The organism is Peptoniphilus koenoeneniae, from assembly GCF_030812875.1.
GTDB lineage: Bacteria > Bacillota > Clostridia > Tissierellales > Peptoniphilaceae > Peptoniphilus_B > Peptoniphilus_B koenoeneniae.
Genome location: NZ_JAUSTN010000007.1, coordinates 115,343 through 157,126, shown reverse-complemented (window position 1 = coordinate 157,126; position 41,784 = coordinate 115,343). Strand labels below are relative to the sequence as shown.

Sequence of the window (41,784 nt, the reverse complement as noted above, 5' to 3'; positions counted from 1 at the left end):
TTGTGTTTGTTTTATTCTCTTCACACTATTTATTTTTCTTGGTTCTTGCTGTCTTTTTTTAGACAGCTTATTTAGTATACGGCAAATACTTTTTTCTGTCAAGGTTTTTTTTGTCTTTTTTTAGTATTTTTTTCGTATCTTTTCAGCCTTTTTTTGTGGCTGTATGTTATATTATCATGTTATTTTTCTTGTGTCAATTGTTTATTTTCTTTTTTCTTTTTATTTTTTTCTCTTTTTTTATCATTTTTTTCCTATTAAAAAAGAGACTGCTTTTGCAATCTCTTTTTTGTTTTTAAATTGTTATTTCTTCTGTTTTTCTTTCAACTTTCGGCTCTTTTGTTTCTTCTTTTGATATTATGTCTTTTACTTTCATAAGCCTTGTTATGTTTGCTCTTTCATTTTCGTCTAATTTCTGTCTTATGAATTTTATTGTGTCTTGTAAATCGGGTATTGTTTTGTATTCCAGAGCATTTACACGCCTTCTGGTCTTTTCTATTTCATCTGCCATTAGTTGTGATGATTTTTCTATCTGGGCAAGTTCTAAAAGTCTGTCCATTACTTTGTTGAGTTTGTCTATGGCATCGTCAAGATCAGATGTGGTTTGGCTATATCCGTAAGGATAGAAAGACCCTGTTTCTGATAGTTTTTCACTTTGAAATTTCATTACCGGTATTTCTACACTCATTACGTTTTTTGTTTTAATGTCAACTTTTGTTGTTCTTGTAGGCATGGCTACTGCTTCTTTTAACATTTCAGGGCTCATTAAGGCTGAGGCAAGAAGAAAATCTGAAAAGGAGCCGGCTAGTTCTTTTTCTACATCTTCACGAAGTTTTTTGTTTTCTTTTATAATGTCTATAAATCTGCGCATTAATTCATCTTGCTTGTCTTTTAAAAGTTTGTGACCTCGTGTTGAAGTTTCCAATCTTCCCTTTAAGGTTGATAAATTCATCCTTGTGGGGTTGACTTTGAGTATTGCCATTAATTTTCAACTCCTCCACCGGAAAGATATTTGTCAAGCAACTTGTCGCTTATTCTCTTGAGTTCGCTTCTTGGTATTATTTTTAATAAATCCCAACCTGTGTTTAAAGTGTCTTCTATAGTTCTGTTTGTGTAATATCCTTGATTTACATATTTTTCTTCAAATTTTGTTGCAAATTTTGCAAAGGCCTTATCTGAATCAGATAGGGCTGATTCTCCTAATATTACTGCTAATTCTTTTGCGTCTTTTCCTGATGTGTAGCCTGCATATATTTGGTTCATTGTGTCTGCATGGTCTTCTCGAGTTTTGCCTTTTCCTATTCCCTTGTCTTTAAGTCTTGATAGGGATGGAATTGCATTTATCGGAGGTTCTATGCCTTGTTTGTAAAGTTCTCTTGATAAGATTATTTGTCCTTCTGTTATATAACCTGTTAAGTCTGGTATTGGGTGGGTTATATCGTCTTCAGGCATGGTCAATATTGGTATTTGTGTTATTGAACCAGGTTTTCCTTTTATTTTTCCGGCTCTTTCATAAATTGTTGAAAGGTCTGTGTATAGATAACCTGGATATCCTCTACGACCTGGTACTTCTTTTCTTGCTGCTGATACTTCACGAAGGGCTTCTGCATAGTTTGTCATGTCTGTTAGGATTACAAGTACGTGCATTCCCAAGTCAAATGCTAAATATTCTGCACAAGTTAAGGCCATTTTTGGAGTCGCAAGTCTTTCTATTGCCGGGTCATCTGCAAGGTTTACAAACAGTACTGCCCTGTCTATTGCTCCCGTTTCTGTAAAGTCATCAATAAAAAATTGTGCTTCTTCAAAGGTTATACCCATGGCTGCAAATACTACGGCAAATTTTTCTCCTGATCCCAATACTTTTGCTTGTCTTGCTATTTGTGCGGCTACGTTATTATGAGGAAGTCCTGATCCTGAAAATATAGGAAGTTTTTGTCCTCTTACAAGAGTGTTTAGTCCATCTATTGTAGAGATTCCTGTTTGTATAAATTCAGATGGGTAGTCACGACTTGCAGGATTTATAGGCATTCCGTTTATATCAAGTTTTTTCTCTGGTATTATTTTAGGTCCGTTGTCTATAGGTTGTCCTAATCCGTCAAAAACTCTTCCTATCATATCGGGACTTACTCCAAGTTCCAAGGGTCTTCCTAAAAATCTTACCTTTGTTTCTTTTAGGTTTATTCCTGCAGAACCTTCAAAGATTTGGACCATGGCTTTGTCGCCATTAACTTCTATTACACGGCCTCTTCTTTTTTCTCCGTTTTGAAGTTCTATGTCCACTAGTTCTTCATAGGTTACTCCTTCTACGCCTTCTACCGTCATCAAAGGGCCGACTACTTCAACTACTGATTTATATTCTTTAAGCATCTTGTCTGCCCCCTTTTATTAATTCTTCCATATCTTCTTCTATCTTATCCATAAGTTGATCTAATTTTTCCAATTGATCTTCTGGAATGTTTTTTGCTCTTGTAATTCTTTCTCTTACTGGCATCTTTTCAATTTCACTTAAATATATACCTTTATCAAGAGCTTTTAAGGCTTCTTGGTAAAATTTCAAAATAGCTTTCATCATCTTGTCTTGTTTTTCAAGAGAACAGAATGTGTCTATGTCGTGGAAGGCATTTTGTTGCAAAAAGTCTTCTCTCAATGATTTTGTTATTTCAAGTTTTAATTGGTCTTTTTCTGAAAGAGAATCTCTTCCTACTAATCTTACAATTTCAAGAAGGGCTGATTCTTCTTGTAAAAGAGACATTGCCTTTATTCTGTTTTGAGAAAATTCTTTACTTATATGCTCATCAAAATATTTATCCATTTTTGCTTGATAAAGTGAATATGAATCTATCCAATTTATTGCCGGAAAATGTCTCTTGTAGGATAAGTCATAGTCTAATTTCCAAAATACTTTTACAATTCTTAAAGTTGATTGACTTACCGGTTCTGAAATATCTCCTCCAGGAGGAGATACTGCCCCAATTGCTGTAAGGGCTCCTTCTCTGCCATCGTTTCCATTACATACAACACGTCCTGCTCTTTCATAGAACTGAGCAATACGGGATGCCAAGTATGCTGGATATCCTTCATCACCAGGCATTTCTTCAAGACGACCGCTCATTTCACGAAGAGCTTCCGCCCAACGAGATGTGGAGTCCGCCATCATAGCTACTGAATAACCCATATCTCTATAGTATTCTGAAATTGTTATTCCTGTGTAAATTGAAGCTTCGCGGGCTGCTACGGGCATGTTTGAAGTGTTTGCTATTAAAACTGTTCTTTTCATTATAGATTGACCTGTTGAAGCATCTATAAGTTCTGGAAATTCCATAAGAACGTCCGTCATTTCATTTCCACGTTCTCCGCAACCTACATATACAACTATTTGAGCATCTGCCCATTTTGCAAGTTGATGTTGTACAACTGTTTTACCTGAACCGAAAGGTCCCGGAATCGCAGCTGTTCCTCCCTTCGTTACTGGGAAAAATGTATCTATTACTCTTTGTCCTGTGATTAGTGGTGTGTTTGGGTCAATTTTTTCTTTATAGGGTCTACCAACTCTTACTGGCCATTTTTGAATCATGGTAAGTTCTTTATCGCCCTTTTCAGTTTCTATAATTGCTATTACATCATCAACATGGTAGTCGCCTTCGGCTTTTATTTCTTTTACTTTTCCCTTTATTCCATTAGGTACCATTATTTTATGAAGTACTACAACAGTTTCTGGAACTGTTCCTAAAACATCTCCAGCCTCCACTGGGTCTCCAACTTTTACTAAAGGTGTAAAAGTCCATTCTTTTTCTCTATCAAGAGCCTTAACTTCAACGCCCTTTCTTAAAAAATCCCCTGCCTTATCTTTTAAAACTTCAAGAGGCCTTTGAATACCATCATACATTTGTTCAATAAGGCCCGGTCCAAGCTCAACGCTAAGGGGAGAACCTGTGCTTAATACTATATCTCCAACACCGATACCTGTAGTTTCTTCATAAACTTGAATTGAGGCTTTGTCACCTCTCATCTCTATAATTTCACCAATAAGTTTATTTTCTGATACTTCAACAACGTCATAAACATTGGCATCTTCCATACCGCTTGCAACTACTAAGGGTCCGGATACTTTAATTACTTTTCCTGTTTTCAATAAAGCTCCTCCTTTATAAAATGTTGGAACCCACTGCTTTTTCTACATTTTTATTAATTCTATCCATTCCGATATTAAGAGTACCTTTGTTGGAAGGAATTAAAATTACAGCGGGAACAACTTCACTATTATATCTTTCTATAGTCTCTTCAATAAGACTTGCTAATTGTTCTGTAATAAAGATTACGCCGTATCCATCTTTTGCAAGACTGTCAACTTGATGACGTGCATCGTCTTTATTGTAGGCGACTCTTACGTCAACTCCCAGGGCCTTAAAAGCTAAAACAGAATCTTTATCTCCGACTACTGCTATTTTATACATAAGTCTCACGCAACCTTTCTCTAATAAAATCTGGTGAAAGATCGTTGAGTTTTGAAATTAAAATAATTCTTAAATTTTTAATCTCTATTTCTTTGGCATATCCATAAGCAAAGACAACTTCCGGACCATAAGTAATTTTTTTACTTTCCTTTACAAGTCCCGTTAAATAATTGTCCATTTCAAGTTCAAATTTTGAAAGAGAATCTGTTTTTTCATACTCTTCAATTCCCCTTGCAATATATTTTGCAGAATCTAAGGAACGGAAAAGGGGAGATGCGGAATCTATATTTTTATTAAGATAGCCTTGATAGTCTTTTTTACTTATGTTTCCACCATCTATAATTACTTTTTTCAAAAAATTGAGATCTTTTCCTTGTTTTTTCAGCCTTAAAATAGTCTTTATATTTGTAAAATCAATTAAAGCAAGTAAATATTTTTTAAATAGATCTATGCCACTTTTTTCTACAAGTTCATTTAAGTTTTCAAAATATTTTTTGTCAATATAAATATCAATATCTTGAGGATCTTTTGTTTCCTCATAGATGTCTATTGCTTTTCTACAAATTAAATAAAGTTCTTCATAACTTGTGGATCTATTGTCTTTTTCTAAGTCCTCTCTTAAAGTTTTAATTCTTATATTGCCAATTTCAATATACATATCCCTATAATCTTCATTTTGAATTTTTTCCTTTAAAAGAACCTTTAAATTGTGATAAAGGTATTTTAAAGTAATTAAATCTATAGGAAGAGAGTCCTTAGATACAGAATAAAGCTCGTCAAAAAATCTTTGATTTTCCATTTTTAGAGCTTCTTCATAATCTTCAATCCTATCAAGTTTGTTAATATAAGTCTGATAGTTTGAATCACTTAAATAACGAAGAGTTTCATCAAGGTTTGATGCCTCAATAAGCCTTTCCATATACTGCTTGCTAAGCAGCTTTTTTTCCAAAACTCTAATGGTAGAAGAAACTTGGATAAATTTTTCTCTATCCATTTTTCCCTCCTATCTTTGGGACAATTGACTTGCAATTTGTCCTTCCAGGTCTTCTCTCATAAATTCTACAAGAGATGAAAAATCACCATTGTAAATAAGGTCATTTTCAACAAATGCAAAGCCACTTTCAACTGTTCTATCTGAAATTTTAAAGGGTAAATCCAAGGCTTTAACTTGATCCAACTTATCTTTTTGAACCATAATTTCAATGTCTTTACCTTGAAAATCCTTAAGATTTCTCTTTAAATATTTAATATAAGAATCTTTGTCAAGATTTTTAAGTTTATCTTTTACTCTTTCAAGGACCTTGTTTATTATTTCCTGACTTGCAGAAAGTTTTAAATCACGTGCCTTTAATTCTGCAGAGGTTAAAGTTTTTTCAACTAAAGCCTCGGCCTCTCTTTTAGTTTTTATTGTATTTAAAGCTGCAGAATCTTTTTCAGTTTCAATAGCTTCATCAATTATCCTTTGAGCCTTTTTTTCAGCTTCCTCTATAATTGAATCTGCTTGGGCTTTGGCATCGGATTTAATTTTTTCTAAAATATTGTCTAAATTTGACACCTTCTCACACCCTTTACGCACGTGTCATCATTAAAAATGAAATTGCAAAAGCTAAAATTGCATACATTTCAACCATTACTGCAAAAATAATTCCCTTTGCTTGTTGTTCTTCATTTTTAGCTAAAATGTTTATACCTGCAACAGAAACCTTTCCTTGAGCAATTGCAGAAAAATATCCTGCAAAGCCAACTGGTAAAGAAGTTGCAAGAAGCATAAATCCTTGACCTAAACTCATGTCAGGTGAAAGTCTGAATAAAATTAAAATTCCAATTACAAAGCCATAAAGACCTTGAGTACCAGGAAGTAATTGAAGTACAAGAGATTTACCGAACTTTTCAGGTTCTTCAATTACAACTCCTGCAGCAGCTTCCCCTGCCATACCTACTCCTTTTGCAGAGCCTGATCCTGAAACCATTACCGCAATAGCTACACCAAACGCTCCTAAAATCATTCCACCGTTTTTTATAAAAAATTCAGAAAACATTCTATTCCTCCTTAATGTTAAAATATTTTGACTCTTCTATCATATTTTTAAAGGGTCTTCCACCGCCTTCATAAAATTTGTTAAACATCTCTACATAAACAAGTCTTGCAGAGTGAACATAGGCGGATAGGTAGGACAAAAAGGCATTGAAAAGTTGAAATACAAGAAAAATTATAACTGCAAATACAACTCCAAGAGGTCCTGCCCCAATTAAAATTCTTACAATCATGTTAACTGCAACTGCAATAAATGAACCTGCCAGACAAAGGGCCATAAGACGAAGATATGAAACAAAATCTCCTATATAAGATGTTATTCCATAAGCTGAATAAATTCCCCAGCCGATTTTTCCTCCTAAAGATTTTTCTGCTCTGCCTCCTGTTGCGGCAATGCCTATTAAACCTATAATTGTTAACCACATTCCTATCTTATTAAGAATTGGACTCAAGGAAAGTGCAACTGAAATTATCCAAAGAATAATTCCAATTAAAGCAAGATACCAAACAAGTACATCGCATATAAAATCTATAAAATTTCTGTCTCTAATGTTCATATAAGCTTTGATTCCAAGAGCAAAGAAAATATGAATTGTTCCGAAAATCAAACTCATTCCTATCATTTTAACTGATTCCGTTGCCGGATCAATTAAAGCAGGCAGTTTTATTGTATCGCCGAAAAAAGATCCAAATACAAGTCCCCAAATAGTTGTTGAAATAGCAAGATACATAAAAAATCTCACCATGGATCTCATGCTTTTCTTTAAGTTAAAAAATTTAAGGCCTATAAGACAAGCTATTAAAACTATAAGTCCGTAACCCGCATCTCCTATCATTATTCCACTGAAAAGCCAATAGAAAGGTGCAAAAAGCGGTGTTGGATCTATTTCGTTATATTTTGGCATAGAATACATTGAAGTCAACATTTGAAAATCGCTTACAAATTTATTATTTTTAAGGATAATGGGCACATCTTTGTCGTCCCTATCCGCTTCTTTAACATCAAAATAATAATTACTTCCTACAACACCTTCAATAGTCTTTATAAAATCATCGACCTTATCTGTAGGAAGGTATCCTTCCATAACATTTACCCTGTCTGTGGAAATAAAATTATTTTCCGCCGACAATCTTAATTTTTCATTTTTGTTAAAATCATAAACAATCTGAAAGTCTTCAAGATCTACACAATGTTTTTCAATGCTCTTGTCCAGTTTTTCAATTTGAGACCTATAAGAAGATATGTTTTCTTCCAATTCTTTTATTTTATCCTTAACATATCCATCAGTCTTAATGTCACTTGGTGCGAAAGAGTTTTTTCTTAAACATTCAATCACTTGATCTTCTATGGATTTATCATAAAAAATGAGACCGTAAGAAAGTTTGTTCAAGCGGTCAACTTCAACTAATTCTGCAAGCTCAAATTTTGAAAGGTCTTCCTTAAGTTCATTTAAGAATTTTTCAGGAATAGTTCCAATAGATACGCCTACACTTTTTAAATTTTTAAGTTCTTTTACCTCTATAGGTATAGATGACCACGGTTTTAATTCGTCAATAAGAGTTTTGTCGTTTTGAATTTTTTGTTCATAACGAGCTCTTGATTCATAAATGTCTTTAAGGTCTTTATAGTTTTTTTCAAAATCATATTTGTTTGCCCTAAGTCTTAAATCTTCAAGTGTAAAACTCTTTTGCTCTTTAGTTAAACCTTCAATAAGTCCTTCTTTCTTTTGATACTTACTCAAAAGATCAATAGCCCATTTGCTTTCTTGGATTCTTTCATCAATAGCAATGATTTCTTCAGGAAGCTCCACTTTTTTAATTCCATCTTCACCTTCAGCGACCTTAAGATCGTTAAAGTTTGTTAGATTAAACTTTTGTAAAGCTTTTAATAATTCCTGCCTTTGTTCGTTAAATGTAAAAAGGTGGAATTTACTCATTTTAACTATTGCCATTCTCTACCAACCTCTTTACAATTTTGTCCACAATAGAATCTAAATCTTCATCTGAAATATTTTTAATTTTTCCAGATTCCTTTTTTGCCATTTTCAAAATTGGTTCCGATTTATTTTGCCCTTCTTCTCTTGCTGCTTTTAAAGTTTGAGAATTTTTTAAATCTTCTTCCTCCTTTATTTTTTTCCTTTCCTCTCGGGCCTTTAAATTTGCCTCATTAATTATTTGCTCCGCTCTTTGCTTTGCATCAGCAATTAATTTCTCAGCACTTTTTTCAGCTTCCTTAACTTTGTCAATAGCTTCAACTGCCACATCATCACCTCCCAAGATAACGATATCTTAAAAAAATAACAATAAGTATTACTAAATCCTTTATTGTTCTTTGTTTTAATTATAACATTTAATAAAGCAAAAAAATATAAAAAGCCAAGGAAATCCATAAATATATTTAGGACCAAATTTCTCATATTTTTTATGAAAAATGAAAATGTTTTCTATTTTCAAAATAAAAATACCCTTCCTAGGCTTAACAAGAAGGGTTAAAAGTAAAAACTTATTTATTTTATAATTTTAAAATTGGGATCTGAAGAATCATAAACAACAACAGGCGTATTAAGTGGGATTTTTTCAAAAAAAAGTTTCATGTTTTCAGGAGGAGTGTTTACACATCCATGAGATCCTGCAACTTTATAAATCTGTCCTCCAAATTTATTTCTCCAAGTGGCATCATGAAGGCCACAACCAGACCAATTAAAGGGCATCCAATAATTTACATGACTTTTATAGTCTTCTCCGCTTAAAAATCTGTCCCTTTCTTTAGACCAAATGCGTCCTGTTCCCGTGGGAGTTCCATTATTTTTAGATGGATTGCCCGTAACTACATCTGATTCAATAATTAATTTTCCATCTTCATAGTACCACATGTGTTGCCTTGCTAAATCAATTTCAAGATATTTTCTTCCTATATCGTTTGGACCGTACTGACTTGCTTCAAGTTTATAATCAAGGGTCATTTCTTTATCCTTTTTTTCATTTAAAGCATTTATCAAACTTTTAGTGGAAGCCTCTATGTCTGTCAGCCAACCATATATGCCCCCTTTAACTATAGTGGGGCCTAAATTTGTTGCATAAAAATTTCTGTCCTTTTTAAAGGTATCATATTTATTTGAAAGCCCTCTTATATATGCCTTAACTTTTTCTCCATTAAGCATTAAACCCTGACCATCAAATTCATATAAATCCGCAAGTTTTTCTCCTTGAAGGATTTCAGATTTTTCTCCAAATTTATAAGTAATTTTTAAATTTAACAGCTCATTTTTTTCATCTAAAACTTTCTTAAGTTCCGGATCATTTCTATATATTTTAGGTTTTAAATAAAATTCGTTTAAATCTAAATTTTCTTTACCATTTTCAATAGCTTCTTTTATTTCTTTAAAAGCATCTGCAACTTTTAAACTTGTCCCCTCAACTTCATCTTCAATTACAAATTTATTGTCCTTAAAAATAATCTCTGCGTCTTTTGGTTCTTCCATGTTTTTGAAGGCTCTTAAATTAAAAATTGCTTTTTCTAATTTTTCTTCATTATAATTGCTTTCATTTTTTAAATTATATTCATTGGGAACTAAGATGGAAATAAACCAGTAAAAGGGATTTTGACTCACTTTGTCCTCTATAAGTTTATCTTCATAGTCAAAATCCTTTGAATCTATTCTTTCTCTGCCCCTTTTTGATTCTATATTCAAAAAATACTCGTCGGCTATTTTATCATAATTTTTCTTTAAATCAGCTATTTTCGTAAGGCCAAGATCATGACCATTTACTGTAGTAGATGGGAAAAAATAGTTGCTGAATACATAAATTCCCCCTACATAAATAAATAGCAAAAGTATAAATATGAATATAAGTGATTTTTTTATTGCCTTCATCTTTTCCTCCATAACTAATCTTAGCAAGCTCACATTTTTTTGTCTATGGATTTAAAAAATTGTAATTAAATTGTTATCTTTGATGCTTTTTTTAAATTTTTTCTTAGATTTTTTATTTTTTCATAAAAAAATGACGCTTATTTGCGTCATTTAATTTTTTTATTTGTTTTCTTGTTTATTTTTGTTTGGATCTGAAATTTTTGCTATTGCCTCTCTCATGTCAGTGTCTGATGATATGTTTTTAATTTTATAATAATCCAAAACTCCCAAGTTTCCATCTTTAAAGGCCTGTGCTATTGCAAGAGGAACTTCTGATTCAGCTTCTACTACTTTTGCTCTCATGGCTTCTACTTCAGCTTTCATTTCTTGTTCTCTTGCCAGTGCCATAGCCCTTCTCTCTGATGCCTTTGCTTCTGCAATTCTCTTATCAGCTTCAGCTTGATCAGTTTGAAGTCTTGCTCCTATGTTTCTTGCAACGTCAACGTCTGCTATATCTATAGAAAGTATTTCAAAGGCTGTTCCTGAATCAAGTCCTTTTTCAAGAACTACTTTTGATATGGAATCAGGGTTTTCCAAAACTGCCTTGTAAGTTGTAGATGAACCTACTGTTGTAACAATACCTTCACCAACTCTTGCAATTATTGTTTCTTCTCCTGCTCCACCTACTAATCTGTCAATGTTTGCACGAACGGTTACTTTTGCTTTTACTATAACTTCTATTCCGTCTTGAGCTACTGCTGATATGTTGGGTGTTTCTATTACTTTAGGGTTTACTGATACTTGTACAGCTTCAAGAACATTTCTTCCTGCAAGGTCAATGGCAGCTCCTCTTTCAAATTGAAGGGGAATATTTGCTCTTTCTGCCGCTATAAGGGCATCTACAAGAGTGTTTACATTTCCTCCTGCAAGATAGTGAGCTTCCATGCTTTCAATATTAAGATCAAGTCCTGCTTTTGTTGCCTTTATTAAGGGATTTACAATTTTTGCAGGTCTTACTCTTCTTAATCTCATTCCTATTAAGGTTGAAATTTTAATCTTTACACCAGAAAAAAATGCTGTTATCCAAAGTCTAATGGGTACAAAGGAAAAAAATATTATTAATAATACAATTACTATTAATATGACTCCTCCGCCCAAAAATCTTCCTATTATGCTTGGCATATATACCTCCTTACAAAAATATTTGTACCTTTGATTTCTGTTACTTCTACTTCTTCATCTTTACTTATATAACCTATTTCGCTTATTGCTTCGTATTTTTTATCTCCTATTATTATATACCCAGTTGGCTTTAGAGGTGTAAGGCTCTTTCCTAAAGATCCTATTTCCACATTAGGTTTATCATGGCTGGAATATCCGAAGTCTGCACTTGTGGAGTTTCTTAATGTAATCTTTTGTATAAAGGGAGATTTTATTCCCTGTTTTATAAATACATAACTTATTACCCCTCCCACAATCATGGAAGAAGCAACTCCCATTAAAGCAATGTCCAAGCTTCGCATTGTAAGCACAAGTCCTATTACTATGGAAATTATTCCAAATATGCCTGGTAGTCCAAAACCAGGTATTATGGATTCAACTATAATTAGGGCAACTCCTATTAAAAATATAAAAATTGCATACTGATAAGAATTTCCAGCTAAAATATTTCCTAAAAAATAAAAGGCAAAGGCTAAAACTGAAATTCCTCCTGCTAAACCAAAGCCTGGAGAAAATATTTCTATTACAAAGGCTGCTACTGCTATTGTTAAAATTAAAGTTGAAATATATGGGTTTGAAATTAAATTCACGGCTTTTGCCAAAATTGGCATTTTTAAATCTTCAGAACTTGTGATGCCTTCTTTTTGAAAAACTTCATTTAAGTCTTTACAAGTTCCGTCACTTACTCCAAAGTCCAAACTTTCTTTGGCAGTTAGATTTACAAGTTTTCCTTCCTTAGTAAGGCCATCTATAACAAGGTCCTTATCTGCCATAGCTTCAACAACTTTTGCATTTTTACCTCTTTTTTCTGCAGTATCCTTTAAAAGAGTCCTCCAAAAAGATATATTTTTTTCAGTTGCCGGTATGGTTTCTGCCGAACCTATAGTTGAATTTTCTGCCATATACAATTTTTCACAGGCTATACTTATTAAAACTCCTGCAGATTCTGCCTTGTTGTTAACAAAAGCTATTGTGGGTATTTTAGCATTTAAAATATAATTTTTTATTTTTTCCGCAGACTTTACGTAACCTCCATAGGTGTCAATCTCAAAAACTATGGAGGTTTTATTCATTTCAGCTTTTTCTATTGACTCTTTTACAAAAGTCTCAGTAGCTCCATTGATCTCACCCTTTATAGGAACAATGAAGGCAAAATTTCCTTTTGCAAATGCATTTGTCATAAGAAGCAAAAGAATTATAATTGTGCTTAGTCTTTTCATTTTGCCCTCCTTAAAAGAAAAAAAACCTAAGGTTAATCCTTAGGTTTAATTTAATAGTTCAAGTGCAATACGATTAACCTGTTTGCCGTCAGCCTTTCCTTTAACTTTAGGCATGATATTCTTCATTAATTGTCCGATTTGTGCCTTTGATTCTATTTTAAGTTCTCCAATAGTTTCTTTTACTATTTCTCTTAGCTCATCATCAGTTAATTGTTTCGGCATGTAATCAAGCAAAATTTCCATTTCAGCTTTTGCTTGATCCACAAGGTCATCTCTATTACCTTTTTTAAACTCTTCTATATCCGATTTTTTTTCTTTAAACTGTTTGGAAATTATGTCTAAAATCTGTTCATCGGTCATTTCGACACGTTCATCAACTTCACGCTGCTTTATAGCTGCACGAATCATTGTTATGGTGTCCTTACGTAGCTTATCACGTTCTCTCATAGAAGTCTTAAGATCTTCCATAAGTTTATCTTTAAGTGACATCTATACCACCTCTATTAATATCTTTGATGTTTCTTTCTACGTGCTTCTTCAGATTTCTTTTTTCTTCTTACACTGGGTTTTTCGTAATGTTCTCTCTTTCTTACTTCTTTAAGAACGCCGTTAGTAGCGCATTGTCTCTTAAATCTTTTAAGGGCGTTATCAAGAGATTCATTTTCTCCAACTCTAATTTCTGACATAGTTTCCCTCCTCTCGTAGAAAAGGTTGCCTTATCGGCAGTACTTGTTAATTATACAATAAATGCCTTAAAAACTCAATAAATTTTTATTTGAGCCTATAGGTAAGCTTGAGCGGCAGTTATAATTGCAAGAGATTCAACTTCTTGAGCGTTGCAGCCTCTTGATAAATCGTTAACTGGTTTGTTTAAACCTTGTAAAATAGGTCCTATGGCAACAAATCCGCCAAATCTTTGAGCTATTTTATAACCTATGTTTCCTGCTTCAAGACTTGGGAAGATAAACACATTTGCATGGCCTGCAACAGGTGAACCCGGCGCTTTTTGTTTTGCAACACTTTCAACAAAAGCTGCATCAAATTGAAGTTCTCCATCTATTAAAATGTCTTTGTCCATTTCTTTTGCAAGTTTTGTTGCATTTGCAACTTTATCTACTTTTTCATCTTTTGCTGAACCCTTTGTTGAAAAAGAAAGCATTGCAACTTTAGGATCCATGCCAAATTGTTTTGCAGTTAAGTTTGAAACTACTGCAACCTCAGCTAAAGCATTTTCATCAAGATCTATATTTATTGCACAATCTGCAAATAGATACATTTCATCATTTCTAAGCATTATAAATGAACCGCTTGTTCTATTAAATCCTTCTTTTGTTTTTATAATTTGAAGGGCTGGTCTTACAGTTTCTCCTGTTGTATGAACAGCACCTGATACCATTCCGTCAGCTTTTCCCATGTAAACAAGCATTGTTCCAAAATAGTTGGGGTCTTGAAGAAGTTTTTCAGCTTCTTCTTTATTAAGTTTGCCCTTTCTTCTTTTAACAAGGGAATTTACCATATCTTCTGAAATATTTTCCTTAGGATCAATTATTTCAAGAGACTTTATATCTAAGTTATTTTCTTTACCTGTGTTTTTTATACTTTCAAGGTCTCCAAGAACAAGAGGCTTTATTATACCTTCTTCTTGTAATTTTATTGCAGCTTCAAGTATTCTCTTATCTTCACCTTCTGGAAAAACAATTTTTGCATTTTTTCCTTTTAATTTTTCTTTAAGTTCACTAATTAAATCTTTCATCATTACCTCCATTAATATAATCGTAAGACTTAAATATGATAAAATCAAGTATAATTGCTTTTACAAATAAAAACAGTTATTATAAATTAAGGTGATAAAATGAAAAAATTGTTAATTTTAATTTCAGCTGCCTCTTTAATTTTTATACATACATACGCCTTCACAGACACAAATAGTCACTGGGCAAAAGAAAGCATAAACTATGTTAAAGAAAAAAATCTTATGGAAGGATTTCCCGACAGAAGTTTTATGCCGGATAAAATTTTGACCAGGGGAGAAACCGCAAGCATTATATATAAAATAAGCAGAGCAAATTCTTTAGATTCTGAGATAAATTTTAAAGATGTAAATAAAGATGACTGGTATTATATACCAATTAAAAATCTTGTTCTTCAAGGTTTTGTAAAAGATGAATCTTATTTTTTCCCGAAAAATCCCATGACCAGAATAGATTTTGTAAATCTTATCAACAATATTTATGAGCCCTTTTCCCAAGATAGATTTTACACTGATACTGAAAATTTAACTAAAAAAGAAAAAACAGCTTTAAATAATTTTTCAGGTTTATTTGCAGGCTACCCTAAAGAAAAATTTATGCCCTATAAGGCTCTCACACGAGCTGAGGCAGCTTCAATTTTTAAAAGGATAGATGATTTAGGCATAAGAAAAATCGGTTCTCAAAATCCTGATGGCGAAGATTTAAGACTTGCAAAATATAAATTACAACAACTTATTTATAAAGCAGGACCCATGGAAAAAATTCCTGATCAAGTTTTAAAAAAGGCTCAAGGTTTAATGGACCAAAAAAACTTAGAGCAAATTCAAAATATGTGTATTGAATTGGAAAACCTTATAAAAGAAGGAAATGAAGAAAACAAGGCCCAAAAAGAAAATAAACCTTCTTATAAACTCACGGTTAATGTAAAAGATGAAACTGGCAATCCCATAAAGGCCAGTCTAACAATAAATGATTTGCCTTTTGTAAATAATTCCCCTCTTTTGAAGGGTCTTTATTCCTTAAGTGTCATTGAAAAAAATTATAAAAGTGAAACCACCATTATAGAAATAAAAGATCAAGATAAGGTTGTAAATATTACTTTAAAAAGAAAAAAAGAAGATCTTTATAGAATTAACATTGTGGGAACAGGTCTTATATTGGACAAAAAAGGTCCCTATAAAGCTGGTACGAGAATTGAAGTTTTACTTAAAGCACCGGATAATTTTGAACTTGAATCCTTTAAATTAAATGGCGATGAAAAATATATCGGTGACGAAAATAAATTCACCTTTATAATTACTCAAGACACAAATTTAGTTGTAATTTGGAAAAGAATAAATAATTTTTAATTTTTAGCAAAAAAATACGCTGGGACTTTTTAGTCTCGGCGTTTTTTATTGTCTGATTTTTTTATTAAAAGGCTTAATTAAAATTTCACTTGGAATCTGAGCAAGAATGGTTGCTATAAATACAATTAAACAACCTAACATTTCTCTTGCTGTCATACTTTCTTTTAATAGTATAGCCGCAGCAAGAGCTGCTATTATACTTTCAAGAGAGAGTATAAGGGACCCTATTGTAGCATCTATATCTCTTAAAGCAATTATCGAAAGAGTATAGGCAAGGCCGCTGGAAAGAATCCCCGTATAAAAAATTGAGGTTTTTGCAGCCAAAATTTCAGACATATTTATGTCTTCTATAAAAAATGCAATTATTCCCGATATTATTCCAAAAACAAAAAATTGTGAGCAACTTAATATTATTCCGTCACATTTTGATGAATAAGTGTCTATAAAAATAATATGAAGAGCAAAACCCACTGCACTTAAAAGTATTAAGAAATCTCCTCTTTCTATGGTAAAATCTTTTTTTATTGAAATGAAATATAGACCGATTATTGCAAGAATTACACATATTACAACTTTTTTATCCGGCTTTTTGCCCATTAAAAAATAAAAAATAGGTAAGAATGCAATATAAAGGGTTGTTAAAAATCCTGATTTCCCAGCATCTGTAAAAACCATACCTGCCTGTTGTAAATTTTGAGCAAAACTAAGGAGAATACCTAAAATCACTCCTGCTTTTACTGAAAATTTTTTGTCTATATAATGGGATCTGTCTATTAATTTTTTAGGTCTTATTAAAATAATTATTATAAGTGAAAAACCTGCCAATAAACCTCTTGCCATATTATAAGTAAAAGGACCTACATGATCCATGGCTGTAGATTGAAATACAAAAGCGGTTCCCCAAATAAGTGCAACTAATAATAACATTAATGCTGCTCTAATCTCTTTTTTCATAAATTCTCCACTATAAAATGTTTTTAAAAAATTTTTCTTTCGCACTATAAAGTATGATACCAAATAAATAGATTTGCAACAATATTTTTATAGTATTTATTTTTTTATGTTTTATTAAAATTAAAAAAATTTTTAAGTTTATAAAATATAAAAAAGAGTACTTTTTAAAGTACTCTTTAATCTAAACTTATAATTGAATTATAGGAACATTCCTCCAAATTGCACAAATAGTGGTGCAAATACAAGAGAAACAACTGTTATAAGTTTAATAAGAATATTAAGTGAAGGTCCTGATGTGTCCTTAAAAGGATCTCCTACAGTATCGCCTGTTACGGCAGCCTTGTGAGCATCTGAACCTTTTCCACCATGTTTTCCTGATTCAATATATTTCTTAGCATTATCCCAAGCTCCGCCGGCATTAGCCATAAATATAGCCATTAAAACTCCTGTTACAAGAGCTCCTGCTTGAAGTCCACCCAAGGCTTCTGGTCCAAGTAGTAATCCTACAATAATAGGAACTATTACTGCAATAAGACCTGGAACTATCATTTCACGAAGAGCTGCGGTTGTAGAAATATCTACACACTTAGCATATTCAGGTGTTGCTTTTCCTTCCATGATTCCTGGAATTTCTCTAAATTGTCTTCTTACTTCGTCTATCATAGATGATGCCGCATTACCAACAGCACTCATTGTCAAAGCTGAGAATGCAAAAGGAAGCATTCCACCTACAAAAGTTGCTGCAATAACAGCTGGCTTAGAAATATCTATTCCATCAAGGCCTGTTGCATTAATGTATGATACAAAAAGTGCAAGAGCTGTAAGAGCTGCAGAACCTATGGCAAATCCTTTACCTATAGCTGCTGTTGTGTTTCCTACAGAGTCAAGAGAGTCTGTAATTTCACGAACATCTTCAGGAAGTTCGCACATTTCTGCAATACCTCCTGCATTATCTGCAATTGGTCCATAAGCATCAACGGCAATAGTCATACCTGCAGTTGAAAGCATACCAACTGCTGCAAGAGCTATACCATAAAGTCCCTTAATGGCACTTTCTGCTCCACCTGCTCCAAGATAAGCTGCAATTATACCTAAAGCTACAATTATAATAGGTCCAACTGTTGACATCATACCTACAGAAAGTCCAGCAATAATATTTGTTGCGTGACCTGTGTTTGATTCTTCAGCAATTCTTTGAACAGGTTTATAGTTATCTGCTGTGTAATATTCAGTGAATTTAGAAATTATAAGTCCTACTAAAATACCTACAATAACAGGTATAAAGGGTTGAAAACTTCCAAAAGTATATTTTGATAAAAATGCAGATGCCACAATAGTTACAACAGCTGCAATATAAGTTCCCATGTTAAGAGCTTTTTGAGGATTTTTATCTCCCTTAACAAAGAATGCCGCAAGAATACAAGCAACAATACCTATTGCAGCAATGGCAATACCATATTGTACTCCGGCATCTTCGTAAGCTACAAGACCAAGGGTTATAACTGAAAGAAGAGCACCTACATAAGATTCAAATAAGTCTGCTCCCATTCCAGCAACGTCACCTACGTTATCTCCTACGTTATCTGCAATAACTGCAGGGTTTCTTGGGTCGTCTTCAGGAATACCTGCTTCAACTTTACCTACAAGGTCAGCTCCAACATCGGCAGCCTTAGTGTAAATTCCTCCTCCAACTCTTGCAAAAAGAGCAATTGAAGAAGCACCAAGAGAAAATCCTGTTACAATTGCAGGATCTTTTCCTGAATAAATATAAGCAAGACTTATTCCTATAATACCAAGCCCTACAACACACATACCCATTACAGCACCGCCGGAAAAAGCAATATCAAGAGCCCTTCCCATTCCACTTTTCCATGCTGCATTACTTGTTCTTACATTGGCCTTTGTAGCTACATTCATTCCAATGTAACCTGCAAGAACTGAGAATATAGCTCCAACTAAAAAACAAATTGCTATTTTTATATCATGTAGACCAAAACATAAAACTAATGATAATACCACTACAAATATAATTAGAACTTTGTATTCCCTCTTTAAAAAAGCCATAGCGCCATCGTGAATATGTCCGGAAATTTCACGCATTCTATCATTTCCAACATCTTGTTTTGCAATAAAATTAGCCTTTAAAAAGGCATATGCCAGTGCAATAAGTCCAACGATGGGAGCTATAATTAAAATATTTTCCATAACTCCTCCTTAATATAAAAACTCTATTGAATTGCCAATAGAATTAATAACGATAAAACGAAAATTATAGCGGAAATAGTAACTATTTTATTTAATTTTTCCTTTTTACTTGCTCCAGTGTGTTCTCCCCAAAGAGATTCAACACTTCCGTCAAGTGTTCCAAGTCCCGCTTGTTCTGATTCCATTGATGTTACTGTAACAATAAGCACAATGGATGTAACAGCTATTATAACTGATAATATAGCTTGCATTTTAACCTCCTATTAATGTATTTATCTATAACGTATAAATTTTAACACAAGCTAAGTTTTATTTCAAACTTATAGAGATTATAAATTGAAAAAAATCTGAAAAGTTAGTGAAATTAAAAAGAGCTTAAATTAATAAGCCCTTTTTAATTAATTAAATTTTATTTTTTTTCAAAAGAATATCCGTGTTTTCTTAAATCTTCTTCAATTTGTCTTTGTTGTTCTTCATCCTTAGTAGAAACCACTACATTAACTTTCATCGCATCAATAGCATCTGCATGAGTATCAGGTGATTGTCTTATTTGATTGATGTTTGCTTTATTTTCTTCAAACAATCTTGTAAGTTTACTTAATTCACCTGGTTGATCATTTAATATAACCTTGTATTCAGCAGATCTTTTAGTTTTAAATAAGCCCTTGTTTATTACTTTTGCAATTCTTGTTACATCAATATTTCCACCTGAAAGTAGACAACAAACTTTTTTACCTTCATGTTCAAATTTGTTGTACATTAAAGCTGCAACAGGAGTTGCACCTGCTCCTTCAGTAACTATCTTATCCTTTTCAAGAAGAGTAAGTATAGCAGAAGAAATTTCATTTTCATCAACAAGTACAATTTCATCTACATATTTTTCAACTAAACCAAAAGTAATTTCTCCGGGAACCTTTACAGAAATACCATCGGCAATAGTTGAACCACCTTTAACTCCTGTTATCTTTCCTGCTTTTTTAGATTCATACATAGAAGGAACTGCCTTTGTTTGAACTCCTATTACCTTGCAAGAAGGTCTGAGGGATTTAACTGCAAGAGCAACTCCACTTATAAGTCCTCCGCCACCAATAGGAACAACTACAATATCACAATCCGGAAGATCTTCAAGTATTTCAAGACCTATTGTGCCTTGACCTGCTATAACTTCTTCATCATTAAAAGGCGCAATAAAAGTATAACCCTTTTCTTTAACTAACTCTTGAGCTTTTGCTGCTGCATCATCAAAAGTTTCCGGAACAAGTAAAACTTCAGCTCCGTAATTTTTTGTTGCTTCAACTTTTGAAATAGGTGCGTGTAAAGGCATACATATAATAGATTTTATACCTCTTTCAGTAGCTGACTTTGCAACTCCTTGAGCATGGTTTCCAGCTGAACATGCTATAACTCCCTTAGAAGCTTCTTCAGGTGTCAAAGTTGCAATTTTATTATAAGCTCCTCTTAATTTAAATGAGCCTGTGTCTTGTAAGACTTCAACTTTTAAATAAACATCTTCCCCTAAATTTGCGGCTTTTACAAGGGGTGTTTTTTTAATATGACCCTTTAACCTTTCTTTAGCATCATAAATTTTTTGAACTTCCATTTAATCCTCCTCGGGTCTTTTGTGGTGAATTATACTTACAAATTTTTCATCCTCTAAAATTTTTCTGACCCTTTTTTCAAATTCCATACGACTTAACCAAATCATCCTGTCACAACCTAAGCATTTCAGTTTGATGTCGGCGCCGGTTCTTAAAATCTCCCAACGATTTTCGCCACATGGATGTCCTTTTTTTAAAATAACAATATCGCCAAGTTCATAATAAAGCATAATAAACTCCTTATTCACCTTCCGAGAGATCTCTCATTTTATTATTGTCTGAGCTTCTTGATTGAATAATCTTATAAATATTCAATTTCCCATCTTTAAGTGCGGCAACAGTTACACCGCCTATCTCAATTTTTTCAATTCCTGAACCGAGTCTTGTGTAAAATTCAGATTTTTTACCTATCTCTCCTCCTAAATCGGATTCGCCTATAGTATAAATTGAACCTCCCACATCAGCAAGACCCGTTACATTTGCTGCAATAATAAACTTTGCTCCTTCTTCAAGCCTCATGTTATATTTTGAAAGAATTCCACTGTGCAAAAGATAAATACAAGAATCTTTGTAAAGGACATCACTAATATTGGGTATCTCTTTATGTAGTGTTTTTTCTCCATTTAAAATATAAATGTTTTTATCAGTTACCATTATAACTTTTCCTGACATTACCTTTACATCCAAGGCAACTTCCCCTACATAGTCAATTCTCTTTGAAAATTTTCCCTTACCTGATAATGTTGTCTTATATCCTCTGTCATAAGGATTTATTTCTGCAACAACATAGTTTTTTAAGTCATTAAAATCCATGGCAACTATAAAATTCTGAGTTTTATAGATTTCGCTTAAAGAATCTCCCTTTAAAAGGCTTAAAACTTCTCTGCCATTATCCTTCATGTGAACAATGGTGTTTTGCCCCTGAGTAATTATGTTGTAAACATCATAAGGAGCCACTGAAGTACCTAAAAATTCTCCATTTTCAGAATATCTATAAATTTTTTTAAGATCGGAATCATATAGATAGCATGAATTAGTTCCCCAAAAAACTTTTAAATTTTCAGAACTCTTGTCAATCTTTTTTTCCATTTCACCGTCTTTGCTGGCAACATAAAGATAATTTAAATCCCAAATCATAAGAGATGAGCCTGTAAGATGAAAATCCTTTACGTCGCTTACAAAACCAGGGGTCTTTATTTTAATTAAAGTCTTGTTGCCGTTTAAGTTATTTCTGTTGAAAATTAAAAATAAAAGCAGAAAAAAAGCAATCCCGCCAAGAAGAAAATTTTTTTTGTGTTTTAAGAAATAGTCCATAAATTCCTCCGCATTTATTATATCAAACTATAGAAATTTTTCCAAAATTTTTCACCAAAAAAAGAGTACCCCAAGAGCACTCTTTATTGGTAAAGATTTTTATCTCCAAATTTGATTTTACTGTCCGGCACTGTTCTTTCACCGGGAAGACCTGCCTTGTCAATAAGACTTGTTAAAATTCTTGAAATCTCTGCTCTTAAAACAGAACCCCTGGGTCTGAAAGTATTGTCAGGGTAACCTCCAACAGCCCCCAACTTTACAAGAGCACCTATATAGGCAATTTCTTCAGAAGACAAATTTTCCAAATCTTTAAAATTCAAAGCTTCCTTTGCATCCGGTTTCAACTTATACATATAACCTAAGATTTCTACAACTTCCATCCTGCTGATGGGCTTTGAAGGATTTAGATTTCCTGTAGTAGGAACTAAATAACCTGCCTTAACAGCTTTTCCAACTTCCTTATAAAACCAATCATCAGGTTTAACATCACTGAAAAAAACAGGGTAGACTTTTTTTAAATTTGCCATATTGTTAATAACGGCATAAAATTCAGCCCTTGAAATTTCCGCATCAGGTTTAAATAAATCACCTTCATAGCCGGAAATAAAACCCATGTCCGAAAGCTTATCAATATAATCACTGGCCCAGTGATTTCTCGTATCGGAAAAAGACCTTGCAGAAACACTTACAAATAACATACAAATTGAAATGAACAGTGTCAGGTATTTTTTTAATCTTCTCATATCCTCACCACTTCCAATTTATACTTACATTATATCAGTTATTTTTCCTACTAATTTTAAGATTGTATTACATATTATTTTTTCTTGTAATACTAGTGAAATATTGGGTAATATTAGAGAGGTGATATTATGAAAAGTTTATTATTAAAAGAAATTTACAATAGAATTTACTTAAAACCCTATGATTTCAGATATGCAAAAGTGGGAGATAAGGTCAAAAATTATATAGAAGAAAATTTAAAAAAGGATAATGTTGAACCAAAGGAGATTTATTCCTCTTATCAATGCCATTCCACTAATATAAGTATCGTTGAAAGGGATAAGGCTGAAAATTTTATATATGGAAAAATTTTTCTTAACAGTGATGGAATGATTACAAGTTCAAAAAATGTTGGTCTTTTTATAAAATTTGCAGACTGCACTCCCCTTGTCCTTTACGAAAGAGAAAATCATATCTTGGGTATTGTACACTCCGGTTGGAGGGGCACTTCAAAAAAAATTGGAGAAAGCTTAATTGAAAAAATCTTAGAATTAGGTGGAAAAAGAGAAAATATCCTTGCCTATATAGGTCCTTCAATAGATTCAAAAAATTATGAAGTTGGTAAGGACGTCTATGATGCCTTTGATTCTTTTAATACTTATAAGAATTTTAAAAAGTCAGATATTTTTATTTCAAAGGACAATAAAAATGAAAAGTTTTTACTTAACATGAAAAAGGCAAATAAGATAATTTTAGAAAATAATGGAATAAAAAATATTGAAGTATCCAAAGAAATTACCTTTGACAATATTAATTTACACTCTGCCCGAAGAGATGGGAAAAATTATGGACTTAATGGGATGATGGTGATGATGAGATAAAAAAATCCCAAAAAAATTATAAACTTGTACAAAAAAAATGTAGACTTTATTTTGTAAGTCTACATTTTTTTATTTTACCTTCCGAAAAATTCTTTGAAAAATTCATACAACCTTTGTCTTTCTCTATCATCCATTTGGGAATCACCTTGGTTGTTAGGATTTTTTTCTACATTTTCTTCAGTCTTTGACACTTTATAATCTGTAAAAGTTATTTCAAGGGTCATTTCTTTTTTGTCCCTTAAAATATCAAGTTTAACCTTATCTCCCGGTTTATATTTGTAAAGATCCGCCCTTAAAGTGTTGACGCTGTCCAAATCTTTTCCGTCCATTCTTAATAAGACATCACCTTTTTCAAGTCCTGCCAGCTTTGCAGGAGAATTGTCCAAAACATCTCCAACATAAAGACCCTTATGGGATTTTATATTCGTTCCAAGCATTCTGTTTGCATCTTCAACTGGAACTGATGATGCTCCTAGGGCAACTGCCTTATAATCTCCTGTCTTAATTACACTTTCTATAATAGGTTTTATAGAATTAATAGGAATTGCAAAGCCCATGCCTTCAGCAGAAGAAACTTTTACTGTATTAATTCCTATTACCTGTCCTCTGTCATTTATAAGAGGTCCTCCAGAATTTCCTCCATTAATGGAAGCATCTGTTTGAATTAAGCCTACCATAAATCCGCCACCATCAACTTGACCTATATATCTGTTAAGGCCTGAAATTATTCCCTTACTCATAGATCTTTGAAAGGCCATATCAAGAGGATTTCCTATGGCAATTGCAGTTTGTCCAACTTTTAAAGTATCAGAATCTCCAAAACTTGCCCCTTCCAATTTTTTATCGCTTTTAATTTTTACAAGGGCTATATCTATAAAACTGTCTGACCATACAACTTTTCCTTCGGTGCTGGTACCGTCATTTAAAAATACATTTACTTTTTTGGCAGCCTTTCCTCCCAAAGAAACCACGTGAGAATTTGTCAAAATATATCCATCCTCTGAATAAATTACTCCCGAACCTGTTCCCCTCACTGCTTGTGTTCCAAAAGGAGTCATTTGATAACCCTCAGTTGTAATACCTACAACTGAAGGGACTACTTTTTCAAAAACATAAGTGGCAGAATTTTCCCCTGAGCTTGTTTGTATATTTACATTTTGACTTTGAAAGTCCCTTTCTTTATTCGCCTCTGTGGAAACAGCCATTTGAAATCTTTCTCCTAAAAGTCCATAAGTAATGGCGCTTCCTAAAAGACCTCCTATAAGAGAAAAGATAAGGGCTAAAAATAAAATCCCCTTTCCTCCTCTTTTTTTATTTTTTCTTCTGTCGAAATTTTCATTTTCGTAATAATTTTTTATTTCTTCATTTCTTTCATCCATTTTTCTACCTCCTCTTTAACTATACCCATTTTAGCCTATCTAAATGAATGCAAAATGAATTAGCTTTATTTATAAATTTTACTCGTTTATAATAATAGTGGAGTTGATTTAATGCTTTTTAATTCTGTAAACTACTTAATATTTTTTCCCATAGTAGTAATTATTTATTTTTCCCTGAATGATAAATTCAAAAAAATATTTTTATTGGGAGCAAGCTTTTTTTTCTATTCATCATGGAATTTTAAATATTCTCTTTTAATGCTTTTAAGTATTGTCGTAACTTTTTTTACGGGAATCTATATAGAAAAAGCTAAAAGTCAAAAAGAAAAAAAGTTCTTTATTTTTTTATGCTTTTTTATAAATTTAGGCATACTTTTTTTATTTAAATATTTTTCCTTTAGCTTAGGATTTTTAAATAGACTTCTAGGACTTTTAAATTTACACTTAAACTTTAAGGGTCTTAACTTTCTTTTACCTGTTGGCATATCTTTTTATACCTTCCAAGCTCTGGGCTACACAATTGATGTATATAGAAAAGAAATAGGGGCAGAAAAAAATTTCATTAATTATGCTCTTTTTGTTTCATTTTTTCCTCAACTTGTTGCAGGCCCTATAGAGAGGTCAAAAAATCTCCTGCCTCAAATTAAAACCCTTGGCAATAGAAAATATGAAAATCTTTCAAAAGGCTTTTTATATATTTTGTGGGGAATATTTTTAAAACTGGTAATTGCAGATAGAGCTGCAATTTTTGTAAATCAAGTTTATGCAGACTATAAAAATCTTTCATGGCTCTTTTTATTTATAGGAGCTGTCCTTTTTAGCTTTCAAATTTATTGCGACTTTTACTCTTATTCCATAATAGCAAAGGGATCGGCAAAGATATTGGGTTACGATTTAATGGATAATTTTAAAGAACCCTACCTTTCAAAATCTATAGGAGAATTTTGGAAAAGATGGCATATTTCCCTTTCAACTTGGTTTAAAGATTATCTCTATATACCTCTTGGCGGAAATAGGGTAAATAAATTCAGAACTTATATAAATGTCCTTATAGTTTTTTTAACAAGTGGCCTTTGGCATGGAGCCAACTATACATTTATAATCTGGGGTCTTATTCATGGAATTTTTAACATTCTCGAAAATATTACAAAAAAATATTTTGTAAAATTCAAAAATAATTTACTCTATATAAGTTTAAGAAGGATGATGACCTTTTTAGTTGCAACCTTTGCCTTTATATTTTTTAGAGCCAACCATTTAACCATGGCAACTAGCTATATTTCAAAGATATTTTTTCTTGAAGGAGATCCCCTTAAAGACAAAATAAACTTTTCCTTAGGCAATGTTTATGTATTGACATTTGCAATCTTTGTTTTATTCTTAGTTGATATAATAAAGTACAGAGGAATAAATATAAGCGAGAAAATAGAAAGTAAAAACTTTTTATTTAGAATAGTCATCTATATACTTTTAATTGTCTTTTCTCTTATTTTCGGAGTTTACGGTCCCGGTTACAGTGAAAGTCAATTTATTTATTTTCAATTTTAGATGTGATTTAATTATGAAAAATTTAAAAAGAATATTAAAAATAGGAATCTTTATTTTGATTCTCTCAACAATAATAAGTCAACTGAATACAATTTTTATTAGAAAATCCTTAGAAAAACCTTGGGATATGGGCAATAAAATAGCCGGATATTTTAATGAAAAAGAAAAATATGACCTCATGTTTTTCGGCACAAGTCATGCCTATTGCAGTTTTTATCCGGAAATACTTAAAAAACATGGAATAAATTCTTATGTTTTAGCAAGTCAAAAGCAACCTGTCCAAGCAAGCTACTACTATATAAAAAAAGCCCTGAAAATATCAGAGCCTAAAAAAATTTATTTTGACATTTGTGATTTAATTACAAAAAACCAATTGGATGATGGAACGATTCACTCCTATACGGACTACTTTCCCCTAAGCTTTGATAAACTTGCAATGATAAAAAATTCCCTTCCAAAAGATAAGTGGGCAGAAAATATTTTTCCCCTTTTTAAATATCACTCCCGTTGGGAGGAAATAGCTGAAGAGGATTTGAAGTTTAAATGGAAAGACTTCCACGATGACTTAAAGGGCTATGTAATGCTTCAAGGTCAAAGTAAAAATTTTATGAAAAATCCTAAAGTAAACCTTGATAATATGAAAATTATAGAAGCCGCAAAAGATAAGACCTTTAAAGAAGAAAACTATATTTGGGCAAAAAAAATATACGACCTTTGTAAAAAAAATAAGCTAGCCCTATATTTTATAAAAACACCCTTATTTAATTTTGAGCCTTATAAAGAAAATATAGATGCTGCTTTTTCTTACATTAAGGATTTTGGCGGAAATGTTATAGATCTATCAAAGGATAAAGAAAAAATCGGATTAACAAAGGAAGATTTTTACGATCCCTCCCACTTAAATAGGGCTGGAGCAGAAAAATTTACACAGTACTTTTATGAAAATTATTTAAAATAAAAGATTAGGTAAACTATAATCTTTTATTTTTTTCCGGCAAATATTTCCAATATTTTTTGGGCATATTAGAAATCATAAGTCCTATGTTTTTTCTCTCCTCAATGGCAACAGAATCATAAAAATTAACCCAAGCGGACCTGAAAAACTTTTCATTTTCACTATCTATAGGACTTAAAGACTCAACATCTAAAATTTTAAGCCTGCCCCTTTGACAAAAAGCGGCTTTTTTTCTTTTATCATCACAAATAATAAAATCTTCCTTAGGCATTCTTTTTAAAAAATGCCTTGCCAAAAAAATTAAAATATCATTTTGAGGAGAAAACTCAGCCAATAAAAAATTATCCTGAATCTCCCTAAATCTTAAAAGCCCCTTATAAGAATGAAGTTCCCGGGAAAAATTCTTTAAAATTCCTCTGTAAGCCACTGCGTACTCATGAGCAGAACTTAAAAAATTAATACCATATCTGTAAATATTCTTTATACAAACCCCTATAATATATTCCTTTTTTATATGGTCCGACAAAAAAATCTTAAAAAAATCTCCCAAAATATCCTTAGAAAAATTTTTTATCAAGCTATTTTTAACCCTATTTGCCTTTTCTAAATCCCTCTTTACATATAGGCTATCAAAAAAAACCACTTGATCATTTTCCTTTTCTATCTCTATATCTTCAATAAACTTATAAGAATCAAATATTAAAGTTAAAAGACCATCAAAAGTCCCATCATAAATATATTTCATATCACCACATCTTCAACTGCTCACAGGCATAAGGATCTTTAGCTGACATAATATCCTTTAAAGCCTCCTTTGTAGAAACATTTATTCCCCTGTAAACTCCCCTTACAGTTATAAAATTTTTGCAATTCTTAGTTGAAATTTTTAAGCTTTTTAAATCATCATAATTTAAAGCCGCAAACCTTCTGGCATTTATTATCCTAAGAGCATAGGTCCTTCCAATGCCTGGAACACGCATAAGCTCTTCAAAACTTGCCCTATTAATTTCAAGAGGAAACTTTTCAATATTTTCTATAGCCCAATTCATTTTAGGATCCAACCTTAAATCAAAATAAGGATTTTTTTTATTTAAAATTTCATCAGCCTTAAAACCGTAAAACCTTAAAAGCCAATCCGCCTGATAAATTCTATGCTCCCTTAACATGGAAGTCTCAGAAATTCCCTCTGTAAAACTTGACTTAACAACAGGAATGTAGCGAGAATAATAAACCCTCTTCATATTAAAATTTTTGTAAAGACTCTGAGCTTGATTAATAATAGTCAAATCATCCTCACGACTTGCCCCCACAATCATTTGGGTAGTTTGACCAGCAGGCAGAAACTTAGGAGCCTTTCTAAAAATCTTTCTTTCCTCAACATTTTCAATCAAAGTCTCTTTTATATTTCCCATAGGCTTAAAAATCTGGCCGTAAGACTTTTGAGGAGCCAAAAGACTCAAAGACCTCTCCGTAGGAAGTTCAATATTAATACTCATCCTATCCACCAAATTTCCAAGTTTATGAATAAGATCATGAGAAGCCCCAGGAATAGCCTTCATGTGAATATAGCCATTGAAATTGTACTTGTTCCTTAAAAGCTCAGCAACCTCAATAAGACTTTCCATGGTTTTATCAGGACTCTTAAAAATCCCAGAAGATAAAAAAAGGCCCTCAATATAATTTCTTTTATAAAAATTTATAGTTAAATCAGCCACTTCCCTTGGAGTAAACTCCGCCCTAATAACATCATTGTCCCTTCTATTTATGCAATAATTGCAGTTGTAAATGCACTTATTGGTCAAAAGAATCTTTAAAAGAGAAATGCACCTACCGTCCTCGCTCCAAGAATGGCATATACCAGAAAAACTTGCATCCCCCAAACCATTTTTATTTTTTCTATTAGACCCGCTGGAAGAACAACTCACATCATACTTAGCAGCATCAGTTAAAATTTTAATTTTTTCTTGAATATCCATTTAACCACCTGAAAAAATTATACCACCATACAATATTTTTGTAAACGTATGTTCTTTTAAATCTTGATAAGTTTTAACATATAAAAAACCTACATTCCATTGATGTAGGTTTTTTTCTATTTATTTTTTTTAATTTTTAAAGGAATGGATTGGGGCGGGGATTCTTCCTCCTCTGTTAGCAAATTCACTGCTATCTCCTTTTCCCATGTCCATTATTGGTGCATAGCCTAAGAGGCCTCCGAATTCTGCGTATTGTCCTGCTTTTTTTCCTATTACTGGTATTACTCTTACGGCTGTTGTTTTATTATTTATTACTCCTATGGCTGCTTCGTCTGCTATTATTGCTGATATTGTTGATGGGCTGGTATCTCCTGGGATTGCTATCATATCTAAGCCTACGGAACATACTGCTGTCATGGCTTCTAATTTGTCAATAGATAGGGATCCTGTTTTCACTCCGTTTATCATGCCTTCGTCTTCTGATACTGGTATGAAGGCTCCGCTTAATCCACCTACGTTGGTGCTTGCCATGATGCCTCCTTTTTTTACCGCGTCATTTAAGAGGGCGAGGGCTGCTGTGGTGCCATGGTAGCCTACGTTTTTTATTCCCATTTCTTCTAATATTCTTGCTACTGAGTCCCCTATTTCTGCTGTGGGTGCCAGGGATAGGTCTATTATTCCAAAGGGAAGGTCTAATTCTTTTGAGACTTCTCTTCCGACTAATTCTCCCATTCTGGTGATTTTAAAGGCTGTTTTTTGTATTGTTTCGGCTAAGGTTTCAAAGGGCTTGCCTTTTACTTTTTCAAGGGCTGCTTTTACAACTCCTGGTCCGCTTACTCCTACGCTTATTACGCAGTCTTCCATGCCTATTCCGTGAAAGGCTCCTGCCATGAAGGGGTTGTCTTCTACTGCGTTGGCAAATACTACAAGTTTTGCGCAACCTATGGAGTCTTTATCTTTTGTAAGTTCTGCGGTTTTTACTATGGTTTGTCCCAATGTTTTTACTGCGTCCATGTTTATGCCGGCTTTTGATGAGCCTACGTTTATGGATGAACACACTATGTCTGTTTGGCTCAAGGCTTCTGGTATGGAGTCTATTAAAATTTTATCTCCCTTGTTAAAACCTTTGTGGACTAGGGCTGAAAATCCTCCTATAAAGTCCACTCCCAGGTCTTTTCCCACTTTATCTAAGACTTGAGCAAATTTTAAATAGGATTTTTCTTTGGTTGCTCCTCCTAAAAGTGCAATTGGGGTTACGGAAATTCTATTGTTAATTATTGGTATTGAATAGGTCTTGCTTACAAGATCTGTTGTTTTTATTAAATTTTTTGCTTTTGAATAGATTTTATCGTAAATTTTTTGGCAGGCTCTGTCTATGTCTTCGTCTATGCAGTCAAGAAGAGATATGCCCATTGTTACTGTCCTTATGTCCAAGTTTTCTTGGTCGAACATTCTTATAGTTTCCAGTATTTTTTTTTCGTCCATGGTCCACCTATATTTGATACATTGCATCAAAGATGTCTTCTCTTTGAATTCTTATATCCATCTTCAATTCTTTTGCCATTTGGTTTGTTTTGTCTACAAGTTCTGTAAATTTTTCTCCCAAGTTGCTTATATCCACTATCATAATCATGGTGAAATATTTGTCCACTATGGTTTGGTTTATGTCTACTATGTTTAAATTATAGTCCGCTAAAAGTTTTGAAACTTTTGCTACTATTCCCACTTTGTCGTAGCCTATTATTGTTATTACTGCTCTCATTTTTTCCTCCTCTTAAATGTATCTTGCTAAAAAATAATCTTCTATTTTTAATTTTTCCAACTCTTCAATGAGTTTTTTTCTTATAAGTTTTTTCGTTTTTATAAAGATATATCCATTTTCCATATCTATCTTGTCTGCAAGTTCTAAGTCTATTTTACACGAACCAGGCACTCTTAAATAGTAAATTCCTTGAAAGTTTTCATTTTTATTTTCAAGTGCTTCTGTGTCCAGTGTATAATTTTCTTGTCCAAGGCTTAAAAGATCTTGCAAAACTGCATTTGCTGTTGGAAACATTCCTGCTCCCTTTCCTTTAATACTTAATTCTTCAAAATATTTGCCGTATATTTTTACCAAGTTTTTTGCATCTTCCAAATTATAGAAATCATTTTTTTCGTCTATTAAACATGGCTCTAAAATGGCAACATACGAATTTTCCCTAAATTCGCTATAGGCAATATGGCGAATTTTTAAATTTTTTGCTTTTGCTCTTTCTATATCCTCTTTTTTTATTTTTTCTATGCCAAAAATTTCTATGTCTTCCTCTTTTACCAGAGATTTACTTAAGCTTATTAGTAATGCTAGTTTTCTTCCACCGTCAAATCCCAAAACGTCATCTGATGGATCTTTTTCTGAATAGCCTAAGTCCTGTGCATTTTTTAAACTTTGGGAATAATCTAAGTTTTTTTCCGCCATCCTATCTAAGATATAGTTGCCTGTTCCGTTTAATACGCCTTCAATTTTTGTAATTTCATTTATTTTTCTTAAGCTTTTTAATTCTCTTAATATGGGGATGGCTCCTCCTACTGCTCCTTCAAATAAAAATGATACTTTATTTTTTTCTGCCAGGTTTATATATTCTTCTAAGTGTTTTGCTACTAGAGCTTTATTTGTACTTATTATATTTTTTCCCATACTTAAGGCTTTTTTTATGTAGTTGTGGGCTTCTTCCATTGCTCCCGTTACTTCTACTATTGTGTCTATTTCTTTGTCTTCTAAAATTTCCTGATAGTTATAGGTGAAAACATTTTTTATTTCTTCTTGGGGTTTTTTATTTTCTTTTAAAAGAATTTTTTTTACTATGATTTTTTCTTCTGTGTTTTCAGAGTTTTCAAATTTTTCTTTTATTATTTTGTAAACTCCTTTTCCCACTGTTCCATAGCCTAATATTGCAATTTTTCTCATATTTTTTCCTTTTTATTTTTACATTTTCTATATAATATCATAATTTTGATTTTTATTTTATTCTTTATTTAAGTGAAAAAAAAGACTTATTTTTTATAAGTCTTCTTTTTCATTTTCATTTTTATAAAAATCTACTATGTCTGTGAAAATGTCCCACATTTCATCTACTGCTTCTTTATTTTGAGATGAAAAGGCGATTATATTATCCCTGTTTTTTATTTCAAGTTTTTTTCCTATTATGCTTATTTGTTTATGAAATTGACCTTTTGAAATTTTATCGGATTTTGTTGCTATTACAATTCCCGTATAGCCGCAGGAAAGAATGTAATCGTACATTTCTTTATCTTGTTTTGTAGGTTCGTGGCGAATGTCCACAAGTAAAATTACTTCCAACAAATTTTTTCTGTTATCAAGGTAGGTATTTATTACATGGGCCCATGAATTTTTTTCTGCCTTTGATACTTTTGCGTAACCGTAGCCTGGAAGGTCTACAAGTCTTAAAAGATCATCTGCCCTGTAAAAATTTACCGTTCTTGTCTTTCCCGGTGTGGATGATGTTCTTGCAAGATTTTTTCTTCCTAACATTGCATTTATAAAAGATGATTTTCCTACATTACTTCTTCCAGCAAAGGCAAGCTCCGGCAAATCTTCTGGTGGATATTGGGATACTTTTACTGCTACTTTTTCAAGATCTGATTTTTTTATAATCATATTTCCTCCAAGGCAAGTTCTATAACTTGATCCATTGATGAAAGAGGAACTATTTCTAAAAGATCTTTTACCTTATCGTCTATTTCTTTTAAATCTCTTTCGTTATCTTTTGGTATTAAGACTTTTTTTATTCCCATTCTTTGGGCTGCTAAAAGTTTTTCTTTTAAGCCTCCTATGGGTAAAATTCTTCCCCTTAAAGTTATTTCTCCTGTCATTGCCACATCTCTTTTTACTGGCCTTAATGTTAAAGCTGATATTATTGATGTTGCTATGGTAATTCCTGCGGACGGCCCGTCTTTTGGCACTGCTCCTTCAGGAACGTGAATATGAATATCCATTTCAGATCTGAAATTTTCATTCACATTGAATTTTTTTGTGTTTGCTCCTATATATGAAATTGCAGCTTGTGCTGATTCTTTCATGACATTTCCAAGGGAGCCAGTTAAAATAATTTGTCCCTTTCCTGGCATAACTGCAGTTTCTATTGTTAAAGTTACTCCACCTATACTTGTCCACGCCAGTCCATTTACAGTTCCTATTTGATTTTTTTTGTCCAAGAGGTCAAATAAAAATTTCTTTTCTCCTAAATATTCCGGCAAATTAGTTTTTGTTACTGATATTTTTTCTTCTTCCCCTTCTACTATTTTAAGGGCTGCCCTTCTTGCTATTTTTGATATTTCTTTTTCAAGACTTCTTACGCCAGCTTCTCTTGTGTAATAATTTATTATTTCTTTTATGGCACCGTCAGATAGGGCAAAATTCTTTTTATTTAAACCATTTTCTTTTATTTGTCTTGGCAAAAGATATTTTTTTCCAATGTTAAATTTTTCATCAGGTGTATAGCCTTCAAGGTTTATTATTTCCATTCTGTCAAGAAGAGGTGATGGTATTGTAGATGTGGTATTTGCCGTTGTTATGAAAAATACTTCGCTTAAATCAAAGGGAAGCTCCATAAAGTGGTCGGTAAAAGTTTTATTTTGGGCAGGGTCTAATACTTCAAGAAGTCCCGATGCAGGATCTCCCCTATAATTATTTCCAACCTTGTCTATTTCATCCATTAAGAAGACTGGATTTTTTTCCTTGGCCTGTTTCATTAAACTTATTACTCTTCCAGGAAGAGCACCTACATAAGTCCTTCTATGGCCTCTTATTTCTGCTTCATCAGTTACTCCACCAAGGCTCATTCTTACAAATTTTTTGTTGAGGGCGTGAGCTATAGATGATGCAATAGAAGTCTTTCCTACTCCCGGCGGACCTACTAAACAAAGTATCGGTCCTTTTGTGTCTTTTGAAAGTTTTCTAACTGCAATAAATTCAAGAATTCTTTCTTTTACACTTTTTAAGCCGTAGTGTTCTTTATTTAATATTTGTCTTGCTTTTTTTAAGTCAATATTTTCTTCCTTTGAGTCTTCCCAGGGCAAGTCTAAAATCCAATCAAGATAATTTAAAATCACTCCATATTCAGGAGATTGGGAATTCATTTGAGAAAGTTTTTCTACTTCCTTAAGACCCTTTTCCAAGACTTCTTTAGGCAATTTTTTATTTTTTAATTTTTTTTCGTAACTTAAAGGCTCTTCTTCTTCTCCAAGTTCTTTTTTTATAACTTCCAGTTGTTCTTTTAAATAGTAATCTCTTTGAACTTTATCCATTTGAGATTTTACTTGAGAATCTATTTTTCTTTCAATTCTTAAAAGTTCTATTTCTTTTTTTAATATTTCGTGAAATTTTTTAAGCCTTTGGTAAACATCTATTGTTTCAAGAATTTTTTGATAATCTTCAAGTTTTAAGTTTACATAGCCTGCTGCTGTATCTACTAAAGTTGATGGAGTTGACTCGTCTACTATTGATTGAAAAAGTCCCGGTATCAATTTATTGTCAAGTTCACTGTAATTATTCAGATCTTCCTCTACAAGTCTTATAGCAGCTTCTACTTCTATGCTTTCTTCTTTTTGATCTTCTTCTTCGTATTCTGTAATTTCCGCTTCAAGATAATTGTCATGTTCAATTATTTTTTCAATTTTTCCCCTTTTTAATCCTTCAATCAAAATTCTAATTGTGCCGCCGGGGATTCTTAATATTTGTTTTACTGCGGCAACTGTTCCATATTTATATAAATCTTTTTCTTTAGGCTCAACTATTAATTCATTTTTTTGTGCCGTCAGAAAAATATTTGAATTGTTTAGTTCTGCTTGTTCTATTGAACCTATGGATTTATTTCTTCCACAGTCAAAATGGGTAACCATACCCGGGAATACTACAATTCCCCTTAATGGAATCATAGGTAAAATGTTTTTTTTCATAATATCACCATCTTAAAAAAAGGCTCACTTTAGTGGGCCTATTTTGAAGAATCTTTTAATTCTTTTTTCTCTTTTAATATAATCTCTACAGGTTCTTTTCCTTCTACAGCTTCTTTTGTAACTATTACTTGACTTATGTCTTCTCTACTGGGTATTTCAAACATTATATCAAGCATGGTTTTTTCTATTACACCCCTAAGCCCTCTGGCTCCCGATTTTCTTTTTATTGAAAGGTTTGCAATATATCTTAGGGCTTCTTTTGTGAAACTCAATTTTACATTATCAAGTCTTAATAGTTCTTGATATTGTTTTACAAGAGCATTTTTTGGAGCTTGTAAAATTTCAACAAGGGCATCTTCGTCAAGCTCTTCCAAGGTTACAGTAACAGGAAGTCTTCCTATTAATTCAGGTATAAGTCCAAACTTCATCAAATCTTCCGTTTGTAAGTTTTCTAAAATCTTTGAATCTCTTTCATCTTTTGATTTTATTTGACTTCCAAAACCTATGGAATTTTTTCCGATTCTTTGGGAAATAATTGAATCAATATTGTCAAAAGCTCCTCCAACTATAAAGAGGATGTTACTTGTGTCTATTTGGATAAATTCCTGACTTGGATGTTTTCTTCCCCCTTGGGGAGGAACATTTGCAAGAGTTCCTTCTATAATTTTTAATAGAGCTTGTTGAACTCCTTCTCCTGAAACGTCTCTTGTAATTGATACATTTTCAGATTTTCTTGCAATTTTATCTATTTCGTCAATATATACAATTCCTCTTTCAGCTGCTTCAATATCATAATCTGCCGCTTGAATTAATTTTAAAAGTATATTTTCAACATCTTCTCCTACATAGCCCGCTTCCGTTAAAGAAGTTGCATCTGCAATGGCAAAGGGGACATGAAGAATTTTAGCTAAAGTTTGTGCAAGAAGGGTCTTACCGCTTCCGGTGGGCCCTACTAACAAAATATTGCTCTTTTGAAGCTCAACTTCAGAACTTTTTTTGCTGTGCATAATTCTTTTATAGTGATTGTAAACAGCTACACTTAAAGTTCTTTTTGCAGCATCTTGCCTTATTACATAAGAATCTAATATATCTTTAATTTCTTTTGGTGTGGGAAGAGTAAAATCTTTTGAAACATCTTTTTTTAATTCTTCCTCTTCAAGAATATCTTGGCAAAGGTCTATACATTCATTGCAAATATAGACATTAGGTCCTGCAATAAGTCTTTTTACCTGATTTTGAGTTTTGCCACAAAAGGAACATCTTAGTATTTCATCATTAGACATTTTATATTTATTCTCTTTCCTTAATAACTTTATCTATTAAACCGTATTCTTTAGCTTCTTCAGCTGATAAGAAATGGTCTCTATCCGTATCTCTTTCAATTTTTTCTAAAGGTTGTCCTGTTTCTTGTGCCAAAATTTTATTGATACGTTCTCTAATTTCAATAATTTTTTCAGCGTGTATTAAAATATCTGACGCTTGTCCTTGTGCTCCTCCAAGAGGTTGATGAATCATTATTTCAGAGTTTGGAAGAGCAATTCTCTTTCCTTTTTTCCCTGCTGCCAGTAAAAAAGCTCCCATTGATGCAGCCATTCCAAGGCATATTGTTGAAACATCCGGTTTTATATAATTCATTGTGTCAAAGATTGCAAAACCTGCACTTACTGAACCTCCGGGGGAATTAATATAAATTTGAATGTCCTTTGTGGGATCTTCAGACTCTAAAAATAAAAGTTGAGCAACTACAAGATCCGCTGTAATGTCATTAATTTCTCCTGTTATGAAAATTATTCTGTCTTTTAAAAGTCTTGAATAAATATCATAAGCTCTTTCTCCACGATTTGTCTGTTCAATAACAGTAGGTACTAATGCCATATTCCACCTCTTTCTTCACTTTCATAAGTGATAATATCTTTTTTCTTTTCTCTTTTATTTTTCAGAAGTTTCTTCTTTCTTAGTTTCTTTTTTAGTTTCTGATTTTTTTGTAGTCTTTTTAGCCTTTGGTTTTTCTTCTTTTATTTTTTCAGATTTTTTTTCTTCAGTTTCTTTTTTTTCTACAAATTTACATTCTTCTACTAATTTTTCAACAGCACGTCTTGCTAAAAGATCATTTTTAACAGCTTCTTTGTTGTGTTCAAGCATAATATGCTTCATTTCTTTTTTCTTTTCTTCGTCTTTGCTGAAATATGTTTCAAGAACTTGGTCCACTTCTTTTTCTATTTCTTCGTCACTTACTTCAAAACCTTCTTTTTTAACAATGGCATCAAGAGTAAGTCTTTCAATAACATTCTCTTTTGCTTGAGGTTTTAAATTTTCTTTAAAATCTTTTAAATTTGTTCCAAGCATTCCTAAATATTGATCAAGTTTTAAGCCTTGAGCCCCTAAGTTTTGATTGTAAGAGTTTACCATATTTTCAATTTCATCTTCAATCATTCCCTTTGGAACTTCAACTTGAACTTTTGATGCAAGAGTCTTTAAAGCACGAGCTTTTTTCTCAGCTTCTGTTCTTTCTTTAAATTCTTTTTCTCTTTTTTCTCTTAAATCTTTTTTGTATTCATCAACAGTATCAAAGTCTGAAATATCTTTTATAAATTCATCATCAACTTCAGGAAGTTCTTCAAGAGAAATTGAATTTAACTTTGTTTTGAAAGTTGCTTCTTTCCCTGCAAGTTCCTTTGCATGATAATCTTCTGGAAAACTTGCAACTACATCAAACTCATCCCCTATATTCTTTCCTATAATTTGATCTTCAAAACCTGGAATAAAAGTGTTGCTGCCAAGTTCAAGATCTTGATTTCCAGCTTTTCCGCCTTCAAATTCTACTCCGTCAATGCTTCCTGTAAAGTTGATGTTAACTTTATCTCCCTTTTGAGCTGGTCTGTTATCAACATTTACAATTCTTGCATTCATTCTTCTTTGATTTTCAAGGTCATTGTTTATAAGTTCATCAGTTACTTGATAGTTTACTTCTTCAACTTCCATTCCCTTATAATCAGGAAGTTCTATTTCAGGTTTTACATCAACACTTATGTGAGCAAGAAGGTCTTTTCCTTCTTCAACTTTATCAAAATCAACTTCAGGGCTATCTACTACTTCTAAGTTTAATTCCTTTACAGCTTCTTCATATTTTTTAGGAAGCAAATCATTTACAGCATCTTCAAGGAAAATTCCCTTTCCGTAAAATTGTTCGATTATTCTTAAAGGTGCATGACCCTTTCTAAAACCTGGAATTTGAATTGAAGATTTATTTTTCTTATATACTTCCAATTCTTGTTTTTTAAGTTCCTCTGCACTAATTTCAATATCAAAATATACTTTATTATTTTCTTTTTTGAGTATTTCAGTCATATTATCCTCCTTAACGTCTTAAATATTATAACATAGACAAATATTTTTAAAAATTATTTATTTAAAGCCTGAATTATTTTCCCAAGCTCTTCTTCTGTGAGGGTTACTCCCTTGCCCATAGACTTATGGTCCGGGCTCCATTCTCTTATATCATATTTAGCAGGTCTTCCATTGTAGCTTACAAGGTTTAATTCTTTTGTCCATCCCTTGTTGTTTTCTGATAGGACTACAATTTTTTCTTCAATGTTAAAAGTAAAATCAGCCATTTTGTTTCCTCCAAATTTATATAAACTTTAAATTATTGACCGTCTTTAACCATTTTTTCAAGGCTTACTGCCAAATCTCCTGTAAAGTTGTCAATAATAATATTGTTTATTTTTTCAACAGCTTCTTTTGCAGAAATCTCTAAATTTACTCCATCTCTTCTCTTTGAAAATTCCACTATGGAGTCTTTGGCTTTTTTACCTACTGTGATTCTTAAAGGTATTCCTATTAAATCTCTGTCTTTAAATTTAACTCCGGCTCTTTCATCTCTATCATCAAGAATAACTTCATAGCCTAAGTTTTCAACAGCTCCATAGATTTTTTCTCCAAGTTCCATTTGATCCTTATCCTTAGGATTTATAACAGTTACTATTACTTGATAAGGGGCAACTGAAAGAGGCCAAATAATTCCGTTTTCATCATGATATTGTTCAATTATAGCGGAGATACTTCTCGTAACTCCCACTCCATAAGAACCCATATAAAAGTTTTGGCTTTTTCCATTTTCATCAAGGTAGGTTACATTTAAAGCCTCAGAGTATTTTGTTCCAAGTTGGAAGATATTTCCAACTTCAATTCCTCTGGCAAACTCATATTTTTCATTTGTTCCAGGAATTATATCTCCTTCTTTAACCATTAAAAGGTCATCTGCTATTTGTCCTTGAAAATCTCTTTTGTAATTGGCATTTATATAGTGTTTGTCTTTTTCATTTGCTCCAACTACTAAATTGGCAATTTTTGTAACGCTTTTATCTATAATTACTTGACCTTTAAGATTTATAGGACCTGTAAATCCTGGGTAGGTTCCACATGATTTTATAGTTTCTTCATCCATTACTTCTATTTCATGTTCAGCAACATTTAAAAATTCAGAAAGTTTTTCAAAATTCAGTTCTCTATCCCCTGGGATAAATACGAAAACAGGTTTTCCACTTATTAAAAGGTCAATAGCCTTTAAGCACTTATTTTTTTCAACTTTTAATAGTTTTGAAACCATATCTATACTTGTTGTATCTTTTGTTTCAACCTTTTCCAAATCTTTAGGCTCTGAATCATCTGTGAAAGTATAATTAACAGGAGCTTTTTCATCTGAATAAGCAATTTGAGAAGTTTTTGAATATCCAATTCTACCTTCTCCCGTTTCTGAAAGAGCAATAAATTCATGAGATTTATTTCCTCCCATAGGACCGTTTTGACCTTCTACAACTTTATATTCAAGTTCCAGTCTGTCAAAAATTCTTTCATAGGCACGGTACATTATCATATAAGCTTTTTCCATGGATTCTTTATCCACATCAAAGCTGTAAGCATCTTTCATAATAAATTCACGAGCTCTATTTATGCCAAACCTTGGTCTTTTTTCATCTCTATATTTAGTTTGAATTTGATATAAATTTAAGGGAAGTTGCTTATAAGAATTAACCTCTCCTTTTATAAGTTCAGTAAAATATTCTTCTGCAGTAGGTCCAAGACAAAAATCTCTTCCATTTCTATCTTTAAGTTTAAACATTTCCGGTCCGTATTTTTCCCAGCGTCCTGACTCTTGCCAAATTTCTGCTGGTTGAACTGCAGACATTAAAATTTCTTGAGCCCCGGATTTGTCCATCTCTTCTCTTACAATCTGTTCAATTTTTCTAACAACTCTATATCCTAAAGGAAGATAGGTATAAATTCCGGATGTGGCTTTTCTAATCATACCACTTCTTAAAAGAAGTTTATGAGATTCAACTTCCGCATCTGAAGGTACTTCTCTAAGAGTTGGCATATATAATTTAGTTAACTTCATTTTTCCTCCATCTTAATGACAGTTATTGAACAGATAGGCTATCTGTTCATAATCATTGCTATTATATAATTACAAGTCCTGCCTTGCAAGGAATATTTAATTGAAGAAATATTATTTTGTAAAAAAATAAAAACCCTCAAAGGGTTTTTACTTTTAAAACTTTTTAACAGATTGTCCTTCAAGAATTCTTGCAGGAAGCATAACATTTTCGCTATCGCTTTCTCCTTTGATTTCTTTTAAAATAGACCTTATGGCAACAGCGCCTATATCATAGTATGGAACTTTTACAGCAGTAAGTTTAGGCCTGTGAATTGTTGTAATGTAAGAGCCACCATAAGCTGTTACAGAAACATCTTTCGGCACATTTATGCCCCTGTCACTTAAATAGTTGGAAACATGAATTGCAATTTCATCTTGGCTGCAAATAAGAGCTGATAACTTTTCCTTTTTTATCTTTTCAACAATATTTTCTATTTCATTTTCAATATCATTTTCTTTGATTCCATTAAGCTCAATAATATTTTCCTTTAAAGAATTTTCTCCAAGGGCTTTTTTGTAACCTTCAACCTTATATTTTTCTTCAGTTCTGTCAAAATCTTTTCTAACAATTAAACAAGCAATGTTTTTATGGCCCTTTTCAATTAAATATTTAGTCATATCATAAGTTGCCTTTTTATTATTTATGCCAACGGAATAATGTTCATCAATATTATAAAATCTATTAAGAACAATGTAAGGTTTTTTAGATTCTTCTAACTTATATAAAAGTTTGTTATTTAAAGTATCTGAAATTACAATAATGCCTTCAACTTGTTTTTGAAGAAGAAGTTTTGCAAATTTAACCTCAATTTGTCCGTCACCATAGGAACTTGAAAGAATAATATCGTAATTATACATACGACCTATTTCTTCAACCCCTCTTAAAATTTGTGCAACATAATTTGAGCCTATATCGCTTACAATTACGCCAATTAAGTTTGATTTTTTAGTAACAAGACTTCTGGCAACTTCATTTGG

The 41,784-nt window shown here is 32.3% G+C and carries 40 protein-coding genes (1 of these 40 running past the window's edge); 4 read left to right on the top strand and 36 right to left on the bottom strand.

Annotated features, from left to right (window positions below; genetic code table 11):
* Positions 1-292: 292 nt before the first annotated feature.
* The 15 genes from J2S72_RS07690 to pta all read right to left on the bottom strand — a co-directional run bounded on the left by J2S72_RS07690 (position 293) and on the right by pta (position 14,537).
* Positions 293-979: a V-type ATP synthase subunit D gene (locus J2S72_RS07690; RefSeq protein WP_307495280.1), complete on the bottom strand. Its 687-nt coding sequence runs from the start codon at positions 977-979 to the stop codon at positions 293-295.
* Positions 979-2,364 (bottom strand): V-type ATP synthase subunit B, encoded by a 1,386-nt coding sequence (locus J2S72_RS07685; RefSeq protein WP_023055984.1) that lies wholly within the window; start codon positions 2,362-2,364, stop codon positions 979-981. Before J2S72_RS07685 ends, J2S72_RS07690 begins: the two co-directional genes overlap by 1 nt.
* Positions 2,357-4,129, bottom strand: coding sequence for a V-type ATP synthase subunit A (locus tag J2S72_RS07680; protein WP_023055946.1), 1,773 nt, complete (start codon positions 4,127-4,129; stop codon positions 2,357-2,359). The genes J2S72_RS07685 and J2S72_RS07680 overlap by 8 nt, the downstream gene beginning before the upstream one ends.
* A gap of 13 nt (positions 4,130-4,142) precedes the next feature.
* On the bottom strand, positions 4,143-4,451 hold the full coding sequence (locus tag J2S72_RS07675; RefSeq protein WP_023055895.1) for a V-type ATP synthase subunit F: 309 nt from the start codon (positions 4,449-4,451) through the stop codon (positions 4,143-4,145).
* Complete coding sequence (locus J2S72_RS07670) at positions 4,444-5,445, bottom strand: V-type ATP synthase subunit C (protein ID WP_307495279.1); 1,002 nt, start codon at positions 5,443-5,445, stop codon at positions 4,444-4,446. The genes J2S72_RS07675 and J2S72_RS07670 overlap by 8 nt, the downstream gene beginning before the upstream one ends.
* A gap of 9 nt (positions 5,446-5,454) precedes the next feature.
* Entirely contained in the window at positions 5,455-6,006 is a 552-nt protein-coding gene (locus J2S72_RS07665; protein WP_023055965.1) for a V-type ATP synthase subunit E, read from the bottom strand.
* A 13-nt stretch (positions 6,007-6,019) separates the two neighbouring features.
* Complete coding sequence (locus tag J2S72_RS07660; protein WP_023055898.1) at positions 6,020-6,490, bottom strand: V-type ATP synthase subunit K; 471 nt, start codon at positions 6,488-6,490, stop codon at positions 6,020-6,022.
* Position 6,491: 1 nt separating this feature from the next.
* The gene (locus J2S72_RS07655) at positions 6,492-8,438 is read right to left on the bottom strand and encodes a V-type ATP synthase subunit I (RefSeq protein ID WP_307495278.1); all 1,947 of its coding nucleotides are present in this window, start codon (positions 8,436-8,438) and stop codon (positions 6,492-6,494) included.
* On the bottom strand, positions 8,425-8,748 hold the full coding sequence (locus J2S72_RS07650; RefSeq protein WP_307495277.1) for an ATPase V: 324 nt from the start codon (positions 8,746-8,748) through the stop codon (positions 8,425-8,427). The genes J2S72_RS07655 and J2S72_RS07650 overlap by 14 nt, the downstream gene beginning before the upstream one ends.
* A gap of 245 nt (positions 8,749-8,993) precedes the next feature.
* On the bottom strand, positions 8,994-10,361 hold the full coding sequence (locus tag J2S72_RS07645) for a L,D-transpeptidase family protein (protein WP_307495276.1): 1,368 nt from the start codon (positions 10,359-10,361) through the stop codon (positions 8,994-8,996).
* A 159-nt stretch (positions 10,362-10,520) separates the two neighbouring features.
* Positions 10,521-11,522: a flotillin-like protein FloA gene (gene floA / locus J2S72_RS07640; protein WP_023055992.1), complete on the bottom strand. Its 1,002-nt coding sequence runs from the start codon at positions 11,520-11,522 to the stop codon at positions 10,521-10,523.
* Entirely contained in the window at positions 11,510-12,781 is a 1,272-nt protein-coding gene (locus tag J2S72_RS07635) for an NfeD family protein (RefSeq protein WP_307495275.1), read from the bottom strand. Before J2S72_RS07635 ends, floA begins: the two co-directional genes overlap by 13 nt.
* A 45-nt stretch (positions 12,782-12,826) precedes the next feature.
* Positions 12,827-13,270, bottom strand: coding sequence for a GatB/YqeY domain-containing protein (locus tag J2S72_RS07630; RefSeq protein WP_023055929.1), 444 nt, complete (start codon positions 13,268-13,270; stop codon positions 12,827-12,829).
* 14 nt (positions 13,271-13,284) lie between these two features.
* Positions 13,285-13,467 (bottom strand): 30S ribosomal protein S21, encoded by a 183-nt coding sequence (gene rpsU, locus J2S72_RS07625; RefSeq protein WP_023055937.1) that lies wholly within the window; start codon positions 13,465-13,467, stop codon positions 13,285-13,287.
* 95 nt (positions 13,468-13,562) lie between these two features.
* Positions 13,563-14,537, bottom strand: coding sequence for a phosphate acetyltransferase (pta, locus tag J2S72_RS07620; protein WP_370869448.1), 975 nt, complete (start codon positions 14,535-14,537; stop codon positions 13,563-13,565).
* 96 nt (positions 14,538-14,633) lie between these two features.
* On the opposite strand from pta, the gene J2S72_RS07615 reads away from it, so the two are divergent.
* The gene (locus tag J2S72_RS07615; RefSeq protein ID WP_307495273.1) at positions 14,634-15,881 is read left to right on the top strand and encodes an S-layer homology domain-containing protein; all 1,248 of its coding nucleotides are present in this window, start codon (positions 14,634-14,636) and stop codon (positions 15,879-15,881) included.
* A 45-nt stretch (positions 15,882-15,926) separates the two neighbouring features.
* On the opposite strand, the gene J2S72_RS07610 is transcribed toward J2S72_RS07615, so the two are convergent.
* The 7 genes from J2S72_RS07610 to J2S72_RS07580 all read right to left on the bottom strand — a co-directional run bounded on the left by J2S72_RS07610 (position 15,927) and on the right by J2S72_RS07580 (position 22,695).
* On the bottom strand, positions 15,927-16,835 hold the full coding sequence (locus J2S72_RS07610; RefSeq protein WP_307495272.1) for a DMT family transporter: 909 nt from the start codon (positions 16,833-16,835) through the stop codon (positions 15,927-15,929).
* Positions 16,836-17,033: 198 nt separating this feature from the next.
* Positions 17,034-19,040: a sodium-translocating pyrophosphatase gene (locus J2S72_RS07605; RefSeq protein WP_023055948.1), complete on the bottom strand. Its 2,007-nt coding sequence runs from the start codon at positions 19,038-19,040 to the stop codon at positions 17,034-17,036.
* A 23-nt stretch (positions 19,041-19,063) separates the two neighbouring features.
* Positions 19,064-19,291 carry a preprotein translocase subunit SecG gene (locus J2S72_RS07600; protein ID WP_023055914.1) on the bottom strand — a complete coding sequence of 76 codons (228 nt, stop codon included), beginning with the start codon at positions 19,289-19,291 and terminating at the stop codon, positions 19,064-19,066.
* A gap of 158 nt (positions 19,292-19,449) precedes the next feature.
* A complete protein-coding gene (gene ilvA, locus J2S72_RS07595) occupies positions 19,450-20,640 on the bottom strand; it encodes a threonine ammonia-lyase (RefSeq protein WP_307495271.1) in 1,191 nt (396 codons plus the stop codon).
* Positions 20,641-20,868, bottom strand: a complete 228-nt coding sequence (locus J2S72_RS07590; RefSeq protein ID WP_023055950.1) for a DUF951 domain-containing protein — start codon at positions 20,866-20,868, stop codon at positions 20,641-20,643.
* Positions 20,869-20,878: 10 nt separating this feature from the next.
* Positions 20,879-21,952, bottom strand: a complete 1,074-nt coding sequence (locus J2S72_RS07585; protein ID WP_307495270.1) for a hypothetical protein — start codon at positions 21,950-21,952, stop codon at positions 20,879-20,881.
* 83 nt (positions 21,953-22,035) lie between these two features.
* Positions 22,036-22,695: an S-layer homology domain-containing protein gene (locus J2S72_RS07580; protein ID WP_307495269.1), complete on the bottom strand. Its 660-nt coding sequence runs from the start codon at positions 22,693-22,695 to the stop codon at positions 22,036-22,038.
* A 129-nt stretch (positions 22,696-22,824) separates the two neighbouring features.
* Here J2S72_RS07580 and pgeF point away from each other — a divergent pair, with 129 nt between their 5' ends.
* Positions 22,825-23,556 carry a peptidoglycan editing factor PgeF gene (gene pgeF, locus J2S72_RS07575; RefSeq protein ID WP_023055907.1) on the top strand — a complete coding sequence of 244 codons (732 nt, stop codon included), beginning with the start codon at positions 22,825-22,827 and terminating at the stop codon, positions 23,554-23,556.
* Positions 23,557-23,630: 74 nt separating this feature from the next.
* On the opposite strand, the gene J2S72_RS07570 is transcribed toward pgeF, so the two are convergent.
* Positions 23,631-24,935, bottom strand: a complete 1,305-nt coding sequence (locus tag J2S72_RS07570) for a S1C family serine protease (protein ID WP_023055964.1) — start codon at positions 24,933-24,935, stop codon at positions 23,631-23,633.
* A gap of 111 nt (positions 24,936-25,046) precedes the next feature.
* Between J2S72_RS07570 and J2S72_RS07565 the strand changes: the two genes are divergently transcribed.
* Entirely contained in the window at positions 25,047-26,483 is a 1,437-nt protein-coding gene (locus J2S72_RS07565) for an MBOAT family O-acyltransferase (protein WP_307495268.1), read from the top strand.
* 13 nt (positions 26,484-26,496) lie between these two features.
* Positions 26,497-27,441, top strand: coding sequence for a hypothetical protein (locus J2S72_RS07560; protein WP_307495267.1), 945 nt, complete (start codon positions 26,497-26,499; stop codon positions 27,439-27,441).
* 13 nt (positions 27,442-27,454) lie between these two features.
* On the opposite strand, the gene J2S72_RS07555 is transcribed toward J2S72_RS07560, so the two are convergent.
* From J2S72_RS07555 to J2S72_RS07495, 13 genes are all read right to left on the bottom strand, one after another.
* On the bottom strand, positions 27,455-28,183 hold the full coding sequence (locus J2S72_RS07555; RefSeq protein WP_307495265.1) for a TIGR03915 family putative DNA repair protein: 729 nt from the start codon (positions 28,181-28,183) through the stop codon (positions 27,455-27,457).
* Between the two features lies 1 nt (position 28,184).
* Positions 28,185-29,414, bottom strand: a complete 1,230-nt coding sequence (locus J2S72_RS07550; RefSeq protein WP_307495264.1) for a putative DNA modification/repair radical SAM protein — start codon at positions 29,412-29,414, stop codon at positions 28,185-28,187.
* Between the two features lie 129 nt (positions 29,415-29,543).
* Positions 29,544-30,899, bottom strand: coding sequence for a PFL family protein (locus J2S72_RS07545; protein WP_307495263.1), 1,356 nt, complete (start codon positions 30,897-30,899; stop codon positions 29,544-29,546).
* Positions 30,900-30,906: 7 nt separating this feature from the next.
* Positions 30,907-31,176, bottom strand: a complete 270-nt coding sequence (locus tag J2S72_RS07540; protein ID WP_023055918.1) for an ACT domain-containing protein — start codon at positions 31,174-31,176, stop codon at positions 30,907-30,909.
* Between the two features lie 12 nt (positions 31,177-31,188).
* Positions 31,189-32,358: a homoserine dehydrogenase gene (locus J2S72_RS07535; protein ID WP_307495262.1), complete on the bottom strand. Its 1,170-nt coding sequence runs from the start codon at positions 32,356-32,358 to the stop codon at positions 31,189-31,191.
* 93 nt (positions 32,359-32,451) lie between these two features.
* Positions 32,452-33,069, bottom strand: coding sequence for a ribosome biogenesis GTP-binding protein YihA/YsxC (gene yihA / locus J2S72_RS07530; RefSeq protein WP_023055971.1), 618 nt, complete (start codon positions 33,067-33,069; stop codon positions 32,452-32,454).
* Positions 33,066-35,369 carry an endopeptidase La gene (gene lon / locus J2S72_RS07525; RefSeq protein ID WP_307495261.1) on the bottom strand — a complete coding sequence of 768 codons (2,304 nt, stop codon included), beginning with the start codon at positions 35,367-35,369 and terminating at the stop codon, positions 33,066-33,068. Before lon ends, yihA begins: the two co-directional genes overlap by 4 nt.
* 38 nt (positions 35,370-35,407) lie before the next feature.
* On the bottom strand, positions 35,408-36,652 hold the full coding sequence (clpX, locus tag J2S72_RS07520) for an ATP-dependent Clp protease ATP-binding subunit ClpX (RefSeq protein ID WP_023055931.1): 1,245 nt from the start codon (positions 36,650-36,652) through the stop codon (positions 35,408-35,410).
* A gap of 7 nt (positions 36,653-36,659) precedes the next feature.
* Positions 36,660-37,244 (bottom strand): ATP-dependent Clp endopeptidase proteolytic subunit ClpP, encoded by a 585-nt coding sequence (gene clpP, locus J2S72_RS07515; protein WP_307495260.1) that lies wholly within the window; start codon positions 37,242-37,244, stop codon positions 36,660-36,662.
* Positions 37,245-37,298: 54 nt separating this feature from the next.
* Positions 37,299-38,717: a trigger factor gene (tig, locus tag J2S72_RS07510; protein WP_023055972.1), complete on the bottom strand. Its 1,419-nt coding sequence runs from the start codon at positions 38,715-38,717 to the stop codon at positions 37,299-37,301.
* Between the two features lie 53 nt (positions 38,718-38,770).
* Entirely contained in the window at positions 38,771-38,983 is a 213-nt protein-coding gene (locus J2S72_RS07505) for a YdbC family protein (RefSeq protein WP_023055987.1), read from the bottom strand.
* 32 nt (positions 38,984-39,015) lie between these two features.
* Complete coding sequence (locus J2S72_RS07500) at positions 39,016-40,767, bottom strand: proline--tRNA ligase (RefSeq protein WP_023055949.1); 1,752 nt, start codon at positions 40,765-40,767, stop codon at positions 39,016-39,018.
* 153 nt (positions 40,768-40,920) lie between these two features.
* On the bottom strand, positions 40,921-41,784 hold the 3' portion of the coding sequence (locus J2S72_RS07495) for a LacI family DNA-binding transcriptional regulator (RefSeq protein WP_023055908.1). The gene runs 141 nt beyond the window's last position; 864 of the gene's 1,005 nt are visible here — the last part of the coding sequence; its start codon lies beyond the right edge, outside the window; its stop codon occupies positions 40,921-40,923.

Bases quoted from the DNA above. Each gene is read 5' to 3' on its own strand.
- pta (WP_370869448.1), bottom strand. From the start codon at position 14,537: ATGATGAAAGATTTAATTAGTGAACTTAAAGAAAAATTAAAAGGAAAA.
- J2S72_RS07670 (WP_307495279.1), bottom strand. From the start codon at position 5,445: ATGGATAGAGAAAAATTTATCCAAGTTTCTTCTACCATTAGAGTTTTG.
- J2S72_RS07535 (WP_307495262.1), bottom strand. From the start codon at position 32,358: ATGAGAAAAATTGCAATATTAGGCTATGGAACAGTGGGAAAAGGAGTT.
- J2S72_RS07690 (WP_307495280.1), bottom strand. From the start codon at position 979: ATGGCAATACTCAAAGTCAACCCCACAAGGATGAATTTATCAACCTTA.
- J2S72_RS07635 (WP_307495275.1), bottom strand. From the start codon at position 12,781: ATGAAAAGACTAAGCACAATTATAATTCTTTTGCTTCTTATGACAAAT.
- J2S72_RS07645 (WP_307495276.1), bottom strand. From the start codon at position 10,361: ATGAAGGCAATAAAAAAATCACTTATATTCATATTTATACTTTTGCTA.
- J2S72_RS07540 (WP_023055918.1), bottom strand. From the start codon at position 31,176: ATGAGAGCAGTAATAACAATAATAGGCTACGACAAAGTGGGAATAGTA.
- J2S72_RS07630 (WP_023055929.1), bottom strand. From the start codon at position 13,270: ATGTCACTTAAAGATAAACTTATGGAAGATCTTAAGACTTCTATGAGA.
- J2S72_RS07675 (WP_023055895.1), bottom strand. From the start codon at position 4,451: ATGTATAAAATAGCAGTAGTCGGAGATAAAGATTCTGTTTTAGCTTTT.
- J2S72_RS07655 (WP_307495278.1), bottom strand. From the start codon at position 8,438: ATGGCAATAGTTAAAATGAGTAAATTCCACCTTTTTACATTTAACGAA.
- tig (WP_023055972.1), bottom strand. From the start codon at position 38,717: ATGACTGAAATACTCAAAAAAGAAAATAATAAAGTATATTTTGATATT.
- J2S72_RS07605 (WP_023055948.1), bottom strand. From the start codon at position 19,040: ATGGAAAATATTTTAATTATAGCTCCCATCGTTGGACTTATTGCACTG.
- clpP (WP_307495260.1), bottom strand. From the start codon at position 37,244: ATGGCATTAGTACCTACTGTTATTGAACAGACAAATCGTGGAGAAAGA.
- J2S72_RS07580 (WP_307495269.1), bottom strand. From the start codon at position 22,695: ATGAGAAGATTAAAAAAATACCTGACACTGTTCATTTCAATTTGTATG.
- rpsU (WP_023055937.1), bottom strand. From the start codon at position 13,467: ATGTCAGAAATTAGAGTTGGAGAAAATGAATCTCTTGATAACGCCCTT.
- J2S72_RS07565 (WP_307495268.1), top strand. From the start codon at position 25,047: ATGCTTTTTAATTCTGTAAACTACTTAATATTTTTTCCCATAGTAGTA.
- floA (WP_023055992.1), bottom strand. From the start codon at position 11,522: ATGCCAAGCATAATAGGAAGATTTTTGGGCGGAGGAGTCATATTAATA.
- J2S72_RS07560 (WP_307495267.1), top strand. From the start codon at position 26,497: ATGAAAAATTTAAAAAGAATATTAAAAATAGGAATCTTTATTTTGATT.
- J2S72_RS07545 (WP_307495263.1), bottom strand. From the start codon at position 30,899: ATGGACGAAAAAAAAATACTGGAAACTATAAGAATGTTCGACCAAGAA.
- J2S72_RS07600 (WP_023055914.1), bottom strand. From the start codon at position 19,291: ATGCAAGCTATATTATCAGTTATAATAGCTGTTACATCCATTGTGCTT.
- pgeF (WP_023055907.1), top strand. From the start codon at position 22,825: ATGAAAAGTTTATTATTAAAAGAAATTTACAATAGAATTTACTTAAAA.
- J2S72_RS07590 (WP_023055950.1), bottom strand. From the start codon at position 20,868: ATGCTTTATTATGAACTTGGCGATATTGTTATTTTAAAAAAAGGACAT.
- J2S72_RS07610 (WP_307495272.1), bottom strand. From the start codon at position 16,835: ATGAAAAAAGAGATTAGAGCAGCATTAATGTTATTATTAGTTGCACTT.
- J2S72_RS07550 (WP_307495264.1), bottom strand. From the start codon at position 29,414: ATGGATATTCAAGAAAAAATTAAAATTTTAACTGATGCTGCTAAGTAT.
- J2S72_RS07685 (WP_023055984.1), bottom strand. From the start codon at position 2,364: ATGCTTAAAGAATATAAATCAGTAGTTGAAGTAGTCGGCCCTTTGATG.
- clpX (WP_023055931.1), bottom strand. From the start codon at position 36,652: ATGTCTAATGATGAAATACTAAGATGTTCCTTTTGTGGCAAAACTCAA.
- J2S72_RS07585 (WP_307495270.1), bottom strand. From the start codon at position 21,952: ATGGACTATTTCTTAAAACACAAAAAAAATTTTCTTCTTGGCGGGATT.
- ilvA (WP_307495271.1), bottom strand. From the start codon at position 20,640: ATGGAAGTTCAAAAAATTTATGATGCTAAAGAAAGGTTAAAGGGTCAT.
- J2S72_RS07505 (WP_023055987.1), bottom strand. From the start codon at position 38,983: ATGGCTGATTTTACTTTTAACATTGAAGAAAAAATTGTAGTCCTATCA.
- J2S72_RS07615 (WP_307495273.1), top strand. From the start codon at position 14,634: ATGAAAAAATTGTTAATTTTAATTTCAGCTGCCTCTTTAATTTTTATA.
- yihA (WP_023055971.1), bottom strand. From the start codon at position 33,069: ATGATTATAAAAAAATCAGATCTTGAAAAAGTAGCAGTAAAAGTATCC.
- J2S72_RS07660 (WP_023055898.1), bottom strand. From the start codon at position 6,490: ATGTTTTCTGAATTTTTTATAAAAAACGGTGGAATGATTTTAGGAGCG.
- J2S72_RS07555 (WP_307495265.1), bottom strand. From the start codon at position 28,183: ATGAAATATATTTATGATGGGACTTTTGATGGTCTTTTAACTTTAATA.
- J2S72_RS07570 (WP_023055964.1), bottom strand. From the start codon at position 24,935: ATGGATGAAAGAAATGAAGAAATAAAAAATTATTACGAAAATGAAAAT.
- lon (WP_307495261.1), bottom strand. From the start codon at position 35,369: ATGAAAAAAAACATTTTACCTATGATTCCATTAAGGGGAATTGTAGTA.
- J2S72_RS07500 (WP_023055949.1), bottom strand. From the start codon at position 40,767: ATGAAGTTAACTAAATTATATATGCCAACTCTTAGAGAAGTACCTTCA.